Annotated in this window: 50 protein-coding genes and 2 pseudogenes (2 of these 52 running past the window's edge); 30 read left to right on the top strand and 22 right to left on the bottom strand. The window is 60.8% G+C overall.

The window, feature by feature from the left end; genetic code table 11:
- Both thiI and typA read left to right on the top strand, forming a co-directional pair.
- Window positions 1-524, top strand: the end of a protein-coding gene (gene thiI, locus NMB39_RS26985) for a tRNA uracil 4-sulfurtransferase ThiI (protein WP_494339844.1). The gene continues 931 nt to the left of window position 1, outside the view; 524 of the gene's 1,455 nt are visible here — the last part of the coding sequence; its start codon lies beyond the left edge, outside the window; its stop codon occupies window positions 522-524.
- A gap of 139 nt (window positions 525-663) precedes the next feature.
- Window positions 664-2,484: a translational GTPase TypA gene (gene typA / locus NMB39_RS26980; RefSeq protein WP_043047284.1), complete on the top strand. Its 1,821-nt coding sequence runs from the start codon at window positions 664-666 to the stop codon at window positions 2,482-2,484.
- Window positions 2,485-2,678: 194 nt separating this feature from the next.
- Here the strand turns inward: typA and NMB39_RS26975 are convergent, their stop codons facing one another.
- Window positions 2,679-3,113: a YkgJ family cysteine cluster protein gene (locus NMB39_RS26975; protein WP_003187815.1), complete on the bottom strand. Its 435-nt coding sequence runs from the start codon at window positions 3,111-3,113 to the stop codon at window positions 2,679-2,681.
- Between the two features lie 227 nt (window positions 3,114-3,340).
- Between NMB39_RS26975 and NMB39_RS26970 the strand changes: the two genes are divergently transcribed.
- The 5 genes from NMB39_RS26970 to NMB39_RS26950 all read left to right on the top strand — a co-directional run bounded on the left by NMB39_RS26970 (window position 3,341) and on the right by NMB39_RS26950 (window position 11,162).
- Window positions 3,341-5,791, top strand: a complete 2,451-nt coding sequence (locus NMB39_RS26970) for a glycogen/starch/alpha-glucan phosphorylase (protein WP_057025463.1) — start codon at window positions 3,341-3,343, stop codon at window positions 5,789-5,791.
- A gap of 156 nt (window positions 5,792-5,947) precedes the next feature.
- The gene (locus NMB39_RS26965; RefSeq protein WP_494339845.1) at window positions 5,948-9,025 is read left to right on the top strand and encodes a DUF2339 domain-containing protein; all 3,078 of its coding nucleotides are present in this window, start codon (window positions 5,948-5,950) and stop codon (window positions 9,023-9,025) included.
- 95 nt (window positions 9,026-9,120) lie between these two features.
- A complete protein-coding gene (locus NMB39_RS26960) occupies window positions 9,121-10,131 on the top strand; it encodes a class 1 fructose-bisphosphatase (RefSeq protein ID WP_034117301.1) in 1,011 nt (336 codons plus the stop codon).
- Window positions 10,132-10,307: 176 nt separating this feature from the next.
- The gene (locus NMB39_RS26955) at window positions 10,308-10,562 is read left to right on the top strand and encodes a lipoprotein (RefSeq protein ID WP_043047281.1); all 255 of its coding nucleotides are present in this window, start codon (window positions 10,308-10,310) and stop codon (window positions 10,560-10,562) included.
- 30 nt (window positions 10,563-10,592) lie between these two features.
- Window positions 10,593-11,162, top strand: a complete 570-nt coding sequence (locus NMB39_RS26950; RefSeq protein WP_034117302.1) for a lipocalin family protein — start codon at window positions 10,593-10,595, stop codon at window positions 11,160-11,162.
- Window positions 11,163-11,273: 111 nt separating this feature from the next.
- On the opposite strand, the gene NMB39_RS26945 is transcribed toward NMB39_RS26950, so the two are convergent.
- Window positions 11,274-12,638 (bottom strand): formimidoylglutamate deiminase, encoded by a 1,365-nt coding sequence (locus tag NMB39_RS26945; protein ID WP_494339846.1) that lies wholly within the window; start codon window positions 12,636-12,638, stop codon window positions 11,274-11,276.
- 147 nt (window positions 12,639-12,785) lie between these two features.
- Here NMB39_RS26945 and hutC point away from each other — a divergent pair, with 147 nt between their 5' ends.
- The 20 genes and pseudogenes from hutC (at window position 12,786) to NMB39_RS26845 (ending at window position 37,339) form a co-directional block, all read left to right on the top strand.
- Complete coding sequence (gene hutC, locus NMB39_RS26940) at window positions 12,786-13,496, top strand: histidine utilization transcriptional repressor HutC (RefSeq protein WP_231984834.1); 711 nt, start codon at window positions 12,786-12,788, stop codon at window positions 13,494-13,496.
- A complete protein-coding gene (locus NMB39_RS26935) occupies window positions 13,493-14,053 on the top strand; it encodes a HutD/Ves family protein (RefSeq protein WP_057025466.1) in 561 nt (186 codons plus the stop codon). The genes hutC and NMB39_RS26935 overlap by 4 nt, the downstream gene beginning before the upstream one ends.
- A 387-nt stretch (window positions 14,054-14,440) precedes the next feature.
- Window positions 14,441-16,111: a urocanate hydratase gene (hutU, locus tag NMB39_RS26930; protein ID WP_057025467.1), complete on the top strand. Its 1,671-nt coding sequence runs from the start codon at window positions 14,441-14,443 to the stop codon at window positions 16,109-16,111.
- Window positions 16,112-16,252: 141 nt separating this feature from the next.
- Window positions 16,253-17,698, top strand: coding sequence for a purine-cytosine permease family protein (locus NMB39_RS26925; protein ID WP_306956877.1), 1,446 nt, complete (start codon window positions 16,253-16,255; stop codon window positions 17,696-17,698).
- Between the two features lie 69 nt (window positions 17,699-17,767).
- Window positions 17,768-18,733, top strand: coding sequence for an ABC transporter substrate-binding protein (locus tag NMB39_RS26920; RefSeq protein ID WP_057025469.1), 966 nt, complete (start codon window positions 17,768-17,770; stop codon window positions 18,731-18,733).
- 71 nt (window positions 18,734-18,804) lie between these two features.
- The gene (locus NMB39_RS26915; RefSeq protein ID WP_057025470.1) at window positions 18,805-19,656 is read left to right on the top strand and encodes an ABC transporter permease; all 852 of its coding nucleotides are present in this window, start codon (window positions 18,805-18,807) and stop codon (window positions 19,654-19,656) included.
- Entirely contained in the window at window positions 19,653-20,477 is an 825-nt protein-coding gene (locus NMB39_RS26910; protein ID WP_052501115.1) for a quaternary amine ABC transporter ATP-binding protein, read from the top strand. The genes NMB39_RS26915 and NMB39_RS26910 overlap by 4 nt, the downstream gene beginning before the upstream one ends.
- A gap of 152 nt (window positions 20,478-20,629) precedes the next feature.
- Window positions 20,630-22,138 carry a histidine ammonia-lyase gene (gene hutH / locus NMB39_RS26905; RefSeq protein WP_057025474.1) on the top strand — a complete coding sequence of 503 codons (1,509 nt, stop codon included), beginning with the start codon at window positions 20,630-20,632 and terminating at the stop codon, window positions 22,136-22,138.
- 32 nt (window positions 22,139-22,170) lie between these two features.
- Window positions 22,171-23,703: a histidine ammonia-lyase gene (gene hutH, locus NMB39_RS26900; RefSeq protein WP_198719529.1), complete on the top strand. Its 1,533-nt coding sequence runs from the start codon at window positions 22,171-22,173 to the stop codon at window positions 23,701-23,703.
- Window positions 23,704-23,861: 158 nt separating this feature from the next.
- Window positions 23,862-25,271, top strand: a complete 1,410-nt coding sequence (locus tag NMB39_RS26895) for an amino acid permease (RefSeq protein ID WP_057010625.1) — start codon at window positions 23,862-23,864, stop codon at window positions 25,269-25,271.
- Between the two features lie 15 nt (window positions 25,272-25,286).
- Complete coding sequence (gene hutI, locus NMB39_RS26890; RefSeq protein WP_306956879.1) at window positions 25,287-26,492, top strand: imidazolonepropionase; 1,206 nt, start codon at window positions 25,287-25,289, stop codon at window positions 26,490-26,492.
- A gap of 11 nt (window positions 26,493-26,503) precedes the next feature.
- Window positions 26,504-27,304, top strand: a complete 801-nt coding sequence (hutG, locus tag NMB39_RS26885; RefSeq protein WP_057025473.1) for an N-formylglutamate deformylase — start codon at window positions 26,504-26,506, stop codon at window positions 27,302-27,304.
- 242 nt (window positions 27,305-27,546) lie between these two features.
- Window positions 27,547-28,518 (top strand): prolyl aminopeptidase, encoded by a 972-nt coding sequence (gene pip / locus NMB39_RS26880; RefSeq protein WP_043047267.1) that lies wholly within the window; start codon window positions 27,547-27,549, stop codon window positions 28,516-28,518.
- Window positions 28,515-28,952, top strand: coding sequence for a D-aminoacyl-tRNA deacylase (gene dtd, locus NMB39_RS26875; protein ID WP_494339847.1), 438 nt, complete (start codon window positions 28,515-28,517; stop codon window positions 28,950-28,952). Before pip ends, dtd begins: the two co-directional genes overlap by 4 nt.
- A gap of 323 nt (window positions 28,953-29,275) precedes the next feature.
- Window positions 29,276-30,955, top strand: a complete 1,680-nt coding sequence (locus NMB39_RS26870; RefSeq protein WP_231989073.1) for a glucan biosynthesis protein G — start codon at window positions 29,276-29,278, stop codon at window positions 30,953-30,955.
- Window positions 30,948-33,520: pseudogene (mdoH, locus tag NMB39_RS26865) on the top strand (glucans biosynthesis glucosyltransferase MdoH); the annotation flags it as partial. The gene NMB39_RS26870 and the pseudogene mdoH, both read left to right, overlap by 8 nt.
- 185 nt (window positions 33,521-33,705) lie before the next feature.
- Window positions 33,706-34,506, top strand: a complete 801-nt coding sequence (locus tag NMB39_RS26860; RefSeq protein ID WP_306956881.1) for a transporter substrate-binding domain-containing protein — start codon at window positions 33,706-33,708, stop codon at window positions 34,504-34,506.
- A gap of 218 nt (window positions 34,507-34,724) precedes the next feature.
- Entirely contained in the window at window positions 34,725-35,522 is a 798-nt protein-coding gene (locus NMB39_RS26855) for a transporter substrate-binding domain-containing protein (RefSeq protein WP_043047263.1), read from the top strand.
- Between the two features lie 130 nt (window positions 35,523-35,652).
- Complete coding sequence (locus tag NMB39_RS26850) at window positions 35,653-36,612, top strand: amino acid ABC transporter permease (RefSeq protein ID WP_043047262.1); 960 nt, start codon at window positions 35,653-35,655, stop codon at window positions 36,610-36,612.
- Window positions 36,605-37,339, top strand: coding sequence for an amino acid ABC transporter ATP-binding protein (locus NMB39_RS26845; RefSeq protein ID WP_032878328.1), 735 nt, complete (start codon window positions 36,605-36,607; stop codon window positions 37,337-37,339). Before NMB39_RS26850 ends, NMB39_RS26845 begins: the two co-directional genes overlap by 8 nt.
- Window positions 37,340-37,343: 4 nt before the next feature.
- On the opposite strand, the gene NMB39_RS26840 is transcribed toward NMB39_RS26845, so the two are convergent.
- From NMB39_RS26840 to ubiE, 12 genes and pseudogenes are all read right to left on the bottom strand, one after another.
- Window positions 37,344-39,251, bottom strand: coding sequence for a methyl-accepting chemotaxis protein (locus tag NMB39_RS26840; protein ID WP_306956882.1), 1,908 nt, complete (start codon window positions 39,249-39,251; stop codon window positions 37,344-37,346).
- A gap of 175 nt (window positions 39,252-39,426) precedes the next feature.
- Entirely contained in the window at window positions 39,427-40,131 is a 705-nt protein-coding gene (locus NMB39_RS26835; protein ID WP_494343373.1) for a methyl-accepting chemotaxis protein, read from the bottom strand.
- 201 nt (window positions 40,132-40,332) lie between these two features.
- Window positions 40,333-41,343 (bottom strand): annotated as a pseudogene (locus NMB39_RS26830) (methyl-accepting chemotaxis protein); the annotation flags it as partial.
- Window positions 41,344-41,546: 203 nt separating this feature from the next.
- Complete coding sequence (locus tag NMB39_RS26825) at window positions 41,547-42,254, bottom strand: 16S rRNA (uracil(1498)-N(3))-methyltransferase (protein ID WP_057023524.1); 708 nt, start codon at window positions 42,252-42,254, stop codon at window positions 41,547-41,549.
- A complete protein-coding gene (tatC, locus tag NMB39_RS26820) occupies window positions 42,251-43,042 on the bottom strand; it encodes a twin-arginine translocase subunit TatC (protein WP_057023523.1) in 792 nt (263 codons plus the stop codon). Before tatC ends, NMB39_RS26825 begins: the two co-directional genes overlap by 4 nt.
- Window positions 43,039-43,434 carry a Sec-independent protein translocase protein TatB gene (gene tatB / locus NMB39_RS26815; RefSeq protein WP_046070536.1) on the bottom strand — a complete coding sequence of 132 codons (396 nt, stop codon included), beginning with the start codon at window positions 43,432-43,434 and terminating at the stop codon, window positions 43,039-43,041. The genes tatC and tatB overlap by 4 nt, the downstream gene beginning before the upstream one ends.
- Before the next feature lie 10 nt (window positions 43,435-43,444).
- On the bottom strand, window positions 43,445-43,723 hold the full coding sequence (locus NMB39_RS26810) for a twin-arginine translocase TatA/TatE family subunit (protein ID WP_046070537.1): 279 nt from the start codon (window positions 43,721-43,723) through the stop codon (window positions 43,445-43,447).
- 26 nt (window positions 43,724-43,749) lie between these two features.
- Window positions 43,750-44,082, bottom strand: coding sequence for a phosphoribosyl-ATP diphosphatase (locus NMB39_RS26805; protein WP_003209299.1), 333 nt, complete (start codon window positions 44,080-44,082; stop codon window positions 43,750-43,752).
- A 2-nt stretch (window positions 44,083-44,084) separates the two neighbouring features.
- Entirely contained in the window at window positions 44,085-44,477 is a 393-nt protein-coding gene (gene hisI, locus NMB39_RS26800; RefSeq protein WP_057010637.1) for a phosphoribosyl-AMP cyclohydrolase, read from the bottom strand.
- A gap of 41 nt (window positions 44,478-44,518) precedes the next feature.
- Entirely contained in the window at window positions 44,519-46,123 is a 1,605-nt protein-coding gene (gene ubiB / locus NMB39_RS26795; protein ID WP_057023522.1) for a ubiquinone biosynthesis regulatory protein kinase UbiB, read from the bottom strand.
- Window positions 46,120-46,743, bottom strand: a complete 624-nt coding sequence (locus NMB39_RS26790; protein ID WP_057023521.1) for a ubiquinone biosynthesis accessory factor UbiJ — start codon at window positions 46,741-46,743, stop codon at window positions 46,120-46,122. The genes ubiB and NMB39_RS26790 overlap by 4 nt, the downstream gene beginning before the upstream one ends.
- Entirely contained in the window at window positions 46,743-47,513 is a 771-nt protein-coding gene (ubiE, locus tag NMB39_RS26785; protein WP_003171186.1) for a bifunctional demethylmenaquinone methyltransferase/2-methoxy-6-polyprenyl-1,4-benzoquinol methylase UbiE, read from the bottom strand. Before ubiE ends, NMB39_RS26790 begins: the two co-directional genes overlap by 1 nt.
- A gap of 145 nt (window positions 47,514-47,658) precedes the next feature.
- Between ubiE and NMB39_RS26780 the strand changes: the two genes are divergently transcribed.
- The 3 genes from NMB39_RS26780 (at window position 47,659) to NMB39_RS26770 (ending at window position 49,397) form a co-directional block, all read left to right on the top strand.
- Window positions 47,659-47,934 carry a polyhydroxyalkanoic acid system family protein gene (locus NMB39_RS26780; protein WP_057023520.1) on the top strand — a complete coding sequence of 92 codons (276 nt, stop codon included), beginning with the start codon at window positions 47,659-47,661 and terminating at the stop codon, window positions 47,932-47,934.
- A gap of 104 nt (window positions 47,935-48,038) precedes the next feature.
- The gene (locus tag NMB39_RS26775; protein ID WP_494339848.1) at window positions 48,039-48,461 is read left to right on the top strand and encodes a phasin family protein; all 423 of its coding nucleotides are present in this window, start codon (window positions 48,039-48,041) and stop codon (window positions 48,459-48,461) included.
- Window positions 48,462-48,473: 12 nt separating this feature from the next.
- Window positions 48,474-49,397, top strand: coding sequence for a phasin family protein (locus NMB39_RS26770; protein ID WP_494339849.1), 924 nt, complete (start codon window positions 48,474-48,476; stop codon window positions 49,395-49,397).
- Window positions 49,398-49,471: 74 nt separating this feature from the next.
- On the opposite strand, the gene NMB39_RS26765 is transcribed toward NMB39_RS26770, so the two are convergent.
- The 8 genes from NMB39_RS26765 to NMB39_RS26730 form a co-directional block, all read right to left on the bottom strand.
- Window positions 49,472-50,092 carry a TetR/AcrR family transcriptional regulator gene (locus tag NMB39_RS26765; RefSeq protein ID WP_057023517.1) on the bottom strand — a complete coding sequence of 207 codons (621 nt, stop codon included), beginning with the start codon at window positions 50,090-50,092 and terminating at the stop codon, window positions 49,472-49,474.
- A gap of 27 nt (window positions 50,093-50,119) precedes the next feature.
- Complete coding sequence (gene phaC, locus NMB39_RS26760; RefSeq protein ID WP_057023516.1) at window positions 50,120-51,802, bottom strand: class II poly(R)-hydroxyalkanoic acid synthase; 1,683 nt, start codon at window positions 51,800-51,802, stop codon at window positions 50,120-50,122.
- Window positions 51,803-51,892: 90 nt separating this feature from the next.
- Complete coding sequence (gene phaZ / locus NMB39_RS26755; protein ID WP_057023515.1) at window positions 51,893-52,738, bottom strand: poly(3-hydroxyalkanoate) depolymerase; 846 nt, start codon at window positions 52,736-52,738, stop codon at window positions 51,893-51,895.
- 148 nt (window positions 52,739-52,886) lie between these two features.
- A complete protein-coding gene (gene phaC, locus NMB39_RS26750; protein WP_306956885.1) occupies window positions 52,887-54,566 on the bottom strand; it encodes a class II poly(R)-hydroxyalkanoic acid synthase in 1,680 nt (559 codons plus the stop codon).
- 249 nt (window positions 54,567-54,815) lie between these two features.
- On the bottom strand, window positions 54,816-55,193 hold the full coding sequence (locus NMB39_RS26745; protein ID WP_057023513.1) for a gamma-butyrobetaine hydroxylase family protein: 378 nt from the start codon (window positions 55,191-55,193) through the stop codon (window positions 54,816-54,818).
- Window positions 55,194-55,342: 149 nt separating this feature from the next.
- Window positions 55,343-56,680, bottom strand: coding sequence for an ATP-dependent protease ATPase subunit HslU (hslU, locus tag NMB39_RS26740; RefSeq protein WP_003171208.1), 1,338 nt, complete (start codon window positions 56,678-56,680; stop codon window positions 55,343-55,345).
- Between the two features lie 38 nt (window positions 56,681-56,718).
- Window positions 56,719-57,249 carry an ATP-dependent protease subunit HslV gene (gene hslV, locus NMB39_RS26735; protein ID WP_003171209.1) on the bottom strand — a complete coding sequence of 177 codons (531 nt, stop codon included), beginning with the start codon at window positions 57,247-57,249 and terminating at the stop codon, window positions 56,719-56,721.
- Between the two features lie 258 nt (window positions 57,250-57,507).
- Window positions 57,508-57,671, bottom strand: the final stretch of a protein-coding gene (locus tag NMB39_RS26730) for an SPOR domain-containing protein (RefSeq protein WP_046070550.1). It continues 538 nt past the right edge of the window; the window shows 164 of its 702 coding nt (coding positions 539-702); its start codon lies off the right edge, out of view; the stop codon is at window positions 57,508-57,510.

The following is a 57,671-nucleotide window of genomic DNA, read 5'->3' as shown; positions in this document are numbered from 1 at the left end:
AGAAGCTGGTGCTGCGCCCGCTGATCGCCAGCCACAAGCAGGACATCATCGACCTGGCAGAACAGATCGGCACCGCCGATTTTGCCAAGCATATGCCTGAGTACTGCGGGGTCATCTCGGTGAACCCCAAGACCCACGCCAAGCGGCATCGCGTGGAGCATGAAGAGAAAGAATTCGACATGGCGATTCTGGAGCGTGCGCTCGAGAATGCCAAGCTGGTGCCAATCGATCGCGTCATCGACGAGTTGGGCCAGGATGTGCAAATCGAAGAAGTCAGTGAGGCCCTGGCCGGCCAGATCGTCATCGACATCCGTCACCCGGACGCCGCTGAAGACGAGCCGCTGGAAATTACTGGCATCGACGTGCAAACGCTGCCGTTCTACGCACTGAACGCGCGTTTCAAGGAACTGGATAACAGCCGTCAGTACCTGCTGTATTGCGACAAAGGCGTGATGAGTCGCCTGCATGCCCACCATTTGCTCAGTGAGGGGCATGCCAATGTGCGCGTTTATCGACCGAGCTAAGAGCCCGGGGCTGTTTGCCTGTGGCCTGCGTCACCGGCCCCCCGACTCTGCCGTCAAGCTGTAACGGCAAGGCCTGACTCTACTGTTAATCGCTGCCACGACCTGTCAGCACACCGAATCCTCTGATCGAGATACACAAGTGATCGAAAATCTACGTAACATCGCCATCATTGCCCACGTTGACCATGGTAAAACCACCCTGGTAGACAAACTCCTGCGTCAATCCGGCACCCTGGAGCGCAACGAGCTCAACGACGAGCGCGTGATGGACTCCAACGACCAGGAAAAAGAGCGCGGTATTACCATCCTGGCAAAAAACACCGCTATCAACTGGAACGGCTACCACATCAACATCGTGGATACCCCGGGCCACGCCGACTTCGGCGGCGAAGTAGAACGCGTAATGTCGATGGTCGACTCCGTTCTGCTGCTGGTTGACGCTCAAGACGGCCCTATGCCGCAAACCCGTTTCGTGACCAAGAAGGCCTTCGAAGCCGGCCTGCGTCCGATCGTGTGCATCAACAAGGTTGACCGTCCAGGCGCGCGTCCGGACTGGGTTCTGGACCAGATCTTCGACCTGTTCGACAACCTCGGCGCCACCGAAGAACAACTCGATTTCCAGGTTATCTACGCCTCGGCCCTGAACGGCATTGCTGGTCTTGACCACAACGACATGGCTGAAGACATGACCCCGCTGTACCAGTCGATCGTCGACAACGTACCGCCGCCGAAAGTTGACCGTGAAGGCCCGTTCCAGATGCAAATCTCGGCACTGGACTACAACAGCTTCCTGGGTGTTATTGGCGTTGGCCGTATCGCTCGTGGCAGCGTCAAGCCGAACACCCCGGTTGTCGCTATCGGTGCCGACGGCAAGAAGCGTAACGGTCGTATCCTGAAGCTGATGGGTCACCACGGCCTGCACCGCATCGACGTTGAAGAAGCGTTTGCCGGCGACATCGTGTGCGTGAGCGGCATGGACTCGCTGTTCATCTCCGACACCCTGTGCCAGCCAGACAACGTCGAGGCGATGAAGCCTCTGACCGTTGACGAGCCAACCGTTTCCATGACGTTCCAGGTAAACGACTCGCCGTTCTGCGGTAAAGAAGGCAAGTTCGTGACCTCCCGTAACATCAAGGAGCGTCTGGACAAAGAGCTGCTGTACAACGTTGCACTGCGCGTTGAAGAAGGCGACTCGGCTGACAAGTTCAAAGTCTCCGGCCGTGGTGAGCTGCACCTCTCGGTACTGATCGAAACCATGCGTCGCGAAGGCTTCGAAATGGGTGTTGGTCGTCCGGAAGTGATCATCCGTACTGTTGACGGCGTGAAGCAGGAACCGTTCGAAAACGTCACCATCGACACCCCTGAAGAATCCCAGGGCAAGGTCATGGAAGAGATGGGCCTGCGTAAGGGCGACCTGACCAACATGGTGCCGGATGGCAAGGGCCGTGTACGTCTGGAATACAACATCCCTGCTCGCGGTCTGATCGGTTTCCGTAACCAGTTCCTGACCCTGACCAACGGTGCTGGCATCCTGACCTCGATCTTCGATCGTTACGACACCATGAAGTCCGGCGACATGTCCGGCCGTCAGAACGGTGTTCTGGTATCGGTAGAAACCGGCAAGGCGCTGACCTACTCCCTGGAAACCCTCCAGGCGCGTGGCAAGCTGTTCGTTGAACACGGTCAAGAGATCTACAACGGCCAGATCGTTGGTCTGAACAGCCGTGACAACGACATGGGCGTCAACCCAACCAAAGGCAAGAAGCTCGACAACATGCGTGCTTCGGGCAAAGACGAAACCATCGCTCTGGTCCCACCTGTTCGCTTCACCCTGGAACAGGCCCTGGAATTCATCCAGGATGACGAGCTGTGCGAAGTCACGCCTAAGTCGATCCGCCTGCGTAAGAAGATCCTGGACGAAGGCGAGCGTACCCGCGCTGCCAAGAAAGCCAAGAACTGAGTTAACTCAGGCTGAATGAAAAACGCCCCCGGTCGAAAGGCCGGGGGCGTTTTTTTATGCCTGCTGGTTTTGTGCTGACTGTACCGGCCTCATCGGGGGCAAGCCCCCTCCCACATTTTGTTCTGTGAACACATTCGAAGTGTGGGAGGGGGCTTGCCCCCGATAGGGCCCTTGAGAACCCCACAAACCCTGGATCAGAACTTATCGAGAGTCTTGAAGTTGGTCTCGCGCACCACTTCTTTCGGCTTATACGCACAATACCCCGGTCGCGGCCCGATTTTCGGGTGGTTGCGGCAAGTATCCGGGCGCTTGTCATAAATAGTGCAGAAGCGCGTCTTACGATCCAGGTACAGGCAGTCGTTGTTGCTCATGCGCTGCAGGGTAAAAATCTCGGATTTGTTGTTGTAGCGCTCGACGATGCCTTCCTTCTGCAAGCGCTTGGCGATGTTCTTCGGCGGGTCGCCGCGCTCGAACTCATCTACGATGCCAATGCGGATCAGGTCTTTGATCTTCACCTCCACCGGCAGGGTGCAGCAGCTGGACACGCAGCCGCCGCACATGTGGGCGGAATATTTCTGCCACGTTTCGAGACGGTCGAGTTCCGCGGCGGCGATCAGTTGAGGCTTCATCAGGGTTCCAAGGTGGGGCGGTGTCCGGGCGCGCGATCATACCGGGATTGATGATTTTTTGAACAATATTTTCAGGTTTTTCATCTTCGGTGGCGTTCGGGCACGACCCCTGCATCTAATCCCTTTAACAGTGAATGAGTTAAAAAACTGACGAACCAGAGCCTGCGCCGTGTGTCAGAGCGTCTAGGCTCTAGCAACTCCTTCTATCTCGCCCGAGGTCGCAACTGATGTCTCAGGAACCACTTGCACGAGAAGCAGAGGTAGCCGCATTCCGCGATGCTGTCTTGACCAAACTCACCTACGCGGTGGGCAAGGACCCGGATCACGCCTTCGACCATGACTGGTTCGAAGCCATTGCCCTGGCCGCCCGCGACCAAATGGTCGAACGCTGGATGGACCATACGCGACGTATTTACCGAAAAGGCCAAAAGCGCGTTTACTACCTCTCCCTGGAGTTCCTCATCGGCCGTTTGCTCTACGACAGCCTGAGCAACCTTGGCGTGCTGGAAATCGCCCGCGAAGCCTTGTCCGAGCTGGGTGTCGACCTGGAACGGATCCGCCTGCTGGAGCCCGACGCGGCTCTCGGCAACGGTGGCTTGGGGCGCCTGGCCGCCTGCTTCATGGAAAGCATGTCGACCCTGGGCATTGCCGGCCACGGTTATGGCATCCGTTATGAGCACGGTCTGTTCCGCCAGGCCATTGTCGACGGCTGGCAGCAGGAACAAACCGAACGCTGGCTGGATTTCGGCAACCCGTGGGAATTTGAACGCGCCGAGGTGATTTACCCGATCGGCTTTGGCGGCAGTGTCGAAACGATTGCGGACGCCTCCGGCAAGATGATCCAGGTGTGGTCGCCCAACGAGACTGTACGCGCAGTAGCCTATGACACACCGGTAGTCGGCTGGCGCGGCGCCAGCGTCAACACCCTGCGCCTGTGGCGTGCACGGGCCGTAGAAGACTTGCACCTGGAGCGCTTCAATGCCGGTGACCACTTGGGCGCCGTCGCCGAAGTGGCCCGCGCCGAAAGCATCTCCCGCGTGCTGTACCCGGCCGACAGCACCGAAGCCGGGCAGGAATTGCGCCTGCGCCAGGAATATTTCTTCGTCTCCGCTTCACTGCAGGATCTGCTGCGCCGCCACAAGAACATGCACGGCTCGGTGCTGAGCCTGGGGGAACACGCCGCCATCCAGCTCAACGATACCCACCCGTCCATCGCCGTGGCCGAGTTGATGCGCCAGCTGGTCGACCTGCATGACATACCGTGGGAAGCCGCGTGGGACGTCACCGTCGAAACGCTTTCCTACACCAACCACACCTTGCTACCCGAAGCGCTGGAAACCTGGCCTGTAGGTTTGATGGAGCGCATGCTGCCCCGGCACATGCAGATCATCTACCTGATCAACGCCCAGCACATTGACTCGCTGCGCGCCAAGGGCATCCACGACTTCGACGTACTGCGCGCCGTGTCACTGATCGAAGAAGACAACGGCCGCCGCGTGCGCATGGGCAACCTGGCGTTCCTCGGCTCCCATAGCGTCAACGGCGTGTCCGGCTTGCATACCCAGCTGATGCGCAGCACGGTGTTCTCCGAACTGCACAAGCTTTACCCCGAACGGATCAACAACAAGACCAACGGCATCACCTTCCGCCGCTGGCTCTACCAGGCCAACCCCAAGTTGACCGCGATGCTGGTGGAGGCCCTGGGCCCGGACATTCTCGATAGCATGGAAACCCGCTTGACGGAGTTGGAAACCTTCGCCGAGAAACAGACCTTCCGCAAATCCTTCGCCGAACAGCGCTTGCACAGCAAGCGTGCACTGGCCGAGATCATTCATGAGCGCCTGGGCATCGCGGTCAACCCGGCGGCGATGTTCGACGTGCAGGTCAAGCGTATCCACGAATACAAGCGCCAACTGCTCAACCTGCTGCACACCGTGGCCCTGTACCAGGCGATTCGTGCCGAACCCGAGGTCGACTGGGTGCCAAGGGTGAAAATCTTCGCCGGCAAGGCTGCGGCCAGTTACCACCAGGCAAAGCTGATCATCAAGCTGACCAACGACATCGCCCGCACCGTCAACAACGACCCGACCGTACGTGGTCTGCTCAAGGTGGTGTTCCTGCCCAACTACAACGTCAGCCTGGCGGAAAGCATCATCCCGGCGGCGGACTTATCGGAGCAGATCTCCACGGCCGGTTTCGAGGCGTCAGGCACCAGCAACATGAAGTTCGGCCTCAACGGTGCGTTGACCATCGGCACCATGGACGGCGCCAACGTGGAGATGCACGAGCGTGTCGGCGCCGAGCACATGTTTATCTTCGGCCTCAGTGCCCAGCAGGTGGAAGCGCGCAAGCACGCCGGAGAGTTCAACGCCGGGCCGGACATCGCCGTGTCCCACCGTTTGAGCGACGTGCTGCAAGCGATCCGCGGCGGGGTGTTCTCGCCGGATGATCCGGGGCGTTATGTCGGCCTGATCGACGGGCTGATCGACTACGACCGCTTCTTGGTGTGTGCCGATTTCGATTCCTACTGGGATGCCCAGGCACGGGTCGAGGCGCATTGGCATGACTCCAAGGAATGGTGGCGTTCGGCGGTGCTGAATACGGCAAGGATGGGTTGGTTCTCCTCGGACCGTACCATCCGCGAATACGCCACCGAGATCTGGAAAGCCCTCGACTAAACACCGCAACACAAAATGTGGGAGGGGGCTTGCCCCCGATGACGGAGTGTCAGCATTGACTGTATCAGCTGATCCACCGCTATCGGGGGCAAGCCCCCTCCCACATTGCTTCTGCGTCGATATACTGGCCTTCGGTTCGCTCAGGGAATATCGACCATGCAATGGATTTTCATGCTGATTGGCCTGGTACTCGGCTGGGCGCTCGATGAGTCTTTCAGCGATGCGGGTATCGGTGCATTGTTTGGGTTGGGCATCGGCCAGGCGCTCCGCCTGTCGCAGTTGTCGGCCCAGGCGCAGCAGCAGGCCAGTCAGTTGGAAACCACGCAGAAGGCGCTGATAGCCTTGGGCGAGCGCCTGCGGCAGCTGGAAGTGCCCACGCCGACCAGCAACGTTGCAGCCGACCCCCCTGTGCCTGAGCCGGCACCTGTCGCCAAACCGTCCGAACTGGTTTGGGAGCTGCCTGCTGAATTGACGCCTGGGGCCATGATTGCCGAGCCGAGCCGGCCGCTACCGGATGACGCCTGGACGCCCAATGCCACGCCTCGCCCACCTGAACCACTACGCAGCCCCAACCTGATCGAACGCGCCATTACCGCTGCACGCACTTGGCTGTTCGGCGGCAATACCGTGCTGCGTGTCGGTTTGGTGCTGTTGTTCCTTGGCCTGGCGTTCCTGCTGCGCTACGCCACGGAAGGCATGGTAGTGCCGATCCAGCTGCGGTACGCCGGAGTAGCGACGGCTGCCATCGGCCTGCTGGGCCTGGGCTGGTGGTTGCGGCGGCGTAACAGCAATTACGGCCTGATGCTGCAAGGCGCCGGTATCGCAGTGCTGTACCTGACGGTATTCGCCGCGATGCGCTTGCACCCGTTGATCGACTCGGGCACGGCGTTTGGCCTGTTGGTGGTCGTGACCGTTTTTTCCGCGATTCTGGCGCTCACTCAAGATGCGTTGGGCCTGGCCTGCGCGGCCGCGCTGGGCGGTTTTGCTGCGCCGCTCCTGGCGTCTACCGGTGCCGGCAGCCATGTGACGTTGTTCAGCTACTTCGCCCTGCTCAATGCCGGCATCCTTGCCATCGCCTGGTTCAAGGCTTGGCGCCCACTCAATCTGATCGGCTTTGTCGGCACCTTCGGTATCGGCTTCGCCTGGGGCATGCGTTCCTATACGCCGGATATGCTCTGGAGCACTGAGCCGTTCCTGATTGTATTTTTCCTGATGTACCTGGCCGTCGGCTTGTTGTTTGCCCGGCGCAAGTTGCAGGAGTTGGGTGACGCGCCTGAGGGCGACAGCCGTGGCGCGTTGCTGCGTTGGTCGGCGGCCAAAGGCGATTACGTCGACGGCAGCCTGCTGTTCGGTCCGCCGCTGGTGGGCTTTGGGTTGCAGTTCGCATTGGTACAGCATCTGGAATTTGCCGCAGCGTTCAGTGCCTTGGCACTGGGCATTCTCTACATGGCCCTGGCGCGCTGGCTGAGCGGCGGGCGTGCCTTGTTGCTGGCGCAAACCTGCCTGGCCCTTGGGGTGATTTTCGCCAGCCTGGCGATTCCCCTGGGGCTCGATGCGCGTTGGACCACGGCGGCCTGGGCAGTAGAGGGCGCCGGAATCTTCTGGCTCGGCTTGCGCCAACAGCGGCTATTGGCGCGGGCATTTGCCTTGTTGCTGCAGCTAGGCTCGGCACTGGCTTTTTTCAGCGAGTTGCGCCCCGGTACAGACACGCTGCTGGAGGGGCCTGCACTGAGTGCGTTGTTGCTAGGCGCAGCGTTGCTGTTCACGTTTTATCAGGTTCACAAAGCTGCGCCTGAGCTCGCCCACGCTTGGGAACGTAAAGGCGCACCGTGGCTTGCGGCGCTCGGCCTGGGCTGTGGATATCTGCTGGCGCCGTTGCTGTGGTCGACCCAGGGCAGCGTCATCGGCTGGTCGCTCGCCGGACTGGTAACGGCGTGGGCAGGCCAGCGGCTCGGTTCGCAGGCTTGGGTGCGTTGTGCTGTGGCCGTGCAACTGCTCAGCGGCATCAGCTTTGCGCTCGACCCTGTCAGTAATTTCTACACACCGATGATCATCGCCCTGGCCGCAATGACCAGCGCCTGGTGTTTGCGGCAGCAGCAATCGACCCGCAGCTCCAAACTGCTGCTGGGCTGGGGCGTGGTGTGGTGGGGGCTGGCCGTGCTCGGCGAAGTGTGGCGCTCAGCCCCGACGGATTGGCACGCAACCTGGTTATACGCGGCAGCGGCGCTGAGCACAGGGTTGTGGTGCTGGCTGGCGCTGCGCCTGCGTTGGGTGGCGCTCGGGGCGGTGTGCACCTTGCTGATGCCGGTTGCCGGTATGGTGCTGCTTGGCACATGGGACGAGTACTACCATCCGGCCGCCAACCTCGCCGGGTTGGCATGGGTTGCGGTTTTCGCGCTGCACTTCGTTTCACTGCGCCGCCTGGCGTTGCTGGTGCCGCAGCAAGCGCTGAGTGTTGCCCATGTGCTCGGCTGCTGGATGTTGATCGGCGTGCTGACGCTGGAGCTGCGCTACGGCCTGATGCAGCTGTCGAGCGAGTATAACGCCTGGCGCTGGCTGGGTTGGGCGATTCTGCCAAGTCTGTATCTGGTGCTCGCGGCACCACCACGTGCCTGGCCGTGGCCGGTGTCGGCCTATCCGCGTGAGTACCGCGTGCTGGCCACGCTGCCCCTGGCCGTATTGATGCTGGGATGGTTCTGGCTGGCGAATATGTTCAGCGACGGTACCGCCAAACCGATGCCCTACGTGCCGCTGATCAGCCCGCTGGACCTGGGCCTGCTGTTTGCGTTGCTCGGGGTGTACCTGTGGTCGCGCAGCGTGGCGCTGCAACGTGGGGCGCAAGTGACATTGATTGCCCAGGCGGTGGTGGGTGCCTCGTTGTTTGCTTTCTTTACCGCGCTGGTGATGCGCACCGCGCACCATTGGAGCGGTGTGCCGTTCCATTTGGATGCGCTGCTGGAGTCGATGCGGGTCCAGGCAGGGTTGTCGATTGTCTGGACCCTGATCGCCCTCGGCCTGATGATCGGCGGTCACCTGCGCCATCGTCGCGAAGTATGGCTGGTCGGTGCGGTGCTGATTGCGGTGGTGGTGGCCAAGCTGTTCTTTGTCGAGTTGAGTAACCGCGGCGGCCTGGCGCGAATCGTGTCGTTCATCGGCGTGGGTGGGTTGCTGCTGGTGGTGGGGTATTTCGCACCGCTGCCGCCCAAGCGGGCTGAGCCTGCGGGCAGGCCTTGAACTCTATTGGAGTTAAATCCTCTGATTAGAGGAAATACATCTCGACTCGCGCTAAACTGCGCGGGTTTTCAGCCCCCCATTCTCCGGAGCCGTCCATGTCCCGCGTTACCCTGAGTCGCTATTTGATCGAGCAGACCCGCAGCAACAACACGCCTGCTGATCTGCGCTTCCTTATCGAAGTGGTGGCGCGTGCTTGCAAGGAAATCAGCCACGCCGTATCCAAAGGCGCCCTCGGTGGCGTGCTGGGCAGCATGGGCACTGAGAACGTGCAAGGCGAAGTGCAGAAGAAACTCGACGTAATCTCCAACGAGATCCTGCTCGAAGCCAACGAATGGGGTGGTCACCTGGCTGGCATGGCGTCCGAAGAAATGGACAATGCCTACCAGATCCCGGGCAAATACCCGAAAGGCGCGTACCTGCTGGTATTCGATCCACTGGACGGCTCGTCCAACATCGACATCAACGCACCAGTCGGCACCATCTTCTCGGTACTGCGTTGCCCAAGCGAATACCTGAGCCAGAACGAAGCCCTGAACGAAAAGGCCTTCCTGCAGCCAGGCACTGAGCAGGTGGCTGCCGGCTATGCGATCTACGGCCCACAGACCATGTTGGTGCTGACCCTGGGCGACGGCGTCAAGGGCTTCACCCTCGACCGCGAAATGGGCAGCTTTGTGCTGACCCACGAAGACATTTCGATTCCTGCCTCTACCCAGGAATTCGCGATCAACATGTCCAACCAGCGTCACTGGGAAGAGCCGGTGAAACGTTACGTCAACGAGCTGATGGAAGGCGAAGAAGGTCCGTTGAAGAAGAACTTCAACATGCGCTGGGTCGCCGCGATGGTGGCCGACGTGCATCGCATCCTGACCCGTGGCGGCCTGTTCATGTACCCACGCGACAGCCGCGAGCCGTCCAAGCCGGGCAAGTTGCGCCTGATGTACGAAGCCAACCCGATGTCGTTCCTGGTCGAGCAGGCGGGCGGTGCGTCCACCGATGGCCACCAGCGTATCCTCGATATCCAGCCCGAAGGCCTGCACCAGCGCGTGGCGGTGTTCCTGGGTTCGAAGGAAGAAGTTGAGCGTGTGACCGGCTACCACAAGAAGTAATACACGGCGATAAATTATCCGCCGTGTTGTGAGGCCGTTCACCCTTGAAGAAGCCCCGAAACGTTTCAGCGTTTGCGGGGCTTTTTTGTTTTCGCTCGTCGGGAACCAGACACCTCTTTTCCCTTCTAAGCTTCTGGCAGATACCCCAGCTGCTTTGTCTCTCCAGGAGCTTTTCCATGTCTTTACGCCGTCTCGCCCTGCTGGCTTTTTGCGTGCTGTTAGCCGCTTGCAGCAAGGTCACTCAAGAAAACTACCAGAAATTGTCGGCCGGCATGGCCAAGGCCGAGGTAGAGTCGTTGCTGGGCAAGCCAACCGATTGTTCCGGCGCACTGGGCATGTCCAGCTGCACCTGGGGCGATAAAAACAGCTTTATCAGCGTGCAGTACGCCGGTGACAAAGTTCTGATGTTTTCCGGGCAAGGCCTGAAGTAAACCGGGGCGCGAGCCTGCGGGAGAAGAAGAATGATGCGTTTTGTTTTGTTCCTTTGCGCCAGCCTGTTTTTGGCGGGCTGTGCCAGCCATTCTGGCGATGATCTGCAACCCAAGACCGCGAGCAACGTCAACCTCAAGCGTTACCAGGGCACCTGGTATGAGTTGGCGCGTTTGCCCATGTACTTTCAGCGCAACTGCGCGCAATCCGAAGCTCGCTATACCTTGCTGCCGGACGGTGACATGTCGGTGTTCAATCGCTGCCTGACACCTGAATGGAAGTGGCAGGAGGCCAAAGGCACGGCCACGCCGCAAGTGCCCGGCAAGACCGACAAGCTTTGGGTCGAATTCAATAACTGGTTCACGTCACTGCTGCCGGGCGTCGCCAAGGGCGATTACTGGGTGCTGTATGTGAGCGATGACTACAAGACCGCCATCGTCGGCAGCCCGAGCCGGCGCTATATGTGGATCCTGTCGCGCACGCCGACGGTGAGCGCCGATACCCGTGAAGACTTGCTCAGTAGGGCGCGGCAGCAGGGGTATGACACCACGCGGTTGATCTGGCGTACTTCAGATAAACAAATGGCCAAGACTTCGCAGTAATTAAATGTGGGAGGGGGCTTGCTCCCGATGCAGTGTGTCAGCCAGTACATCTGATACTGACACACCGCTATCGGGAGCAAGCCCCCTCCCACATGTGTTAGGTGTTGGCCGTTAGCCCAACAGATCTCTCAAGACTTGCGTGAATACCCGGCTGCTTTCCTCTTCACCAGCATGCCGCCCGTCCCGCACCACCCACTTGCCATTGACCAGCACATCGCGCACCTGGCGATCGCCACCGGCGAACAGCCAGCGATTGAGAATCCCATCCTCACTGGCGGTGGCCAGGTACGGATCGTTACCGTCCAGCACGATCCAATCCGCACGCTTACCCACTTCCAAGCGACCAATCGGCTGGCCCAGTGCCTGTGCGCCACCGTCCAGCGCAGCATCGAACAGCGTGCGCCCAACCATCGGCTGATCACTGCGATACAGGCGATTACGCCGTTGATCGCGCAGACGCTGGCCGTATTCCAACCAACGCAGTTCTTCCACCACGCTCAGTGATACATGGCTGTCGGACCCGATACCCATGCGTCCACCCTGGGCGAGGAAATCCACCGCCGGAAAAATCCCATCGCCCAGGTTCGCCTCGGTGGTCAGGCACAAACCGGCAATCGCTCGACTCTTGGCCATGCGTGTCACTTCATCGGGGTCGGCATGGGTGGCGTGCACCAGGCACCAGCGTTCATCCACTTCAACATTGTCATACAGCCATTGCAGCGGGCGCTTGCCGCTCCAGGCCAGGCAGTCGTCGACTTCTTTTTGCTGCTCCGCGATATGGATATGCACCGGGCAAGCCTTGTCACTGGCGGCCAGGACGTCGTGGATTTGCTGGGGGATGACGGCGCGCAGAGAGTGGAAACACAGGCCCAGTTGCTGCGCGGGTTGTGCCGCCAGGATCGGCTGCAAGCGTGCTTGCAGGTCCAGGTAGTTTTCGGTGCTGTTGATAAAACGGCGCTGGCCTTCATTCGGCGCCTGGCCGCCGAAGCCTGAGTGGGTATAGAGCACCGGCACCAACGTCAGGCCGATCCCGCTGCTGGCGGCCGCCAGGCTGATCTGGCGCGACAGCTCGGTACGGTCGGCATAGGGCTGGCCGCTGACATCGTGGTGCACGTAATGAAACTCGGCCACCGAGGTGTAGCCGGCCTTGAGCATTTCGATATACAACTGGCGGGCGATGACCTGCAATTGCTCGGGGCTGATCTTGCCGACCATGCGGTACATCAGGTCGCGCCAGGTCCAGAAACTGTCATTGGGGTTGCCTGCCACTTCGGCCAAACCCGCCATGGCGCGCTGGAACGCATGGGAATGCAGGTTAGGCATGCCCGCCAATACCGGGCCTCTGAGCCGTTCGGCGCCGTCTGCACTGGCATTGGCCTCCACCTGGGCCAGCAGGCCATCGGCGCTGACCTCAAGACGTACATCGTTGGCCCATCCATTAGGCAGCAGCGCGCGTTCGGCAAAGAAAGCGGACATGATCAAGGCACCCCGGTCGTGTGTTTATTTGTATATACATATACAGACGTTTGCCTGCTCGGTAAACTCCGGCAATCTATGCATCTTTTCTTCCTGCAAGGATTCCCTGTGCCGACTCCGCCCGCCAAGTCTTCGCTGGCTGCCCACATGGACGAAAGTCCGGCGCCCTTGTACGCCCGCGTCAAACAGATGATCAGCCAGCAGATTCTCAACGGCAACTGGCCGCCCCATTACCGCGTGCCGTCGGAGAGCGAGCTGGTCAGCCAGTTGGGCTTCAGCCGCATGACCATCAACCGCGCACTGCGCGAACTGACCGCCGAAGGGATGTTGGTGCGCATGCAAGGGGTCGGCACGTTCGTCGCCGAACCGAAGAGCCAGTCAGCGCTGTTTGAGGTGCACAACATCGCCGATGAGATCGCTTCCCGCGGGCATCGGCACACGTGCCAGGTCATCACCCTGGGCGAAGAAGCCGCCGGTTCCGAGCGTGCCGTGGCCCTGGAAATGCGCGAAGGCGGACGGGTGTTTCATTCGTTGATCGTGCATTACGAGAACGATATTCCGGTGCAAATCGAAGACCGTTTCGTCAATGCCCTGGTCGCGCCGCAATACCTGCAACAGGATTTCACCCAGCAGACTCCCTACGCCTACTTGAATCAGGTCGCGCCATTGACCGAGGGCGAGCATGTGGTTGAGGCGATCCTTGCCGACGCCGCCGAGTGCAAGTTGTTGCAGATCGAGCCGAGCGAACCGTGCCTGTTGATTCGTCGCCGCACCTGGTCAGGTCGCCAGCCGGTCACCGCTGCGCGGTTGATCCACCCCGGTTCCCGTCACAGCCTGGAAGGGAGGTTCAGCAAATGAGTGAAGTCAAGATCTGGCGCGCCGCCGACTATGTGCGCATGCCGTGGAAAAACGGCGGCGGCAGTACCGAAGAGATCACCCGTGATGCGGGCACTGGCCTGGATGGATTTGGCTGGCGCCTGTCGATTGCCGATATTGCCGAATCGGGCGAATTCTCCACGTTCGCCGGTTACCAGCGCGTGATTACGGTGATCAAGGGCGCGGGCATGGTGCTGACCGTTGACGGCGAGGAACAGCGCGGTTTGCTGCCGTTGCAGCCATTCGCGTTCGCGGGAGACAGCCAAGTGACGTGCCGTCTGATTACCGGGCCGATCCGCGATTTCAACCTGATCTATTCGCCTGAGCGTTATCACGCGCGTTTGCAGTGGGTGGATGGCGTGCAGCGGTTTTTCAGCACGGCACAGACAGTGCTGGTGTTCAGCGTGGCCGATGAGGTGAAGGTGTTGGGCGAGACCCTCGGTCACCACGATTGCCTGCAAGTGGACGGTAACGCGGGCTTGCTGGATATCTCGGTCACTGGCCGTTGCTGCCTGATCGAACTGACCGCACGCGGTTGAAAAATGTGGGAGGGAGTTTGCTCCCGATGGCGGTGTATCAGTCACCTATACATTGACTGTACTACTGCTATCGGGGGCAAGCCCCTCCCACATTTGTTTCTGTTTCCAGCCTGCGCACCAATTTGTTACTTAATGCCCCAGCGTGACGCAAAGCTGCGCTGTCGTGACAAATCCCTCTTGCCGTAAAACATCTCCGTAAGAAATTTCATCAAGCTTTGAAGCCTTTATTTTCAAGGCCTTTGCTCACCTTCGAAAAAAATCTGCAGGGCTCACACCAAGAGTTGGCCGCTCGATTGCATATGCTTGTACATACAAGTAAAGATGTGTGCGTAAGACTCTCCTTCGCACCATCCGTGTTCGCGCATCGATCGCCGAGGAGTCCTAGCAGTGACCAAGTCTACAAAATACCGTGACGTCGAAATCCGCGCCGCCCGCGGTAACAAGCTCACCGCCAAAAGCTGGCTGACTGAAGCGCCGCTGCGCATGCTGATGAACAACCTCGACCCACAAGTGGCCGAGAACCCGAAAGAGCTGGTGGTGTACGGCGGTATTGGCCGTGCGGCGCGCAATTGGGAATGCTACGACCAGATCGTCGAGAGCCTCACCAACCTGAACGACGACGAAACCCTATTGGTGCAATCGGGTAAACCGGTCGGCGTGTTCAAGACCCACAGCAATGCCCCGCGTGTGCTGATCGCCAACTCCAACCTGGTGCCGCACTGGGCCAGCTGGGAACACTTTAACGAATTGGATGCCAAGGGCCTGGCCATGTACGGCCAGATGACCGCCGGCAGCTGGATATACATCGGCAGCCAGGGCATCGTCCAGGGCACCTACGAAACCTTCGTCGAAGCTGGCCGCCAGCATTACAACAGCGATTTGACCGGTCGCTGGGTGCTCACCGCCGGTCTCGGCGGCATGGGCGGGGCCCAGCCGCTGGCGGCAACCCTGGCCGGCGCTTGCTCGCTGAACATCGAATGCCAGCAGGTCAGCATCGATTTCCGCCTGAGCAGCCGCTATGTCGACGAGCAAGCTACCGACCTCGACGACGCCCTGGCACGCATTGGCAAGTACACCAAGGAAGGCAAGGCCATCTCCATCGCCTTGCTGGGTAACGCCGCCGAAATCCTGCCGGAACTGGTCAAGCGTGGTGTACGTCCGGACATGGTCACCGACCAGACCAGCGCCCACGACCCGCTCAACGGCTACCTGCCAGCCGGCTGGACCTGGGACGAATACCGCGCCCGCGCCAAGACCGAGCCCGCCGCCGTGATCAAGGCCGCCAAGCAGTCGATGGCCGTGCACGTCAAAGCCATGCTGGAATTCCAGAAGCAGGGCATCCCGACCTTCGACTACGGCAATAACATCCGCCAGATGGCCCAGGAAGAAGGTGTGGAAAACGCCTTCGACTTTCCTGGTTTCGTACCGGCCTATATCCGCCCGCTGTTCTGCCGTGGCATCGGCCCGTTCCGTTGGGCTGCACTGTCCGGCGACCCGCAGGACATCTACAAGACTGACGCCAAGGTCAAAGAGCTGATCCCGGACGATGCCCACCTGCACAACTGGCTTGACATGGCTCGCGAACGCATCAGCTTCCAGGGCTTGCCGGCACGCATCTGCTGGGTTGGCCTGGGCCAGCGCGCCAAGCTCGGCCTGGCCTTCAACGAAATGGTACGCAGCGGCGAACTGTCCGCGCCGGTGGTGATCGGCCGTGACCACCTGGACTCCGGCTCTGTGGCCAGCCCGAACCGCGAAACCGAGGCCATGCAGGACGGTTCCGACGCCGTATCCGACTGGCCCCTGCTCAACGCCTTGCTCAACACCGCGAGCGGCGCGACCTGGGTTTCGCTGCACCACGGTGGTGGCGTAGGCATGGGCTTCTCCCAGCATTCGGGCATGGTGATCGTGTGTGACGGTACCGACGAAGCGGCTGAGCGCATTGCGCGGGTACTGCATAACGACCCGGCGACGGGGGTGATGCGTCATGCCGATGCCGGTTACCAGATCGCTATTGATTGCGCCAAGGAACAGGGCCTCAACCTGCCGATGATCAAGTGACCCATGTGGGAGGGGGCTTGCCCCCGATAGCGGCGGGTCAGTCATCTGATCTGTTGGCTGATACACCGCAATCGGGGGCAAGCCCCCTCCCACATTGGATCGGCGGCAACACTCAAGACAATCCATCAGAGGTTGAACCCCATGGCTGCGAATGACACCACCCCGTTGATCGAAAGGCGCTCGATCGACTACATCCCGGAAGCGGAAAGACACGGTCGTCTATTTAGCCAGTTCACCCTGTGGATGGGTGCCAACCTGCAAATCACCGCGATCGTCACCGGGGCCCTGGCCGTGGTGCTGGGCGGTGATGTGTTCTGGTCGTTGATCGGCCTGCTGGTCGGTCAACTGATTGGCGGCGGCGTCATGGCCTTGCATGCGGCCCAAGGCCCCAAGCTTGGCCTGCCGCAGATGATTTCCAGCCGGGTGCAGTTCGGCGTGTATGGCGCGGCCATCCCGATCGTACTGGTGTGCTTGATGTACCTGGGTTTCACCGCAACCGGCACCGTGCTGTCGGGTCAGGCGCTGGGGCAGTTGTTTGGAGTCAGCGACAGCGTCGGTATCCTGATCTTTGCCAGTGTCATCGTGCTGGTCACCGTGCTGGGTTACCGGGTGATCCATTTCATCGGCCGTGTCGCCAGCGTCATTGGCGTGATTGCTTTTGTCTACCTGTTCAGTCGCCTGATGGGCCAGACCGACGTTGGCGCACTCCTGCAGATCCGCCATTTCAGCTGGAGCAGTTTTCTGTTGGCCGTGTCCCTCGCGGCATCCTGGCAGATCGCCTTCGGCCCGTATGTGGCGGACTATTCGCGCTACCTGCCGAGCCAGACGTCATCGGTGAAAACCTTTCTTGCCGCTGGCGCAGGTTCGGTCGTCGGTGCACAGGTGGCGATGGTCCTTGGCGTGTTTGCCGCTGCGATGTCCGACGGACAGTTCGCCGGTCACGAAGTGGCCTACATCGTGGGCCTGAGCGGTACGGGAGCGACCGCTGCGTTGCTGTATTTCAGCATCGCGTTCGGCAAGGTCACCATCTCGACGCTGAACTCCTACGGCAGCTTCATGTGCATTGCGACCATCGTCAGCGGTTTCCGTGGTCGCCTGGAGGTCACGCGGCTGCAGCGCCTGGCATTCGTGCTGGCCATCGTCGGCGCGGCGACCCTGATCGCGTTGCTCGGCCAGCATTCGTTCCTGGGGGCGTTCAAGTCGTTCATCCTGTTCCTGCTGGCGTTCTTTACGCCCTGGAGTGCGATCAACCTGGTGGATTACTACTGCATCACCCGCGAGCGCTATGACGTGCCGGCACTGGCCGACCCGAACGGTCGCTACGGGCGCTGGAACCTGCTGGGTATCAGCGTCTATATCTTCGGCGTGCTGGTGCAGCTGCCGTTCATCGCCACCAAGTTCTACACCGGCCCTTTGGTGGCCGCGCTGGGTGGCGTGGATATTTCCTGGATCATCGGCTTGGTACTGCCGGCGGCCCTGTATTACGTGTGTGCGAAAAAATGGCACGGCACGGTACCCGATCACCTGATCCTGCCAAAAGAGCAGGGCGCTTTACCCACAACAAACGGGCTGGCTGCACAAGCCTGATGGGACGTGGACAGGGCAGGACGCCTACTGACTGCCGTAATCCATTTCATGATTGGGAGCGTCACAACAATGACTATGAATAAGACCTTGCTGGCTACCTTGTTCTCGGCTGGCTTGCTGGCAAGCGCCGGCGCCCAGGCGGCCGGCTGGTGCGAATCCGGCAAACCGGTGAAATTCGCCGGCCTGAACTGGGAAAGCGGCATGTTGCTCACCGACATCCTGCAAACCGTGCTGGAAAAAGGCTACGACTGCAAAACCGACAGCCTGCCGGGCAACTCCATCACCATGGAAAACGCCCTGGGCAGTAACGATATCCAAGTGTTTGCCGAGGAGTGGGTAGGCCGCAGCGAGGTCTGGAACAAGGCCGAGAAGGCCGGCAAGGTCGTGGGCGTCGGTGCCCCGGTCGTCGGTGCGGTCGAAGGTTGGTACGTACCGCGTTATGTGATCGAAGGCGACGCCAAGCGCAAGCTGGAAGCCAAGGCCCCGGACCTGAAAAGCATCGCCGACCTGGCCAAGTACGCCTCGGTGTTCAAGGACCAGGAAGAGCCCTCCAAGGGCCGTTTCTACAACTGCCCGGCCGGCTGGACCTGTGAGCTGGACAACAGCGAAATGCTCAAGAGCTACGGCCTGGAAAGCACCTATACCAACTTCCGCCCGGGCACCGGCCCGGCGCTGGACGCGGCGGTGCTGTCGAGCTACAAGCGCGGCGAGCCGATCCTGTTCTACTACTGGTCGCCGACGCCACTGATGGGCCAGGTCGACCTGGTCAAATTGGAAGAAAAACCCGGCGTGGATAAGCGCGTGAGTATCAAGGTCGGCCTGTCCAAGACCTTCCACGAGCAAGCCCCGGAACTGGTGGCTGTGCTGGAAAAGGTCAACCTGCCCATCGACCTGCTGAATCAGAACCTCGGCCGCATGGCCAAGGAGCGCATCGAGTCGCCAAAACTGGCGAAAATTTTCCTCAAGGAACATCCTGAAGTCTGGCACGCCTGGGTGAGCGACGACGCAGCCAAGAAAATCGACGCGGCCTTGTAGGTCAAGTGTGCACGGCTACCCTCAGGGGTGGCCGGGCGGCTGGCCACAACCCACTGGATCGAGAGCACTATATGTTTCCTGAGAGTTTTACGTTTTCCATCGCCGACTGGGTCAACGGTTGGGTGGACTCGCTGGTTACCAACTACGGCGATGTGTTCCGGCACATTTCCGACACCCTGCTATGGGCCATCGTCAACCTGGAAGGGTTGCTGCGCATGGCGCCCTGGTGGCTGATGCTGGTCATCGTCGGCGGCGTTGCCTGGCACGCCACGCGCAAGCTGGTAACCACGGCGGTGATCGTCGGTTTGCTGTTCCTGGTGGGCGCGGTTGGCCTGTGGGACAAGCTGATGCAAACCCTGGCACTGATGATGGTCGCCACGGTGATTTCGGTGCTGATCGGCATTCCCCTGGGCATCCTGTCGGCGCGCAGCAATCGCCTGCGTTCGGTGCTGATGCCACTGCTCGACATCATGCAGACCATGCCGAGTTTCGTGTACCTGATCCCGGTGCTGATGCTGTTCGGCCTGGGCAAGGTCCCGGCGATCTTCGCCACGGTGATCTACGCCGCGCCGCCACTGATCCGCCTGACGGACCTGGGCATTCGCCAGGTCGATGGCGAAGTCATGGAAGCCATCAACGCCTTCGGCGCCAACCGCTGGCAGCAACTGTTCGGCGTGCAACTGCCGCTGGCGTTGCCGAGCATCATGGCCGGGATCAACCAGACCACCATGATGGCGCTGTCGATGGTGGTGATTGCATCGATGATCGGCGCCCGTGGCTTGGGCGAAGACGTGCTTGTCGGCATCCAGACCCTCAACGTCGGCCGTGGCCTGGAAGCCGGGCTGGCGATCGTGATTCTCGCAGTGGTCATCGACCGCATTACCCAGGCCTATGGTCGTCCACGGCATGAGGCGAGCAAATGACTACTGTCAGCAAAATCGAAGTAAAGAACGTCTTCAAGATATTCGGCGCCCGTTCCAAGGATGCCCTGGCCATGATCGGCCAGGGCAAGACCAAGGACCAGGTACTGGCCGAGACCGGCTGCGTGGTCGGCGTGAATGACCTGTCCCTGAGCATCGGCACTGGTGAGATCTTCGTGATCATGGGCCTGTCAGGTTCCGGCAAATCCACCCTGGTACGCCATTTCAATCGCCTGATCGACCCCACCAGCGGCGCGATCCTGGTGGACGGCGAAGACATTCTGCAACTGGACATGGAAGCGCTGCGCCAATTCCGCCGGCACAAGATCAGCATGGTGTTCCAGAGCTTTGGCCTGTTGCCCCACAAGAGCGTGCTCGACAACGTTGCCTACGGCCTGAAAGTACGCGGCGAAACCAAGCAGGTGTGTGCCGAGCGCGCCTTGCACTGGATCGAAACCGTAGGCCTCAAGGGCTATGAAAACAAATATCCGCACCAGCTTTCCGGCGGCATGCGCCAGCGTGTGGGCCTGGCCCGCGCCTTGGCGGCCGACACCGACATCATCCTGATGGACGAGGCCTTCAGCGCCCTCGACCCGCTGATCCGCGCCGAGATGCAGGACCAGTTGCTCGAGCTGCAAAAGACCCTGCACAAGACCATCGTGTTTATCACCCACGACCTCGACGAGGCCGTGCGCATCGGCAACCGCATTGCGATTCTCAAGGACGGCAAGCTGATCCAGGTCGGCACGCCGCGCGAGATCCTGCATTCGCCAGCGGATGAGTATGTGGATCGGTTTGTTCAGCGGCGGGCGGCGGTGGTCTGAGCCCAACCCTGTGGTGAGGCGACTGGCGCCATCGGGGGCAAGCCCCCTCCCACATTTGAAATGCATTCCCCCTGTGGGAGGGGCGGTGCGACGATTCGACTTGCCCCCGATTGGGCCGGCAAAGCTGCACAAGAATTGAAGAAGGTATGAAGATGCCCCAGGCAACAACAATCATCATCGCCGACGCGCCGATGCGCTGGCAGGACGTGGCCGCCGTGGCTCGCCATGGCGCTGTGCTCGAGCTCTCGGGCCAGGCCTGGGCGCGCATCGACAACGCCCAGGCCATCGTGCAACGCATCGTCGCCAGCGGCGAGCGCGCCTATGGCGTCAATACCGGCCTGGGCGCCTTGTGCAACGTGTCGCTCAAGGGCGAGCAATTGAGCCAGCTGTCGCGCAATACACTGTTGAGCCACGCCTGTGGCGTCGGCCCGGTGCTCAGCGACGAGCAGACCCGCGCGATCATCTGCGCGGCGATCATCAACTACAGCCACGGCAAGTCCGGCCTGCACCCACAGGTGGTGCACTCGTTGCTGGCGCTGCTCAATCACGGCATCACCCCGCAAGTGCCGTCCCAGGGCTCGGTGGGTTACCTGACCCACATGGCCCATGTCGGCGTGGCCTTGCTCGGCGTCGGCAATGTGAGCTATCGCGGCCAGGTGGTCACGGCGCAACACGCTTTGCAGGCTGAAGGCTTGCAACCCGTGGTGCTCGGCGCCAAAGACGGTCTGTGCCTGGTCAACGGCACGCCGTGCATGACCGGCCTGAGCTGTCTGGCCTTGGCCGATGCCCACCATTTGCTGCAATGGGCCGATGTGATCGGTGCCATGAGCTTCGAAGCCCAACGCGGCCAGATCGACGCCTTTGACGAAGCGATTATCGCCCTCAAGCCGCACCCGGGCATGCAGCAGGTCGGCAGCAATCTGCGCGCCTTGCTCGACGGCAGCGAAGTCATCGCCAGCAGCAAAGGTATTCGCACCCAGGACGCCCTGAGCATTCGCTCGATCCCGCAGATCCACGGCGCCGCTCGCGATCAGCTTGAGCACGCCACCCGCCAGATCGAGACTGAACTCAACAGCGCCACGGACAACCCACTGCTGCTTGGCACGCCGGATAACTATCGCGTGGTATCCCAGGCCAACCCGCACGGCCAGTCCGTAGCGCTGGCGGCGGACATGCTGGCGATTGCCATGGCCGAAATCGGCTCCGTGGCCGAACGTCGCCTGGACCGCCTGATCAACCCGCACGTCAGCGGCTTGCCGGCGTTCCTGGTCAGCAACCCCGGGGTCAACTCCGGGATGATGATCGTGCAGTACGTCGCCGCATCCTTGTGCGGGCAGAACCGCCAACTGGCGCAACCGGCGGTGCTCGACAACTTCGTCACCTCGGGCCTGCAGGAAGACCACTTGAGCATGGGCACCAACGCCGCGCTCAAGCTGCACCAGGTGCTGGCCAACGTCACCCAGATCCTCGCCATCGAGTATCTGCTGGCAGCCCAGGCGTTCGAATTCCTCAAGGACCAGCGCTTCGGCGTGGGCACCGACCACGCCTGGCGCTTGCTGCGCGAAGTGGTCCCCGCTTACGAGCAGGACCGTTGGCTGGCGCCGGATATTGCCGCCGCTGCCCAGTTGCTTAAAGACACTGCGTTACCGAATTTGCACTGAACACCTAAGAATAATTCACAAGGAGAACGAATGTGACTGCGCTAAACCTGATTCCAGGCCAACTGACCCTCGCCCAGCTGCGGGCCATCTACCAGCAGCCGGTAACCCTCAGCCTGGATGACAGCGCCTCGGCCCAGATTGAAGCCAGCGTCGCCTGTGTGGAGCAGATTCTCGCCGAGAACCGCACCGCCTATGGCATCAACACCGGTTTCGGCCTGCTGGCCTCGACCCGCATCGCCAGTGAAGACCTGGAAAACCTCCAGCGTTCCCTGGTGCTGTCCCACGCCGCTGGCGTCGGTGAGCCGATCAGCGATGCGCTGGTGCGGCTGGTCATGGTGCTCAAGGTCAACAGCCTCAGCCGCGGGTTCTCCGGGATCCGTCGCCAGGTGATCGACGCGCTGATCGCGCTGATCAACGCCGAGGTGTACCCGCACATTCCGCTGAAAGGTTCGGTCGGCGCCTCTGGTGACCTGGCGCCATTGGCGCATATGTCCCTGGTGCTGCTTGGCGAAGGCAAAGCGCGTTACAAGGGCGAATGGCTGGAAGCCACCGCAGCGCTGAAAGTTGCTGGCCTCACACCGCTGACCCTGGCCGCCAAAGAAGGCCTGGCCTTGCTCAACGGCACCCAGGTATCCACCGCTTACGCATTGCGCGGCCTGTTCGAAGGTGAAGACCTGTTTGCCGGCGCGCTCACCTGCGGCGGCCTCACCGTGGAGGCCGTACTGGGTTCGCGCTCGCCGTTCGATGCGCGTATTCATGCGGCGCGTGGCCAGCGTGGGCAGATCGATGCGGCTGCGGCCTATCGTGACCTGCTGGGCGAAAGCAGCCAGGTGTCGCAGTCGCACCAGAACTGCGACAAGGTGCAAGATCCGTACTCCCTGCGTTGCCAGCCACAGGTCATGGGCGCCTGCCTGACTCAGTTCCGCCAGGCCGCCGAAGTGCTGGTGGTCGAAGCCAACGCGGTATCGGATAACCCGCTGGTATTTGCCGCCGAAGGCGACGTGATTTCCGGCGGTAACTTCCACGCCGAACCGGTGGCCATGGCCGCTGACAATATGGCTTTGGCCATCGCCGAAATAGGCTCCCTGAGTGAGCGGCGCATCTCGCTGATGATGGACAAGCACATGTCGCAACTGCCGCCGTTCCTGGTAGGCAATGGTGGGGTGAACTCCGGTTTCATGATCGCCCAGGTCACTGCCGCTGCGCTCGCCAGCGAGAACAAGGCACTGGCCCATCCCCATAGCGTCGACAGCCTGCCGACCTCGGCGAACCAGGAAGACCACGTCTCCATGGCCCCGGCCGCGGGCAAGCGCCTGTGGGAAATGGCCGAGAACACCCGTGGCATTCTCGCGGTGGAATGGCTTGCAGCCTGCCAGGGCCTGGACCTGCGCGACGGCTTGAAAACCTCGCCTGCGCTTGAAAAAGCCCGGAGCATCCTGCGCGACAAAGTAGCGTTCTACGACAAGGACCGCTTCTTTGCCCCGGACATCAATGCCGCCAGCGAACTGCTTGCCACCCGTTGCCTGAATGAGCTGGTGCCGGCCAAGTTGCTGCCAAGCCTTTAAGCTCACCGGTACCCAATGTGGGAGCTGGCTTGCCTGCGATAGCGGTGTATCTGCGCCAGATGGGCTGGCTGGAAGTCCGCCATCGCAGGCAAGCCAGCTCTCACATTGATTTTCGCCAGATTCAGATTTTCTCGGGATAAGAATAATAGGGAAGAGAAATGCACCAACAAGAAAAGGGTTTGAAACGCGGGCTCAACGCCCGACATATTCGCTTCATGGCACTCGGTTCCGCGATCGGCACCGGGCTGTTCTATGGCTCCGCCTCGGCCATCCAGATGGCCGGCCCTGCCGTGCTGCTGGCCTACCTGATCGGCGGCGCCGCGGTGTTCATGGTGATGCGCGCCCTCGGTGAAATGGCTGTGCACAATCCGGTATCCGGCTCCTTCGGCCAGTACGCCAGCACCTACCTGGGCCCCATGGCCGGGTTTATCCTCGGTTGGACCTATGCATTTGAAATGATCATCGTCTGCCTGGCCGACGTCACCGCCTTCGGCATCTACATGGGCTTCTGGTTTCCTGAGGTCGCCCGTTGGGTCTGGGTGCTGGGCATCGTGTTTTTGATCGGCGGCCTGAACCTGTGCAACGTCAAGGTTTTTGGCGAGATGGAGTTCTGGCTGTCACTGCTCAAGGTCGGCGCTATCGTGGCGATGATCCTCGGCGGGTTCGGCATCATGCTGTTCGGCATTCACTCGGCGGGTGAAACCCAGGCCAGTGGCTTGAGCAACCTGTGGGCCCACGGCGGCTTCATGCCCAACGGTATCGGCGGGCTGATTGCCTCGTTTGCGGTAGTGATGTTTGCCTTTGGCGGGATCGAAATCATCGGCATCACAGCCGGCGAAGCCAAGGACCCGCAGCGGGTTATCCCCAAGGCGATCAACGCGGTGCCGCTGCGCATCCTGTTGTTCTACGTGCTGACCCTGTTCGTGCTTATGGCGATCTACCCATGGCCGCAGATCGGCAGCCAGGGCAGCCCGTTCGTGCAGATCTTCAGCAACCTGGGAATCGGCTCGGCAGCGACCATCCTCAATATTGTGGTGATCTCGGCGGCCGTGTCGGCGATCAACAGCGACATCTTCGGCGCTGGCCGCATGATGTACGGCCTGGCCCAGCAAGGGCAGGCGCCCAAGGGTTTTGCGCAGTTGTCCAGGCAGGGCGTGCCGTGGATGACTGTAGTGGTGATGGGCGCCGCGTTGCTCGGCGGTGTGGTGCTCAACTACCTGATCCCGGAAAACGTGTTCCTGCTGATCGCGTCGATTGCCACCTTCGCCACCGTGTGGGTGTGGCTGATGATTTTGTTCACCCAGGTCGCCATGCGTCGCTCCATGACCAAGGAACAGGTCGCCGAGCTGAAATTCCCGGTACCGTTCTGGCCCTATGCGCCGGCAGCGGCCATTGTGTTCATGCTGTTTGTGTTTGGCGTGCTCGGTTACTTCCCGGACACCCAGGCGGCCTTGATGGTCGGCGCCGTGTGGATCGTGCTGCTGATACTCGCTTACTTGCTGTGGGTCAAGCCCGCCGCCGGGCAAACGGCCAGGGTCCACTACGACCCGGCCTTGTCTCATCGATAACTTAGGGAGGCGTTAATGAAAACCCTTTGGCACCACTGCCACGTCGCAACCATGGCCCAGGGCAAATACTCGATCATCGAGGACGCCGCCATGGTGACTGTCGGCTCGCTCATCGAGTGGGTCGGCCCCCGCAGCCAGGCACCCACGGTGGATTACGCCCAGGTGCATGACCTGCAAGGCGCGTGGGTCACCCCCGGGCTGATCGACTGCCACACCCACACGGTGTTCGGCGGCAATCGCAGCGGCGAATTCGAGCAGCGCCTTGAGGGCGTCAGCTACGCCGACATCGCGGCCAAGGGCGGCGGTATCGCCAGCACCGTGCGTGCCACTCGCGCTGCCACGGAAGATGAACTGTTTGCCAGCGCTGAAAAGCGCCTGCGCAGTTTGCTGCGTGATGGCGTGACCACGGTGGAGATCAAATCCGGCTACGGCCTGGACCTGGCCAACGAACGCAAGATGCTGCGCGTGGCCCGGCGTCTGGGTGACGCGCTGCCAGTCAGTGTGCGCGCCACGTGCCTGGCCGCCCACGCGTTGCCGCCGGAGTACAAGGATCGCGCCGACGCCTACATCGAGCACATCTGCACCGAGATGCTGCCGGCCCTGGCTGCAGAAGGGTTGGTGGATGCGGTGGATGCCTTCTGCGAATACCTGGCGTTTTCCCCCGAGCAGGTTGAGCGCGTATTTAAAGTAGCCCAGCAACTCGGCCTGCCGGTGAAGCTGCACGCCGAGCAACTCTCGTCCCTGCACGGTTCGAGCCTGGCGGCGCGTTACCACGCGCTGTCGGCGGACCACCTGGAGTTCATGACCGAAGATGACGCCATCGCCATGGCCGCTGCCGGCACCGTCGCCGTCTTGCTACCGGGGGCTTTCTACTTCCTGCGTGAAACCCAGTTGCCGCCGATGGAGGCCCTGCGCAAGCACGGGGTGAAGATCGCCATTGCCAGCGACCTCAACCCTGGCACCTCGCCGGCGTTGTCGGTGCGCCTGATGCTGAACATGGCCTGCACCCTGTTCCGCATGACCCCGGAAGAAGCCCTGGCCGGCGCCACGCAACATGCGGCTACCGCGTTGGGCATGGGCGACACCCATGGTTCCCTGGAAGTGGGCAAAGTTGCAGATTTTGTCGCCTGGCAGATCGATCGTCCCGCCGACCTGGCCTACTGGCTGGGCGGCGAGCTGGATAAACGCGTCGTGCGCCATGGCGCCGATGTCACAGTTTAAGGAGAAGCGTCGTGGATAAGGTCCTGACATTCAAACAAGGCCGCGTACCGCTGCTGATCAGCATGCCCCACGCCGGCCTGCGCCTGACGCCTGCGGTCGAGGCCGGGTTGATCCCCGAGGCGCAAAGCTTGCCGGACACCGACTGGCATATCCCCTTACTGTACGACTTTGCCGAAGAACTAGGCGCCAGCACCCTGGCCGCGGAGTACTCGCGGTTTGTCATCGACTTGAACCGACCCTCGGATAACAAGCCGCTTTATGCAGGCGCCACCACCGGCCTGTACCCGCAGACGCTGTTCGATGGCGTGCCGCTGTTTCGTGAAGGGCAGACGCCCTCCGAGGAAGAGCGTGCGACCTACCTGCAGAAGATCTGGGGCCCTTATCACCGCCAGCTGCAAGAAGAACTGGCGCGCCTGAAGGCCGAGTTTGGCTACGCGCTGCTGTTCGATGCGCACTCGATCCGCTCGGTAATCGCGCACCTGTTCGACGGCAAGTTGCCGGACTTCAACCTCGGTACCTTCAACGGCGCCGCATGCGATCCGGAACTGGCCAGCCAGCTCGAAGCCATCTGCGCCGCGCATCCCCAGTACACCCATGTGCTGAACGGGCGTTTCAAGGGCGGCCACATCACCCGGCACTACGGCGACCCGGCGCAGGATGTCCATGCCGTGCAACTGGAGTTGTGCCAGAGCGCGTATATGGAGGAGTTTGAGCCGTTTCGCTATCGTCCCGACCTGGCTGAACCGACCCAGGTGGTGTTGAAGCAACTGCTGCAAGGGTTTTTGTCTTGGGGGCAAAGCCGGTACCGATGATTCAGGGTGTGGCTCAAATAGCTATCGGGAGCAAGCCCCCTCCCACATTTTGACTGCATTCACACAGTCCAAATGTCGGAGGGGCTGGAGGGGTCGACTGTAGGATTATCTGCGGAGCGAACTGCTGACACAGGTCTAAGTGCTCAAGGACATGCTCATTGCACAATTCGGGTTTATGATGCCTGACGGCAAAATAATAGACGTCCCCCCAGGGATGAACCCGACACCCTACGGAGCGCGCAATGCAGACTTGGTACCCGCAGATCAAACCCTACGCCCGGCATGATCTGGCTGTCGATGACACCCACACCCTGTATGTCGATGAAAGTGGCTCCCCCGAAGGCTTGCCTGTCGTGTTCATCCACGGTGGCCCAGGTGCCGGTTGCGACGCCCAGAGCCGCTGCTATTTCGACCCGAACCTGTACCATATTGTGACCTTCGACCAGCGTGGCTGCGGTCGCTCGACCCCGCGCGCCAACCTCGAAAACAACACCACCTGGGATCTGGTAGCCGACCTTGAGCGCATCCGCGAGCACCTGGGCATCGACAAATGGGTACTGTTCGGCGGTTCCTGGGGCTCGACCCTGGCCCTGGCCTACGCGCAAACCCATCCCGAGCGCGTGCTTGGCCTTATCGTGCGCGGCATCTTCCTCGCGCGCCCGCAGGACATCCACTGGTTCTACCAGGAGGGTGCGAGCCGCCTGTTCCCGGATTACTGGCAGGACTACCTGGCGCCGATCCCGGTGGAAGAGCGCCACGACATGATCGCCGCCTACCACAAGCGCCTGACCGGCAACGACCAGATCGCCCAGATGCACGCAGCCAAGGCCTGGTCTGGTTGGGAAGGGCGCATGCTGGGCCTGTGCCCGAGCCCGCAGCATGTCGAGCGCTTCTCCGAGCCGCAGCGCGCCTTGTCCATTGCCCGCATCGAATGCCATTACTTCACCAACAACTCCTTTCTGGAACCCAACCAGCTGATTCGCGATATGCACAAGATCGCCCATCTGCCCGGCGTCATCATCCACGGTCGCTACGATATGATCTGCCCGCTGGATAACGCCTGGGAGCTGCATCAGGCCTGGCCCAACAGCGAGCTACAGGTGATTCGCGAGGCCGGGCATGCTGCCTCCGAGCCGGGTATCACCGACGCTTTGGTGCGTGCGACTGGCGAAATGGCACGGCGCCTGCTTGATCTGCCCCCTGAAGAAGCATGAAGGGCCTGTTGCAGCGGGTGCGTGGCGCCCGCGTCGAAGTTGCCGGGGAGGTCGTGGGCGCGATTGACCAGGGTTTGCTGGTGCTGGTCGCCGTCGAACCTTCAGATACGCCCGAGAGCGCCGACAAACTGTTGCACAAGCTGCTTAACTATCGGGTGTTCAGCGACGACGAGGGCAAGATGAACCTGTCGCTCAAGGATATCGGCGGCGGTTTGCTGCTGGTGTCGCAGTTCACGCTGGCGGCGGACACAAAAAGCGGGCTGCGGCCCAGCTTCTCCACAGCGGCGCCGCCGGCCCTGGGCGCGGCGCTTTTTGAGCACTTGTGGTTACAAGCGCAACAATTGCATGGCAAGGTGGCTTCAGGGCGTTTTGGCGCCGATATGCAGGTGCATTTGGTCAATGATGGCCCTGTGACCTTCCTCTTACAGGCATGAATGTATTAAAAACGACTTTAATGCTGAAAAACGCAGGTTTTCGCTATAAATACTTCACTGTCCCTGATGCGTTGTCTCGCGGGCTACTAGATAATCGCGCGCTACGGGGATCAGCGTTGTTTGGTCCATTTTTGACTTAGGTAGAGACTTGTCCGATAGCCTTTGGGGAATCATTTGGCCCTAGGGGAGTCGGAACATTGCTCGCCAACCTGGCATATAGATAGCTGGCCGTTGGTTTTTTGATCTGTTTTCGGCGAGGGTTGCTCGTGATTGTTAGTCCCTGTAATGCACCAAAATTGTCTGCCAAACGGTTACGAAACGCACTGGTGACGGGCTCTGCCCTGTTTTGCCTGTTCGGCGCGGGTCAACTGTGGGCATTCAGTCTGGATGATGTGTCGGCCAAGGCAAAAGAGCTGGCCGGGCAGAAATACGAAGCTCCGCGCAGCAATCTGCCGAACGAATTCCGCGAAATGAAATTCGCTGACTACCAGAAGATTCGTTTCCGCAATGAAAAAGCCGAGTGGGCCGATCAGAACACCCCGTTCAAGCTGTCCTTCTATCACCAGGGCATGCATTTCGACACACCGGTGAAAATCAACGAAGTCACTGCCGACAGCGTGCATGAAATCAAGTACGACCCGACGCGTTTCGATTTCGGCGACGTGAAGTTCGATCCCAAGGCCACTGAGCAGCTGGGTTATGCCGGTTTCCGTGTGCTTTTCCCGATCAACAAGGCCGACAAGCAAGACGAAATCATGACCATGCTCGGCGCCAGCTATTTCCGCGTCGTGGGCAAGGACCAGGTATATGGCCTGTCTGCCCGTGGGATGGCCATTGATACCGCACTGCCGTCCGGCGAAGAGTTCCCGCGTTTCACCGAGTTCTGGATCGAACGTCCAAAACCGGGTGACAAGCACCTGGTGATCTTCGCCCTGCTGGATTCGCCGCGCGCCACTGGCGCCTATCGCCTGATCCTGCGCCCTGGCACCGACACCGTAGTCGATGTGAAATCGCAGATGTACCTGCGCGACAAGGTCAGCAAGCTGGGCGTGGCCCCGTTGACCTCGATGTTCCTGTTCGGCGCCAACCAGCCGTCCAAGGTCCTCAACTACCGTCGCGAGCTGCACGACTCCAGCGGCCTGTCGATCCATGCCGGCAACGGTGAGTGGATCTGGCGCCCGTTGAACAACCCTAAACACCTGTCGGTCAGCAACTTCAGCGTCGAAAACCCGCGTGGGTTCGGCCTGCTGCAACGTGGCCGCAACTTCAGCCACTACGAAGACCTGGACGACAACTACGACAAGCGCCCAAGCGCCTGGATCGAGCCTGAGGGCGATTGGGGCAAGGGCACCGTCGATCTGGTAGAGATCCCGACGGCCGATGAAACCAATGACAACATCGTGGCGTTCTGGAGCCCGGCCGAACTGCCGGAAGTCGGCAAGCCGCTGGACGTGTCCTACCGCCTGCACTGGACCCTGGACGACGCTGCCTTCCATTCGCCGGAGAGCGCCTGGGTCAAGCAGACCCTGCGTTCCACTGGGGACGTGAAGCAATCCAACCTGATCCGTCAGCCCGATGGCAGCGTGGCCTACCTGGTGGACTTCGAGGGCCCGTCCCTGAAGAAACTGCTGCCGGACGCCCCGGTGCGCAGCCAGGTGAGCGTCAGTGACAACGCCGAGCTGGTTGAAAACAGCGTGCGCTACAACGAGCACACCAAAGGCTGGCGCCTGACCCTGCGCATGAAGATCAAGGACGCGGGCAAGCCGACCGAAATGCGTGCGGCACTGGTGCAGGATATCGTGCAGCCAGAGCCTGAGCCGGTTTCCAACCATGTGTTGAAGGCCGACAAAGTCCTGGCCAAGCAGCACGAGAAACAGGCCAAGAAAGACGCGAAAGACAAGCAAGCCCAGCAGCCAGAAGCTGCCCCAGCCACACCGGAGCCGATCAAGACCGAGCAAGTCCTGACCGAAACCTGGAGCTATCAGTTGCCTGCCGATGAGTAATTCCCAAGTCACGCCCGAGACTCTGTCCGAGTACCTGGCGCATCTGCCCATGACGGCCGAGCAGCGCGCCGAGCTGGCGGGCTGCCGCTCGTTCAGCGAGTTGCATGAGCGTCTGTCGTCAAAAACCTTCGACGCACCGACCGACGCCGCCCAGGCCTCGGTCGGCCGTCGGTTGACCCTCGGCACTGCCGAAGAGCTGCAAGACGCCGAAATGCTGGCGCTCGACGCCAGCGGTCGCGTATGCCTCAAGGCCACTCCACCGATCCGCCGGACCAAAGTGGTGCCCGAGCCTTGGCGCACCAATATCCTGGTACGTGGCTGGCGGCGGATCACCGGTCGCACCAATCCGCCCAAGCCACCGAAAGACGAGCGGGTGTTGCCGGCTGCGCGCTGGCGTACCGTGGGTTCGATCCGTCGCTATATCCTGCTGGTGCTGATGCTCGGCCAGACCATCGTGGCTGGCTGGTACATGAAAGGCATCATGCCGTACCAGGGCTGGTCGCTGGTCGACTTCGACGAAATCCGCAACCAGACCCTGCTGCAAACGGCAACCCAGGTACTGCCTTACGCCCTGCAAACCAGCATCCTGATCATGTTCGGGATTCTGTTCTGCTGGGTGTCGGCAGGTTTCTGGACCGCGCTGATGGGCTTCCTCGAGCTGCTGACCGGTCACGATAAATACCGCATCTCCGGTAAAAGTGCCGGCGACGAGCCGATTCCGAAGGATGCGCGCACCGCGCTGGTGATGCCGATCTGCAACGAAGACGTACCGCGTGTATTCGCGGGTTTGCGTGCGACGTTCGAATCGGTGGCCGCCACCGGCGACCTGGATCGCTTCGATTTCTTCGTGCTCAGTGACAGTAACGAGGCCGACATCTGCATCGCCGAGCAGCAAGCCTGGCTCGACGTGTGCCGCGAGGCCGGTGGCTTCGGCAAGATCTTCTATCGCCGCCGTCGCCGCCGCGTAAAGCGCAAGAGCGGCAACCTCGACGACTTCTGCCGTCGCTGGGGCGGTGACTACAAGTACATGGTGGTGCTCGACGCCGACAGCGTGATGAGCGGTGAGTGCTTGACCAGCCTGGTGCGCCTGATGGAAGCCACGCCGGATGCGGGGATCATCCAGACCGCGCCACGGGCGTCGGGCATGGACACCCTGTATGCGCGCATGCAGCAGTTCGCCACCCGCGTGTACGGCCCGCTGTTTACCGCCGGCCTGCACTTCTGGCAGCTGGGTGAATCCCACTACTGGGGTCACAACGCGATCATCCGCATGAAGCCGTTTATCGAGCACTGCGCCCTGGCGCCGTTGCCCGGTAAAGGCGCGTTTGCCGGTGCGATCCTCTCCCACGACTTCGTTGAAGCTGCGCTGATGCGCCGTGCCGGCTGGGGCGTGTGGATTGCCTACGACCTGCCGGGCAGCTACGAAGAACTGCCGCCGAACCTGCTGGACGAACTCAAGCGTGACCGTCGCTGGTGCCACGGTAACCTGATGAACTTCCGCCTGTTCCTGGTTAAAGGCATGCACCCGGTGCACCGTGCGGTGTTCCTGACCGGCGTGATGTCCTACCTGTCGGCGCCGTTATGGTTCTTCTTCCTGGTGTTGTCCACCGCGTTGCTGGCGGTGAATACCCTGATGGAACCGCAGTACTTCATGGCTCCTCGCCAGTTGTACCCGCTGTGGCCACAATGGCATCCGGACAAGGCGGTGGCGCTGTTCTCCACCACCATCGTGCTGCTGTTCCTGCCAAAACTGCTGAGCATCATCCTGATCTGGGCCAAGGGCGCGAAAGAGTTCGGCGGCAAGTTCAAGGTGACCTTGTCGATGCTGCTGGAGATGCTGTTCTCCATGCTGCTGGCGCCGGTGCGGATGATTTTCCACACCCGTTTCGTGCTTGCCGCGTTCCTCGGCTGGGCCGCCACCTGGAACTCGCCGCAGCGTGACGACGACTCCACGCCATGGAGCGAAGCGGTCAAGCGCCACGGGCCGCAAACCCTGCTGGGCTTCCTGTGGGCCCTGCTGGTGGTGTGGTTGAACCCAAGCTTCCTGTGGTGGCTGATCCCGATTGTCGGCTCGCTGATGCTGTCGATCCCGGTGTCGGTGATTTCCAGCCGGGTCAAGCTGGGTCTCAAGTCCCGCGACGAGAGCCTGTTCCTGATCCCTGAGGAATACAATCCGCCGCAAGCGTTGCTGTCGACCGAGCAATACACCCATGAAAACCGCTGGCACGCCCTCAATGACGGGTTTGTGCGTTCGGTGGTCGACCCGCAGCAGAACGCCCTGGCCTGCGCCTTGGCGACTTCTCGGCACCGTGAGGCCGAGCCGATCGAATACCTGCGCATGGAGCGTGTTCGCCACGCGTTGAAAGTCGGCCCGGCCGGCCTCAACAACAGCGAACGCCTGGCCTTGCTCAGCGACCCGGTGGCTCTGGCACGCCTGCATGAGCAGGTCTGGAGCGAAGGCCACGCCGAGTGGCTTGATGCCTGGCGTGCATCGATCAAGGCTGATCCGCATGCGCCGTTGCTGCCGCTGCAACCGCAGTCGGCCCAGGCTCAACCGGCCTGATTCAGACGCCCCCGAGGGCTCGCCTCGGGGGTGTTCCAGACGCTGGTCCTACAGCGTTTACGGTCCCTTCCTTGTATCGCTAACTCCTTGTTATTTCGAAACAAAAGACCTTTGTTCGAGGCGTATTGCCGTGCCTGTGGCTGGGTTAGCATCGCCCCCCAAAATTTGACTCGCCACGGGGGCATTCATGATCAAGAAGTACTGTGCGGCATTGCTGATTAGCTGTTTCCTATTGGTACACACGGGGCTGCTGAAGGCGGGTGCGCTGGACGATGCTGTTCGCCGTGGTGTGCTGAAAGTCGGCACGACCCCCAATTACGTGCCATTTGAAATGCTTGATAGGCAGGGGCGCATCATCGGCTTTGAAATCGACTTGCTCCATGCCATGAGCCGCGCGCTGGGCGTTCAGCTTGAGCTGGTAGCGGTGCCCTATAAGGAACTGGTGCCGGGGCTGATGGCGAAAAAGTTTGATCTGATTGGCAGCGGCATGACGGTCACTCAGGAGCGCAATCTCAAACTCAATTTCAGCGACTCGTTTATTGTGGTGGGCCAGACCGTGCTGCTGCACCCTCGCCTGGCGGGTGCGGTTTCCAGCATTGAAGACTTGAACCAAAATGGTTATCGGGTCGTCGCCATTGAGGGCACCACGGGACAGGCCGCCGCACGCCGCTTTCTCGGGGCAGCGCGACTCAGCAGTGTGACGACCCCGGAAGAGGGGGTGCGGCAGGTCGTAGAGGGGCAGGTCGACGCCTTTGTGCATGACGCGCCCTACAACCTGATCGCGATGAGCCGGCCGCAGAACAGCGCATTGCTGGCACTGGAACAACCCTTCACCTTCGAACCTCTGGCCTTCGGCTTGAAAAAAGGTGACTACGACAGCCTCAACTGGATCAATCACTTCCTCAACCAGATCGCCCAGGATGGCACCTACGATCGCCTGCATGACAAGTGGTTCACGGACACTGCCTGGGTGTCTGAGCTCGAGTGATCGTCATAACTACTTACACATCAATCAATTGCCCAGTCGCTGCGCCGATGTGTCTACCTCTGCGTTGAACTGCAACGCTGCCGGGGTTTTCCGACATACGCCGATATGATTTACCCGTGAAACCTTTGTGACGGACAACGAGTGGGTTAGGATCGCACCCCGAAATGGCGCAGCCCTTTGCGCGCCGACCTTATAAGAATTGTTCAGGGGACTTGTTGATGAAAAAGTATCTTTCGATGCTGCTGCTCGGCGTCACTGCGCTGGTCGCTGCCACGGCAGCACAGGCCGGTGCCATCGACGATGCGGTCAAGCGCGGCACGCTGAAAGTCGGCATGGACCCGACCTACATGCCGTTTGAAATGACCGACAAGCGCGGTGAGATCATCGGTTTCGAAGTTGACATCCTCAAGGCCATGGCCAAGTCCATGGGGGTCAAGCTCGAGCTGGTTTCTACAGGCTATGACGGCATCATCCCGGCCTTCCTGACCGGCAAGTTCGACATGATCGGCAGCGGCATGACCCTGACCCAGGAGCGCAACCTGCGCCTGAACTTCAGCGAACCCTTCATCGTGGTCGGCCAGACCCTACTGATCCGCAAGGAGCTGGAAGGCACGATCAAGTCCTACAAAGACCTGAACGACGAGAAATACCGCCTGACCTCCAAGCTCGGTACCACCGGTGAAATGGTGGCCAAGAAGCTGATCTCCAAGGCCAAGTACCACGGCTATGACAACGAGCAAGAGGGTGTGCTGGACGTGGTCAACGGCAAGGCCGATGCCTTTGTATATGACGCGCCGTACAACGTGGTCGCCGAGAAGAAGGTCGGCAACGGCAAGCTGGTGTTCCTGGAGGAGCCCTTCACCTTCGAGCCCCTGGCGTTCGGTTTGAAGAAGGGTGACTACGACAGCATCAACTTCATCAACAACTTCCTGCACCAGATCAAGAACGACGGCACCTACGATCGCATCCATGACAAGTGGTTCAAGAGCTCCGAGTGGCTCAAGGACATGGAATAAGGCCTGACACCGAGTTGCCTGCATCGCAGGCAAGCCAGCTCCCACATTTGACTGTATTTACACATCAAGTGTGGGAGGGGGCTTGACCCCCGATGGCGACCTATCAGGCAACACATATCCGGAAAGTGAAATGAAACAGAAAAAAGCCCAATGGCCCTGGCACCTGCTCACCGTGGTCGTGCTGGTCGGCCTGGCTGGCGCCTTGTACTACGCCACCTCGCTGATGTCCTACGAGTGGCGCTGGAACCGCGTTCCGCAATACTTTGCCTATCAAGCCGAGACCTCCCAGCGCGCTGCGGATATGTCCACCGTGGTCGAGTTGGTGCGCAAAGGCGACATGGCCGAAGTCACCCTGCGCAATGACGCGGGGGGCGAGCAAAAGCTCACGGTTGCCGACAATAGCCTGCAAGTGGCCCGCGGCGACGATGTGGCTGAGGGCGATGTGGTCGGCGTGACTCGCCAGTGGGCGCTCGGGCCGTTGATGTGGGGCTTGTGGACCACGTTGTGGCTGTCGGTGGTGTCCGGCGTCCTAGGCTTGGCCATTGGCTTGGCGACCGGATTGTGCCGGCTCTCCAAAAACCCGACCTTGCGCGACCTGTCGACGATCTACGTCGAACTGGTGCGCGGTACGCCGTTGCTGGTGCAGATCTTCATTTTCTATTTCTTTATCGGCACGGTACTCAACCTGTCCCGGGAGTTTGCCGGGATCGCCGCGCTGTCGTTGTTCACCGGCGCCTACGTGGCGGAAATCGTCCGCGCCGGGGTGCAGTCCATCACCCGTGGCCAGGACGAAGCGGCGCGTTCCCTGGGATTGAGCGCCAGCCAGTCGATGCGCCATGTGGTGTTGCCGCAAGCCTTCAAGCGCGTGCTGCCGCCCCTGGCCGGGCAATTTATCAGCCTGGTAAAAGACACGTCGCTGGTGTCGGTGATCGCGATTACCGAGTTGCTCAAGAGTGGCCGCGAGGTAATCACCACCTCGTTCTCGCCGTTTGAGATCCTGTTCTGTGTGGCAGGCCTTTACCTGCTGATCAACCTGCCGCTGTCGAAAATGGCCAGCCGGCTTGAGCGGAGGCTCGCCCAAAGTGATTGAAGTGCGCGATCTGGTAAAAGTCTTCGATACCCGTGGGCACGTGGTGCGCGCGGTGGATCATGTCACCACCCAGGTCGCCAAGGGCGAAGTGCTGGTGGTGATCGGCCCGTCCGGCTCCGGCAAGTCCACCTTCCTGCGCTGCCTCAATGGTTTGGAAGAATTCGACTCGGGCTCGGTGAGCATCGACGGCCTGCAACTGGCCGACCCTAAGACCGATGTGAATGCCTACCGGCGCGAAGTTGGCATGGTGTTCCAGCATTTCAACCTGTTCCCGCACATGACCGTGCTGGAAAACCTGTGCCTGGCGCAAAAGGTCGTACGCAAGCGCGGCAAGCAAGAGCGCGAGGCCAAGGCCCTGGCCCTGCTGGAAAAGGTCGGTATCGCACAGAAGGCCCATGAGTTTCCGTCACGGCTGTCTGGCGGCCAGCAGCAGCGGGTCGCGATTGCCCGGGCCCTGGCCATGGAGCCCAAGGTGATGCTGTTTGACGAGCCCACCTCGGCCCTCGACCCGGAAATGGTCGGTGAAGTGCTGGACGTGATGAAGACCCTGGCCCTGGAAGGCATGACCATGGTCTGCGTCACCCACGAGATGGGCTTTGCCCGGGAAGTGGCGGATCGGGTGCTGTTTTTCGACCACGGCAAACTGCTGGAAGATGCCGCGCCCGCCGCCTTCTTCGCCGCTCCCCAGGACCCACGGGCACAAGCCTTCCTGCGCCAGGTGCTGTAGCCGCTCAGACCTTGAAGCGGCCTACCGAACGCGCCAGCTCGGAGCCCAGGCGTGCCAGTTCAATACTGGCCGCCGCCGTCTGCTCACTGGCCGTCGAGGTTTGCTCCGACGCTTCCTTGACCTTCAGTACGCTGCGATTGATCTCCTCGGCTACTGCGCTTTGCTCCTCGGCCGCCGCGGCAATCTGCGGGTTCATTTCCTGGATCACCGAGACAGTGCGGGTGATGCTGGCCAGCGCCTGACCTGCGCGACGCGTCAGTTCCACGCTGTTGTCGGTCAGGCTGAGGCTGTTGTCCATGATGTCGGCAGTGTGTTGTGTGCCCCGCTGCAGCCCCTCGATCAATCCTTCGATTTCCTCGGCTGATTGTTGGGTACGCTGGGCCAGGGTGCGTACCTCGTCGGCGACCACGGCGAAACCGCGACCTGCCTCACCCGCGCGTGCCGCTTCGATAGCGGCGTTGAGGGCCAACAGGTTGGTCTGCTCGGACACCGACTTGATCACCTCCAGCACGCTGCCGATCTTCTGGCTTTCCTGTTGCAGGCCTTGCATCGCCTCGCTTGAGCGGTTCATTTGCTCGGCCAGGTGCTCGATATGGGTAATCGCCTCGGCCACCACCTGGTCGCCCACGCCCGCTTGTTGATCAGCCTCGGTGGCGGCAATCGAGGCTTGTTCGGCATGGCGTGCGACCTCTTGGGAGGTGGCGAGCATTTCGTTCATGGCGGTGGCGACCTGTTCGGTCTCCAGTTTCTGGCCATTGACCCCGGCGCGAGTTTGCTCAGTGACTGTCGACAATTGCTCGGCGGCACTGGCGATCTGGCGGGCGCTGTCGTTTATGCCACCGATCAGGGTGCGCAGGTTCAGGGTCATCTGGCCGATGCTGCGCTGCAATTGGCCCAGTTCGTCGCGTCGCGATGTGGTGATGTCATGGCTCAGGTCACCCTCGGCGATGCGGTTGGCAGTTTGCAGTGCCTGGCGCAGCGGCCTGACGATCTGGCCTGCGATCAACCAGGCAGCAAGGGCGCCGAGCAGTAACGCTGCGCCGGTTACGTAGAGCATTAGCAGGCGCGCCAGGTCGGCCTCCTTATCGCGTTGCAGAGTCTGTTCCTCGCTCAGCCGGTCACTTTGTGACAGCAGTTGGTCCAGCCATTGCTCCAGTTGATTCTGCGTGTTTTCAACGGTGAGCTGCGTGTCTTTCAGGTGATCGAGCTGGGCGCGGTAATCGAGCAGGGCGCTGTTCAGCGCGGTGCTGTCGACCGGCAACGCCGTCACGGCAGACTGGGCGCTGTCGAGGGTTTTGAGCGCAGCGTCCACCGCTTGAGTGTAGAGCTGCAGTGTGTCAGCGGCCCAGGCGGGGGACTTGGCGCGGTCTTCGGCTGCCTCCATGGCTTGGCGCAGGTTCTCCACGCTGTCCAGGGCTTTCTCGTCATTCTGGTCGGGCAAGTCGCTGGACAGTTGTCCAAGGGTGTCACTGGCGGTCACGGAGCTGCTGGCGAGCCGTTTCTGCGCTTGCTCGCGTTGTTCCATCAGATTGGGCAGACCTGCCAGTGCCGTCTTGAAGCGTGCGCCGAGACGACTGGAGTCTTGGACTTGTTGCAGGTGCATGGGGATTTTCAGGCGGTCGGCCAACTCGACCAGATAACCGTCGATTTTCTCCATGTGCCGGCCGAGCTTGTCAAAGCTCGCCGGGTCATTCACGACGCGGTACACAATCCGGTCGGCGCGCAATTCTTCGCCGGTCACGGCGAGGCGCGAAAGGGTGGTCAAGGTTTGAGCGCGAAACAGCGAGGCGTTCAGGGCCTGCCATCCCGTCAGGGCGACAGCCATGCACAGCGCCAGTACCAGGCCGAAGCCAAGGATGAGTTTGAGGGTGACGCTGGTGTTGCCTAATACGCGGGTCAGTGGTCGAAACATGATGCACCTCCATCAGAAAAGAGAGCGCTTCGCACCCCGGCTGACGCAGGTCAGGAGGAGTGAGAACGCTAAATCTTTTCGGCATAGGGCGCGTAAGAATTGACCTGAAAGACGTGTAGGAAATTTCATAAGTTGCAGGCGGCCCAGGACGGGCCGCCACCAGGGTGGGATCAGGTCAGACCCGGAAGCGGCCGACCAAGGCTTGCAGATGAGTGCCCAGGCGCGCCAGTTCGGTACTCGAGGCGGCGGTCTCTTCGCTGGCTGCCGCCGTTTGCTCGGAGATATCGCGCACATTCAGCACGCTGCGGTTGATCTCTTCGGCTACCGCACTTTGTTGCTCGGCGGCGGTGGCAATCTGTGAGTTCATCGCCTGGATGGTTGAGACGGTGCGGGTGATATTGCCCAACGCATTCCCGGCCCGGCGCGTCAGCTCAACGCTGCTTTCGGTCAGCCCACGGCTGTTGTCCATGATGGCCGCTACCTGCTGTGTGCCGCTTTGCAGGCCGACGATCAACTCTTCGATCTCCTCAGTGGACTTCTGCGTGCGCTGGGCCAGGCTGCGCACCTCATCGGCCACCACGGCAAAGCCGCGTCCGGCCTCACCGGCACGCGCCGCTTCAATGGCTGCGTTGAGGGCCAGCAGGTTGGTTTGCTGGGCCACGGACTTGATCACGTCGAGCACGCTGCCGATCTTGTCGCTTTCGCGCTTCAGGTCGCCCATGGCGACCGTTGAGTTGCCGACCTCGGTCGCCAGGCGTTCGATCTGGGCGATGGCTTCACCGACCACCTGGTCGCCTTCACGGGCCTGCTGGTCGGCGGCCACGGCGGCTTCGGACGCCTCCTCGGCATTGCGCGCCACTTCCTGCACAGTGGCGGCCATTTCGTTCATGGCGGTAGCCACCTGGTCGGTCTCGACTTTCTGGCTATTGACCCCGGCGCTGGTCTGCTCGGTCACCGCGGACAACTGTTCGGCCGCGCTGGCGATCTGGGTGACACCCTCGCTGATACCGCCGATCAACTCGCGCAGGCCCACGGTCATGCTCTGCATGGCGCGTTGCAACTGGCCCAGTTCGTCCTGACGGGCGGAATCCAGATTGTGGCTCAGATCGCCGGAGGCCACGCGCTCGGCGACTTTGAGGGTCTGGTTCAGGGGAATGACGATCTGGCGAGTAATGGCCCAGGCAGCGAGCACGCCGAAGATCAGCGCCAGCACGGTGGCGAGCAATAGCCAATATTTGGCCTGGGCGGCATCGTGATCTCGCACGGCGGTTTGCGATGTGGTGAGTTTGTCGCTGTGGCCCAGCAGGATATCGCCTTGGGCGGTCATGATTTTCAACGCCGCCGCACTGGCCACCTGGGCGTCACGATACTGGCTGACTGCAGCGCGGTAGGCTTGCAGTGAAACACCTGCTTCTTGCAGGTTGGCCTGGTACTGCGCCGGCACCTGTCCTTCGAGTTCAGTGACTTTCTTCAGGGCATTGTCGATGGCGTCCAGGGCCGGCTGCTCGGCTTCGACCTTGCCGCTGTAGGTGTAGCCGCGTACCTGGAAGCGCGCTTGCTGGATCAGCTTGCTCAGGTCGACGACGCTATTGAATTGGATGACGCTGTCGCCTTGCAGCAGGGCTTTTTCAACTTCGTTGATCTTGGCCACGGCGTTGTCGGCGGTATCGCCGAGCTTGCTGCGCGCGCCCTCACGCTTGAGGCCCGCCTGGACCATGGCGGTGAAAGCTTTTTTATACTGGTTCAAGGCTTCCAGCTGTTGTTCGACCAAGGCTTTATCGTCGGGTTGCTCAATCAGCTCGGCGGCGGTTTTCAAGCCGCTGTCCAATTGGGCGAGCAGGCCGTTGACCGCGTCGGTGCCTTGTTCGCCGCGGCGCATTTCGAAGTCCAGGCGCGCCAGGCGCAGGTCTTTGGTCAGGCCGTTGAGGCTGGAGATGAAGCCCAGCTTGTCGCCGCGACTGATCACGTCACCCAGGCCGGTCCAGCCGGTAAAGGTGATCAACAGCGTCAGGATCAACACCAGGCCAAAGCCGACGCTCAGCTTGCGGTTGACGCTGACATTCCCCAGTTTCTCGGCTAACCAACGATACATGCTGCGAACTCCCCTGGAACAAGGCTTGGACTTATCCAGAGGCTATCGGCATGGGCATAGGATTCTGTAGCGCCAGAGATCCAATGTGGGAGGGAGCTTGCCCCCGATGGCAGAGTGTCAGTCACCACATTCAGTGATTGATACACCGCTATCGGGGGCAAGCCCCCTCCCACATTTAGGCTGTGGTGTTTTTGGATGTGATGTCAGAACAGTCGGGCGAGCAGTGCGGTGACAGCGGTTTCAACCCGCAGGATGCGTGCACCTAGCTGCACCGGTTGCAAACCGGCTTTAGCCAACAGCTCCACCTCATAGGGGATCCAACCACCTTCCGGACCGATCGCCAGGGTGACAGGCTCATCCAGCCCACGGGGACACGCAGGGTAATCACCGGGATGGCCGATCAGGCCCAGGGTGCCTTCAACCATGGCCGGCAGGCGATCTTCGACAAACGGCTTGAAGCGCTTCTCGATAATGATCTCGGGCAGTACCGTGTCCCGCGCCTGTTCCAAGCCGAGGATGAGTTGCTCGCGCACCGCCTCAGGCTCTAGGAAGGGGGTCTGCCAGAAGCTTTTTTCCACCCGATAGCTGTTGACCAGCACTACCTTCGGCACGCCCATGGCCGCCACCGTTTGCAGCACTCGGCGCAGCATTTTCGGGCGGGGCAGGGCCAGCAGCAGGGTCAGGGGCAGTTTGGACGGCGGCGATTGATCGAAGCTGACTTGCAGCTCGGCTTCACCGACGTCCAGGCGCAGCAGTTGGGCATTGCCCATCAGTCCACCAATGTGGCCCACACGCAGGTAGTCACCCACAACGGCGCGGTGGACTTCCTGCATATGCACCAGACGCCGATCACGCAGCACCACCCGGTCCGCCGCGATAAAGTCGGCATCGAGAAGCAGCAGCAGGTTCACGGCTGGGTCGCTGGCGGCTGGTCGTCGTCGGCAGCCTGATTATCCGGGTGTTCGCCACGCTTGCTGATCAAGCCGCTGAACAGGATGCCCACTTCGAACAGCATCCACATCGGTACGGCCAACAAGGTCTGGGAGAAGATATCCGGCGGCGTGAGGATCATGCCGACCACGAAGCAGCCGATGATCACGTACGGGCGGATCTTCTTCAGGTACTTGACGTCGACTACGCCGATCCATACCAGCAACACCACGGCCACGGGGATTTCGAAAGCGACGCCGAAGGCGAAGAACAGTGTCATCACGAAGTCGAGGTAGCTGGTGATGTCGGTCATCATCTCCACACCGGCCGGGGTGGCAGCGGCGAAGAACTTGAAGATCAGCGGAAACACCAGGAAGTACGCGAAGGCCATGCCGGTGTAGAACAGCAGGATGCTCGACACCAGCAATGGCACGGCGATGCGCTTTTCATGCTTGTACAGGCCCGGGGCGATAAATCCCCAGATCTGATGCAGGATCACCGGGATCGCCAGGAACAGCGAGACCATCATGGTCAACTTCAACGGCGTCAGGAACGGCGACGACACATCGGTGGCGATCATTGTCGCGCCGACGGGCAGGTACTGGCGCAACGGCGTGGAAACGAAGGTGTAGATCTGCTGGGTAAAGGCGAACAACCCGGCAAAAATGATGAAGATTGCCGCTACGCAACGCAGCAGGCGGGTACGCAGCTCGGAGAGGTGCGAGACCAGCGGCATGTGCTGGTCGTTTTCCGGTTTATCAGCGCTCATGGGGCTCGCGGCGGCAATGTAGGGTCATGGGGCGCGGGCGACGCAACGGGCGTCGGCGCGGGCTCTGTCGGAGCGGGCTCGGCAGCGGGGGCGGGCGCGATACTGTGATCGGCCACCGGTGGTGTAGCCGGCTTGGCCGGTTCTTGCACCGGGGAGAGAATCTTGCGTGCCTCCTGCTCCAACGACAGGATATGTTCGTTGTGCAATTGCCGGCGGATCTCGTCGGCACCGATTTCCCGTTCAACCTCCTGTTTGATCGCGTTGAAACTGCGTTTCAGACGCCCGATCCACAGGCCGGCGGTGCGTGCGGCGCCGGGCAGGCGTTCCGGCCCCAGTACCAGCAGGGCCACCAGGCCGACGAGCAGCAGTTCAGAGAAGCTGATACCAAACATTAGTCAGTGCTCACGAGTCTTTGCGGGTCGTCTCTTGGACTTTTTCAGCCTGCACGTCGAAGGTGCGACGTTCGGTGATCGGCTGGGTGGCCTGCGGGTGTACAGGCTGGGCCGGGGGCACCGGGTTTACCGTTGGCTCGGCTGGTTTTTCGTCGTCGTTCATGGCTTTACGAAAGCCCTTGATCGACTCACCGACGTCGGTGCCGAGGTTTTTCAGTTTCTTGGTGCCGAACACCAGAACAACCACCACCAGAATGACGATCCAGTGTTTCCAGTCAAAAATGCCCATGCTGCAAATCCTCAAGTCTTAGTTATTCAGGCGGACGGGCGCGAGGCCTTCTCGGCGTGCCCGGACAGGCCGAAGCGACGGTCCAGTTCATCCAGCACGGCCTGTGGATGCTGCCCCAGTTGGGCGAGCATGACCAGGCTATGGAACCACAAGTCGGCGGTCTCATAGATTACATCGCTGCAATCACCGCTGATTTGCGCGTCCTTGGCCGCAATGATGGTCTCGACGGATTCCTCGCCGAGTTTTTCCAGAATCTTGTTCAGACCCTTGTGGTACAGGCTGGCGACATAGGAACTGTCGGCATCCGCGCCTTTGCGGTCTTCCAGCACCTGGGCCACACGGTTCAGGGTATCGCTCATGTTCAATGTCCTGCGGGATAAATGGCGTGCGGGTCTTTGAGCACCGGTTCCACGACTTTCCATTCGCCGTTCTCGAACACGCGATAAAAGCAGCTGTGGCGCCCGGTATGGCAAGCGATACCACCGATCTGGTCGACCATCAGGATCACCACGTCGGCGTCGCAGTCCAGGCGCATCTCATGCAGGACCTGCACGTGCCCGGACTCTTCGCCCTTGCGCCACAGTTTGCCACGCGAACGTGACCAATAGATGGCGCGCTGCTCAGTGGCAGTGAGGCTCAGGGCCTCGCGGTTCATCCAGGCCATCATCAGCACGCGCCCGGTCTTGTAGTCCTGGGCAATGGCCGGCACCAGGCCGTCACTGTCCCACTTGATCTCGTCCAGCCAGTCTTTCATCTTCGGCTCCGGCAATTTGCGACAGTGTATAACCGGATTGGCTATCGACGCACGATCAGATAAACGCCCACGGCTACCATGATACCGGCCGGCCAGTGGCCCAGTTGGTTCAATGGACCGCCAACCGCCAGCATCGCGCCGCCTATCAGGTGCGCGGCGCCCAGCAGGCGCAGGAACCAGTCGTCTTTGCGTTTGCGCCACGGCGGCTCGGGGTCTTTGGCATGGGGCTGGGACATGCGCTCGAGCAGGTCGCGGGTCATGTTGGCCAGGTGCGGTAGCTGTTCGAACTGGCTGTGCAGGTTGCCCAGCATGGTCTTCGGGCTCATCCGCTCGCGCATCCAGCGTTCAAGGAACGGCTGCGCGGTGTTCCACAGGTCGAGGTCCGGGTACAGCTGGCGGCCCAGGCCCTCGATGTTCAGCAAGGTCTTCTGCAACAGCACCAGCTGCGGCTGCACTTCCATATTGAAGCGCCGCGCGGTCTGGAACAGGCGCATCAGCACCTGGCCAAAGGAAATATCCTTTAACGGTTTTTCAAAGATCGGTTCGCACACCGTACGGATCGCTGCCTCGAATTCGTTGAGCTTGGTTTCCGCCGGCACCCAGCCCGAATCAATGTGCAACTGCGCCACGCGGCGATAGTCGCGCTTGAAGAAGGCAAACAGATTGCGTGCCAGGTAGTCCTGGTCTTCCGGGGTCAGGCTTCCGACGATGCCGCAGTCGATGGCGATGTACTGCGGGCTCCACGGGTTGACGGTGCTGACGAAGATGTTGCCCGGGTGCATGTCGGCGTGAAAGAAGCTGTCGCGGAATACCTGGGTGAAGAAGATCTCCACACCGCGCTCGGCAAGCATCTTCATGTCGGTGCGCTGGTCGGCAAGGGTAGCGAGGTCGGTAACCTGCACGCCGTAGATGCGCTCCATCACCAGCACTTTCGGCCGGCACCAGTCCCAATACACTTGCGGCACGTACAGCAGTTGCGAGCCTTCGAAGTTGCGTCGCAATTGGCTGGCGTTGGCCGCTTCGCGCAAAAGGTCGAGTTCGTCGTAGATGGTTTTTTCGTAGTCGACGACCACATCTACCGGGTGCAGCAGGCGTGCGTCGGCGGAGAAGCGTTCGGCGGCGCGGGCGAGGATAAACAGCCACGCCAGGTCCTGGCCGATGATCGGCTTGAGGCCCGGGCGAATCACCTTCACCACCACTTCTTCGCCGGTTTTGAGCTGCGCGGCGTGCACTTGTGCGACCGAAGCCGAGGCCAGGGGCTCGACGTCGAAGCGGCTGAACACTTCGCTGATCTTCTTGCCCAGCTGTGCTTCGATCAGCGCCATGGACTGCTGCGAATCGAACGGCGGCACGCGGTCCTGCAGCAGCATCAGCTCGTCGGCGATGTCTTCGGGCAGCAGGTCGCGGCGGGTCGAGAGGATCTGCCCGAACTTGATAAAGATCGGCCCCAGGTCCTGCAGCGCCAGGCGCAGGCGCGCACCACGGCTCAGCTCCAGCTGCTTGCGCGGCAACCAGCGCCACGGCAGCACGTAACGCACCGCCAGCAAGAACCACGGCAGGGGCAGGGCAAACAGCAGGTCATCGAGGCGGTAGCGGATAACGACGCGCTGGATACGAAACAAACGGCGGACGGCGAGCAGCTTCATGCGTTATCGCTTGGATCAAGGGAACGGCTCAGGCGTTCGAAGCGGGCCTCGAGGCGTTCCAGGTCGATTTTGGCCTTGTCGAGCTCACGAAAGCGCGCTTGCGCTTCCCGTTGCCCGACCAGGGTGCGCGATTCTTCGCTCAGGTATTCGGCGAGGTTCTGGTTGAGGCTGGCGAACCCCTGCTGGTACCAACGCGTGCGGCTGCGCAGGTGTCCGCTGATCAGCTGGGTGGCCACGGGGCCGATCCAGCGCGACAGTTCGTATTGCCAGTCCAGCTCCAGGTCCTGCAGCACAGCGGCCAGGTCCATCAGCACCGCACTGTCGCCTTCCAGCTCCACCTCGGGGCTGTGGAGGATGGCGGTCTTGTTGCGGCTCAAAGCCAGGTGCAACAGGCTGGAGGCCGGTGCACGCAAGGTGCAGTCAGCTTCGGCGGCCCATTGGGTGGCGAGCAGCAGTCCTTCATCGCTGGGCAGGATAAACAGCTGCACGGCGGGGCTGCGGCAGTCGACGGCAATGACTTTGCCGTTCAAATGCGCGAGCCGCGCCAGGGCGGTGCTGTCCAGGCGCAGCACACGGTTAAGGCCGTGTTCAACGCTGGCGAGAAGGCCTTGAAGCAACATCAGGGCTTGATGCCGCGGTGCAGGGCGACGATGCCCGAGGTCATGTTGTGGTAGGTCACGCGGTCGAAACCGGCTTCCACCATCATCGACTTCAGGGTCTCCTGGTCTGGGTGCATGCGGATCGACTCGGCCAGGTAGCGGTAGCTCTCGGCGTCGTTGGTGATCAACTTGCCCATCAGCGGCATGAAGGCGAACGAGTAGGTGTCGTAGACCTTGGACATCAGCGCGTTGGTCGGCTTGGAGAACTCCAGCACCAACAGGCGGCCACCCGGCTTGAGGACGCGCAGCATCGAGCGGATCGCGTCTTCCTTGTGGGTGACGTTGCGCAGGCCGAAGGCGATGGTCACGCAGTCGAAATGGTTGTCGGGGAACGGCAGCTTCTCGGCATCGGCCTGGACGAACTCGATATTGCCGGCCACGCCTTTGTCCAGCAGGCGATCGCGGCCAACCTTGAGCATCGAACCGTTGATATCGGCCAACACCACCTGGCCGGTCGGGCCGACCAGCTTGGAGAACTTGGCCGCCAGGTCACCCGTGCCACCGGCGATGTCCAGCACGCGGTTGCCGGTGCGTACGCCCGACAGCTCGATGGTGAAGCGCTTCCACAGGCGGTGCATGCCGCCGGAGAGCACGTCGTTCATCAGGTCGTACTTGGCCGCCACGGAGTGGAACACCTCAGCGACCTTTTCCGCTTTCTGGCTTTCCGGGACGTTCTTGAAGCCGAAGTGAGTGGTGGGTTCGGCATCGCTGCCTTTGCGCTGATCAGTCATATCGCTGTCACCAAAAGAGAATGCGGGACATGATAATCCCCAAGGCCTGCTTTGTCTTGGCAAGGCTGCAGGTAAGATAGGCGCTCACCGAGACCTTTTGCCGCATGGCGGGTGTTCTGAGTCGTTATAAAGAGGAGTCATTGCAATGGCCCGTATTACCGTTGAACGTGAACATTCCCTGGGAAAAGAACAGGCGCGGGCAAAGGCCGAGCAATTGGCGCGCAAACTCGAGGATAAATATGGCGTGGAGTCCTCGTGGTCTGGCGATACCCTCAAGCTCACGCGCTCCGGGGTCAAAGGCACGGTGGCAGTGGCCGATGATTCACTGCGTATCGATGTGGAACTGGGCCTGTTGATGTCGACCATGAGCGGTACGATCAAGTCCGAAATCGAGAAAGCCCTGGATAAAGCCCTGGCCTGAGCCTGATGTTCTTAGGGTGCCGATTCTAATTTTAAACCCTACTTTGTGCCCAAGCCCTCAACTCCTGCGGGCGGTCCTCCCCCCTATTTTGTGTGAGGTGCACCATGGCTAAAGTTATTTTGCAGAAAAAAATCGACGTTCAGACCACTACCCTGAGTGAGGTTAAAAGCTATGCCCGCAAGATTTGGCTGGCAGGTCTTGGTGCCTATGCCAAGGTTGGCAGCGAGGGCGGCGAGTACTTCAAGGAGCTGGTTAAGAGTGGTCAACGTGTTGAAAGTAAAGGTAAAAAAGTTGTAGTTGAACAACTTGATGCTGCCAACAGTCAGATTGACCAAGTAAGGAGTAACGTCTCCAGCGTCAAAGGCCTGGTTGAAGTTCAACTGGATAAAGTTGAAAAAGCTTTTGATACTCGTGTCGGCAGTGCCTTGAATCGGATCGGCATTGCGTCTAAACATGACGTGGAGACACTCTCTGCTAAGCTCGAAGAGCTGACGGCATTGCTCGAACGTGTCGCGCGTAAACACTAAGGAGACATCGGGATGGCTGTTAAAAAGACTACTCAGAAAGAAGGCAGCTCGTGGGTCGGGAAAGTTGAAGAATATTCCCGCAAAATCTGGCTCGCTGGTTTAGGCGTGTACTCGAAGATCGACAGTGACGGCAGCAAACTCTTCGAGACCTTGGTTAAAGACGGCGAAAAGGCCGAGAAGCTGACCAAGAGCACCGTTGGTAAAAAAGTGGACGCTGCCAAGGCCAATGCGGGTTCCGCCAAGTCGAGCATTTCGGATACGTGGGGCAAGTTGGAAGAGACTTTCGACAAGCGCCTCAACAGTGCTATTTCGCGACTGGGCGTGCCGAGCAAGGCTGAGTTGAAAACGCTGCACAGCAAGGTCGATACCCTGACCAAGCAAATCGAAAAACTGACGGGCGCCAAAGTGGCTCCAGCGAAGACGGCGGCGGCCAAGCCTGCTGCAAAACCTGCGGTTAAAACAGCTGCTGCGAAGCCCGCTGCTAAAACGGCTGCCAAGCCTCTGGCTAAAGCTGCCGCCAAACCTGCTGCCAAGGCTCCAGCCAAAGCCGCCGCCAAGCCAGCCGCTAAAACAGCTGCCGCCAAACCGGCCACCAAGCCTGCCGCTAAGCCGGTGGCCGCTAAAGCCGCCGCGAAACCTGCGGCTAAACCGGCTGCCAAGGCTGCTGCAAAGCCTGTCGCGAAAGCTGCAGTTGCTAAGTCTGCTGCCAAGCCATCTGCTGCGAAGCCAGCCGCCAAACCAGCAGCAGCTAAGCCGGCCGCAAAACCCGTGGCCGCCGCCAACAAGAAGCCAGCGGCAGCAAAAAAACCAGCAGCACCAAAACCTGCCGCTGCGGCATCAACCGCTTCGACAGCCAACTCGGTGTCCGCCCCGACTCCTGCTGTTGCGACCCCGACTGCTGCTTCGGCAACCCCGCCGACATCCAGTCAGTCCTGATCTTTCCAGGACAAAAAAATGCCCGACCTGCAGAGGTCGGGTTTTTTTATGGTGGGCTTATCAATACCCCACGTTCACTCCGTGGTATCCAGATACTTGAGTGCAAACCGCTCGGTCGCTTGCCGCGCCGTCGGCAACAGATGCGGCGCCACCAGCATCATGATCTGATAGACCACCACCTGCACCTCGCCCTCACGGTCGAGAATGCGCTGATAGTCCAGGGAAAACAGCAGCGTGAGGGTGATCTGCTCCACCAGTTGCCCCAACGCCTGAGTGCCGCTGACCAACTGCCCTGAGGCTTTCAATCGCGCAAGCAAAGAGGCCAGTGTGCGTTTAAGCGCCGTGAGCAGGTGGCGAATTCCCTTGGCCAGCTTCGGCAGGCGCCCGGCCAGGTTCGACAGGTCCTGGAACAGAAACCGGTAGTGAGCCATGCGCTCGACAATCAGGTGCAGGAACAGCCAGTAATCCTCAGCCTCCAGTTGCGCGTCGGCAGGAGGGTCGAGCAAGGGCGCCAACTCGCCTTGAAAACGCTCGAACAGCCCGAGCACCAGCGGCTCCTTGCCGTGGAAGTGGTAGTAGAGGTTGCCGGGGCTGATCCCCATTTCATTGGCTACCTCCATGGTCGACACGTTCGGTTCGCCCTTGTGATTGAACAACTGCAGGGCACATTCAAGGATACGGTCGCGAGTCTTCATCCGGTCTTCTTAATCTGATCGTTGAGCTCAGCGCACCCGCACGTAAGTGCCTGGGGCTGCTTCCATCGGTGGGTAATTCTGGTTGCCCAGGGCGGTGAGGGTCTCGCGCTGTACGCCGGAGCGCTCCTGGACCCACGCCAGCCACTGCGGCCACCAACTGCCTTCGACGTGCTGGGCGTCGTAGTACCAGGCGCGAGGGTCGCTGCTCAGCTTGAGGTTTTCGACGTAGTTGGCCTTGGGGTTGCCCGGCGGGTTGAGGATGCTTTGGATATGCCCGCTATTGGACAGCACAAAGCGACGCGCGCCGCCCAGCAACTGGGTTGAGCGATACACCGCGTCCCAGGGCGTGATGTGGTCGTTGATCCCGGCCACGCTGAAACTGTCCACCGTGACTTTGCGTAGGTCGATGGGGGTGCCACACACTTCCAACCCGCCGGGATGGCTCAGCGGGTTGTGCTTGAAGAAGTCCAGCAGGTCGCCGTGCAAGGCGGCAGGCAGGCGTGTGTTGTCGTTGTTCCAGTACAGAATGTCGAAGGCCGGCGGCTCCTTGCCCAACAGGTAATTGTTGATCCAGTAGCTCCAGATCAGGTCGTTGGGGCGCATCCAGGCAAACACCTTGGCCATGTCGCGGCCGTCCAGCACGCCTTGCTGGTAGGAACGGCGCTTGGCGGCTTCCAGGGTCTGTTCGTCGGCAAACAAGGTCGCGGGGCTGTCTATCTGGCTGTCCAGCAGGCTCACCAGGTAGCTGGCGCTGGAGACGCGCCGCAACTGGCGCTTGGCTTGCAGGTGGCCTTGCAGGGCAGCGATGGTCAGGCCACCGGCGCAGGCGCCCATCAGGTTGACCTCGCGTGCGCCGCTGATCGCCCGGCAGACGTTGAGCGCTTCTTCAAGCGCGGCTACATAGGTGGACAGGCCCCATTCGCGATGACGCACATCCGGGTTGCGCCAACTGACCATGAACGTCTGCAGCCCGTTTTTCAGGGCATATTGCACAAAACTGTTGGCCGGGCTCAGGTCGAAGATGTAGTACTTGTTGATTTGCGGCGGCACCACCAGCAGCGGCTTGGCGTACTGCTTTTCGCTCATGGGCTTGTACTGGATCAACTCCAGCAGCTCATTGCGAAACACCACCGAGCCGGGTGTGGTCGCCACTGTCTTGCCCACTTCGAAGGCATGCTTGCTGACTTGGCGCGGCAGGCCATTGTTGTGCAGCAGGTCTTCGAACAGGTTGCTCACGCCGCGCACCACGCTGTTGCCACCGGAGTTGAGCAGCTCCTTGATCGCCAGCGGGTTAAGCAGGGTGTTGGAGGGGGAGACTGCATCGTTGAGCAGGGAAAAGGCGAAATGTGCGCGGGCACGGTCATCGGCGCTCAGGGTGCTGTCATCGATCCAGTGCCGTGTCTGTTTCTGCCAACTCAGATAGGCCTGTAAGCTGCGCCGGTACAGCGGGTTGAGCGTCCAGGTGGGATCGATGAAACGCGCGTCCCTGGGGTTGGGTTCCTGCACGGTTTCGCCCAGCAGCACGCGGCCCAATTGACCGCCTAGCGCCAAGACATGGCGGGCGGTATGTACGGGGTTACGCAAACCATGGGCAGCCACGCTGCGTAGGGTCGACAGCAGATCGCGCCCCCTGAGGCCGGTGATCGCGTTTTGCGCGTTGATGAACGCAGCAGGGATGGGCGCCGGGGTCGTCACGGGTCTTTCTCGCATGATTCAACACTCCTTGGTCAAGTCATCAAGCAGGCACGCCAATCCAGAACCATAGCTGGTTCCTGGCAAGTTGCGCGGTGGTGTGGTCCTTCACACCGCCGGTCGCGGATGTATCACAGCGCGCAGGCGCTCCTCCTCGAGAAATTTCATGATGATCGGCGCCACGGCTTCGGCCCGGGTGATCAGGAACAGATGGCCGTCATCGATAATGTGCAACTGCGCATTCGGGATGCGCCAGGCCAGCATGCGCATGTTGATCAGCGGGATCAGCGGGTCATCGTCCCCGGCCAGCACCAGGGTGGGCTGGCGGATTTTGTGCAGCCAATGAATGCTGGTCCAGCCCACCCCGGCGAACAGCTGCCAGTAGTAACCCAGCTTGCCGGCCGAGCGCACTTTGCTCGCATGTTCGGCGGCCAGGTTCGAATCGCGGCGGAACGAGCCGCCATAAATCATCGGCGCGATGCGCACCACATGGGAGGGTTGGATATAACGCCGGGGGCTGGCCATCAACCACAGCACTTTGGGTTTGCCCGGCACCATAAAGGCGCCAGCTGCCGTGGCCGCCAGGATCAGCTTCTTGCAGCGTTCCGGATAGTCATAGGCAAACTGCTGCGCCAGGGCGCCGCCCCAGGACACGCCCACGGCGTTCACCTGGCCGTAGTCCAGGTAATCGAGCATGCGTGCGGTGAGTTTGGCCAGGCCCGGAAAGCGATAAGGCCGGTTCGGCGTCGATGAGCCACCGACACCGGGCACGTCGAAGGCGATCACTTCCAGGTCCGGGTCCAGGGCCTGGACGAACGGGAACACCAACTCAAGGTTGGCGCCGATGCCATTGAAGATCAGCAGCGGCGTCAAGTGCGGCTTGCCCGGGCGTACCGCCGTGCGAATGGTCTGGCCATCCAGGTCGATGGTACGGAAGATGAACGGTTGCGGCATGCTCAAGCCCTGTGAAGTGTTACAGGAGGAATACAGTCAAAATTTGGGAGGGGGCTTGCTCCCGATAGCGGTGTGTCATTGAGCACACCTGACACTGATCCATCCCTATCGGGAGCAAGCCCCTCCCACATTTGGATCTCATTCCAATCTACCGCTCATGTACATAGGTACCTGGCGCCGCTTCGGCGGCGGCATAGGTTTTACTGCCTAATGTCGTGGGGGCTTTCTTCAATTTGCCCGCCCGATCCGCCTGCCACGCCTGCCAGTGCAGCCACCACGAATCGGTGTGCTTGGTGGCGTTCTCCTGCCACTCCAGCGCGCTGCCCGACAAACCCTCGCTGGTCTGGTAGCGCGCCTTGGGGTTGCCCGGCGGGTTGAGGATGCTCTGGATATGCCCGCTGCTGGACAACACAAACTCGACCTGGCCGCCAAACAACTGCGCCGACTTGTAGCAGGACTGCCACGGCGTGATGTGATCGTTGGTGCCCGCCAGTGCGTAGACATCGGCGGTGACCTGTCTGAGGTCGATGGGCGTGCCGCAGACCTCCAGCGCGTTGGCGCGTACCAGTGGGTTGTTCTTGAACAGTTCGATCAGGTCGCCATGGAACGCCGCCGGCAAGCGTGTGGTGTCGTTGTTCCAGAACAGGATGTCGAACACCGGCGGTTCGTTGCCCAGCAGGTAGTTATTGACCCAGTAGTTCCAGATCAGGTCGTTGGGGCGCATCCAGGCGAACACCTTGGCCATATCGCGGCCTTCCAGCACGCCGGCCTGGTACGAATGGCGCTTGGCCGCCTCCAAGGTCTGCTCGTCGACAAACAGTGCCACCTGGGTGTCCAGGGTGGTGTCCAGCACGCTCACCAGCAGGGTCAGGGCATTGACCTTCTTTTCCCCCAGCGCCGCGTAGTGGCCCAGCAGCGCGGTGCAGGTGATGCCCCCGGAGCAGGCACCGAGCATATTCACGTCCTTGCTGCCAGTAATCGCCGTGACCACATCGACCGCTTCCTTCAGCGCCTCGATATAAGTCGACAGGCCCCACTCGCGCTGGGCCTTGGTGGGGTTGCGCCAGCTGACGATAAACGTCTGCTGCCCATTGCGCAGGCAGAAGCGCGCCAGGCTCTTATCCGGGCACAGGTCGAATATGTAGAATTTGTTGATCTGCGGCGGCACCACCAGCAGTGGGCGCTCGTGTACTTGCTCGGTGGTGGGCTTGTACTGGATAAGCTCCAGCACATCGTTGCGAAACACCACCGCGCCTTCGCTGGTGCCCAACGTCTTGCCGACTTCAAAGGCGCCCATGTTGACCTGGCTCGGCATTCCGCCGTTATGCACCATGTCCTTGGCCAGGTGGGACAAACCGTCGAGCAGGCTTTTACCACCGGTTTCAAAGAAGCGCTTGACCGCCGCCGGGTTGGCCGCGCTGTTGGTGGGGGCCATGGCTTCGGTCATCAGGTTGATCACGAAGTGGCCGCGGCTGATGTCCTGTGCCGACAGGCTGCTGTCGTCGATCCAGTCGTGGAGTTCCTTGCGCCACGCCAGGTAAGTCTGCAAGTAGCGTTTGTAGAGCGGGTTCTGGCTCCAGGCCGGGTCGTTGAAGCGACGGTCGTCGCCCTCGGGCGCCAGTGGGGATTTGCCGAACATTACATTCTTCAATTCGACGCCAAAGTGGGCGACGTGCTTGACGCTGTGCAACGGTTGCTTGATGGCTTGGGTCAGCACCATCCTGGCCGAGGCCAATAAATCCTTTTTGCGTAACGCGATGATCGGGTTCAGCCCCAAGGTGTTTTCCGACGCCTGGCGTTTCAAGTCATCGTTATTCTTGTTACTCATCTACGACGCTCCATTGTCCGAAAGACGAGTACCGGCGATTGCTGCGCACCCAATTTCGATACACGACACCAGCCTGGTACTGCGACCCGGGTGACCGTTGATACCGCATCGTCAAATGCAGGGAACCTGCCAGTTCCATTGGTTACCCGAGTTTATTTTTTTTCGCAAGCGGGCCGATCATTGGCCTCGCGACAGGGCATTCAAGCAGATGAAATTAGAAAATGCCCTCTAAAGAGCAAGACGCCTGGGCTAGAGCATCAGCCGCACGACCGACTGGTTCGGGTCGCGGGTTTTTCCGGCAGCTTTGAGCTCGGCCAGGTAATCGCTCCACAGTGCGTCCTGACGTACGGCCAGTTGGTAGAGGTAGTCCCAGGTGAACAGTCCACTGTCATGGCCGTCGTCGAAGGTCAATTTCAGTGCGTACTGGCCGGCCGGTTCGACCTTGTTCAACCTGACGTTGAGCTTGCCGAATTGCAGGATGGGTTTGCCGTGGCCCTGCACCTCAGCGGAAGGCGAGTGCACCCGCAGGAATTCGGCGGGCAGATGATAAACCTCGTCTGGGCTGTAAGTGAGGCCGAGGGTGTTGGAGGTTTTGTGCAGGTTTACAGCAGTCGGAAACTTGGCCATATGAGGTACTCCTGAATAAACCGGCTTAAAAATGTGGGAGGGGGCTTGCCCCCGATGACGGTGTGTCAGTCAGCTCATCTGATACTGAAACACCGCCATCGGGGGCAAGCCCCCTCCCACATTTGAAGCAAAGCAGTTCTGTGTGAGGCTTACAGGATATAACGAGACAAGTCTTCGTTCTGCGCCAATTCGCCCAGGTGGCTGTTGACGTAGTCAGCATCGATCTTGATCGCTTCGCCATTCTGCGCACCGGCCATGTCACCGGCACTGAACGACACTTCCTCAAGCAGGCGCTCAAGCAGGGTATGCAGGCGACGGGCACCGATGTTCTCGGTCTTCTCGTTGACCTGCCAGGCGATTTCCGCCAAACGCTTGATGCCGTCGGCTTGGAACTCGATACCCAGGCCTTCGGTTTTCAGCAGCTCACGGTATTGCTCGGTGAGCGATGCGTGAGGCTCGCTGAGGATGCGCTCGAAGTCGCCCGGGGTCAGTGCCTTGAGTTCCACGCGAATCGGCAGGCGGCCTTGCAGCTCGGGCACCAGGTCGCTTGGTTTGCTCAGGTGGAAGGCGCCGGAGGCGATAAACAGGATGTGGTCGGTCTTGACCATGCCCAGCTTGGTGTTGACCGTGCAACCCTCGATCAGCGGCAGCAGGTCGCGCTGCACGCCTTCACGGGAGACATCGACGCCGCCGGAGTTACCGCGCTTGGCCACCTTATCGATCTCATCGATAAACACGATGCCATGCTGCTCGACAGCTTCCAGTGCCTTGGCCTTGAGTTCTTCCTCATTGACCAGGCGCCCGGCTTCTTCGTCGCGCACCAGCTTGAGCGCTTCCTTGACCTTGAGCTTGCGGCTTTTCTTCTTGCCCTTGCCCATGTTGGCGAACAGGTTCTGCAACTGGCTGGTCATTTCTTCCATGCCCGGCGGAGCGGAAATATCCACACCGGACACTTCGGCCACTTCGATCTCGATTTCCTTGTCATCCAGCTGGCCTTCACGCAGGCGCTTGCGGAACAGCTGGCGGGTGTTGGAATCCGAGGACGGTGCGGCGTCTTCGTTGAAACCCATGCGTGCCGGTGGCAGCAGGGCATCGAGGATACGTTCTTCAGCGGCGTCTTCTGCGCGGTGGCTGACCTTGGTCACTTCCTGTTCGCGCAGCATTTTCAGGGCAGCGTCGGCCAGGTCACGAATGATCGACTCGACATCGCGGCCCACATAGCCGACTTCGGTGAATTTGGTCGCTTCCACCTTGATGAACGGCGCATTGGCCAACTTGGCCAGGCGTCGGGCAATTTCGGTTTTACCGACACCGGTCGGGCCGATCATCAGGATGTTCTTGGGCGTTACTTCAACGCGCAGTTCTTCCGGCAGTTGCATGCGGCGCCAGCGGTTACGCAGGGCGATGGCAACGGCGCGCTTGGCATCGTCCTGGCCGATGATATGGCGATTGAGTTCATGGACGATTTCGCGGGGAGTCATGGACATAGTTGTTTGGCGGCCTCAAGCGAGAATAAGCCCAAGGCTTACTCGGCGAGGTCCTGCTCCTCAATGGTCTGGTTGTGGTTGGTGAACACGCAGATATCGCCGGCGATGCCCAGGGCGGTCTCGACGATTTCCCGGGCCGACAGGTCGGTTTTCTTCAGCAACGCACTGGCTGCAGCCTGGGCGTAGCCACCGCCGGAACCCATGGCGATCAGGCCGTGCTCAGGTTCTACCACGTCGCCATTGCCGGTGATGATCAGGGAAGCGTCTTTGTTGGCGACGGCGAGCATGGCTTCAAGGCGGCTGAGGGAGCGGTCGGTGCGCCATTCCTTGGCCAGTTCGACAGCGGCGCGCACCAGGTGGCCCTGGTGTTTCTCAAGCTGGCCTTCGAAGCGTTCGAAGAGGGTAAAGGCGTCGGCGGTAGCGCCTGCGAAGCCGGCAAGCACCTGGCCGTGGTACAGGCGACGCACTTTCTTCGCGTTGCCTTTCATTACGGTATTGCCCAGGGAAACCTGGCCGTCGCCGCCCATGACAACTTTGCCGTGGCGACGTACTGAAACGATGGTGGTCAAGGGGAGAGTCTCCACGCAGCGGGGCGAAAATGCCCTGATGGAAACTCATATGGGGGTGGCGGTGTGGATTTCAACCGTAGGACCGGTGCGCGGACGAGTGGTGTTTACTGGTCTGACACCCAGTCAAGCACACCGCAAAACCAAATGTGGGAGGGGGCTTGCTCCCGATGGCGCGCTGTCAGCCAATGAATATGTTGACTGACACTCCGCTATCGGGGGCAAGCCCCCTCCCACATTTTGATTTGTGTTGACCCCGAATCAGCGACTCTGGCGCTGTTGTAACAACAGGTTGCTGAACCCGGCGCCGGCCAATTGTTTCTGTGCCACGGTCAGTTGTTCGCGGTTGCTGAACGGCCCTACCAGTACGCGATACCAGGTTGCTTCCTTCACCGTGCCGGACTCCACCGTCACCGACTGGCCCA

This window comes from Pseudomonas sp. FBCC-B545, from assembly GCF_059134095.1.
This window is presented reverse-complemented; position numbering and strand designations above follow the sequence as displayed.

Coding starts and splice junctions, on each gene's coding strand:
- NMB39_RS26925 (WP_306956877.1), top strand. CDS start 16,253: ATGGCTGCGAATGACACCACCCCGTTGATCGAAAGGCGCTCGATCGAC.
- hutC (WP_231984834.1), top strand. CDS start 12,786: ATGGACGAAAGTCCGGCGCCCTTGTACGCCCGCGTCAAACAGATGATC.
- hslU (WP_003171208.1), bottom strand. CDS start 56,680: ATGTCCATGACTCCCCGCGAAATCGTCCATGAACTCAATCGCCATATC.
- NMB39_RS26965 (WP_494339845.1), top strand. CDS start 5,948: ATGCAATGGATTTTCATGCTGATTGGCCTGGTACTCGGCTGGGCGCTC.
- tatB (WP_046070536.1), bottom strand. CDS start 43,434: ATGTTTGGTATCAGCTTCTCTGAACTGCTGCTCGTCGGCCTGGTGGCC.
- NMB39_RS26840 (WP_306956882.1), bottom strand. CDS start 39,251: ATGTTTCGACCACTGACCCGCGTATTAGGCAACACCAGCGTCACCCTC.
- NMB39_RS26975 (WP_003187815.1), bottom strand. CDS start 3,113: ATGAAGCCTCAACTGATCGCCGCCGCGGAACTCGACCGTCTCGAAACG.
- NMB39_RS26850 (WP_043047262.1), top strand. CDS start 35,653: ATGAAACAGAAAAAAGCCCAATGGCCCTGGCACCTGCTCACCGTGGTC.
- NMB39_RS26950 (WP_034117302.1), top strand. CDS start 10,593: ATGATGCGTTTTGTTTTGTTCCTTTGCGCCAGCCTGTTTTTGGCGGGC.
- pip (WP_043047267.1), top strand. CDS start 27,547: ATGCAGACTTGGTACCCGCAGATCAAACCCTACGCCCGGCATGATCTG.
- NMB39_RS26945 (WP_494339846.1), bottom strand. CDS start 12,638: ATGTCCGCTTTCTTTGCCGAACGCGCGCTGCTGCCTAATGGATGGGCC.
- tatC (WP_057023523.1), bottom strand. CDS start 43,042: ATGAGCGCTGATAAACCGGAAAACGACCAGCACATGCCGCTGGTCTCG.
- NMB39_RS26935 (WP_057025466.1), top strand. CDS start 13,493: ATGAGTGAAGTCAAGATCTGGCGCGCCGCCGACTATGTGCGCATGCCG.
- NMB39_RS26790 (WP_057023521.1), bottom strand. CDS start 46,743: ATGTTGCTTCAAGGCCTTCTCGCCAGCGTTGAACACGGCCTTAACCGT.
- NMB39_RS26810 (WP_046070537.1), bottom strand. CDS start 43,723: ATGGGCATTTTTGACTGGAAACACTGGATCGTCATTCTGGTGGTGGTT.
- hisI (WP_057010637.1), bottom strand. CDS start 44,477: ATGAAAGACTGGCTGGACGAGATCAAGTGGGACAGTGACGGCCTGGTG.
- NMB39_RS26970 (WP_057025463.1), top strand. CDS start 3,341: ATGTCTCAGGAACCACTTGCACGAGAAGCAGAGGTAGCCGCATTCCGC.
- phaC (WP_057023516.1), bottom strand. CDS start 51,802: ATGCGAGAAAGACCCGTGACGACCCCGGCGCCCATCCCTGCTGCGTTC.
- NMB39_RS26860 (WP_306956881.1), top strand. CDS start 33,706: ATGATCAAGAAGTACTGTGCGGCATTGCTGATTAGCTGTTTCCTATTG.
- hutH (WP_057025474.1), top strand. CDS start 20,630: ATGCCCCAGGCAACAACAATCATCATCGCCGACGCGCCGATGCGCTGG.
- NMB39_RS26955 (WP_043047281.1), top strand. CDS start 10,308: ATGTCTTTACGCCGTCTCGCCCTGCTGGCTTTTTGCGTGCTGTTAGCC.
- ubiB (WP_057023522.1), bottom strand. CDS start 46,123: ATGAAGCTGCTCGCCGTCCGCCGTTTGTTTCGTATCCAGCGCGTCGTT.
- NMB39_RS26835 (WP_494343373.1), bottom strand. CDS start 40,131: ATGGCCGCCACTGTGCAGGAAGTGGCGCGCAATGCCGAGGAGGCGTCC.
- dtd (WP_494339847.1), top strand. CDS start 28,515: ATGAAGGGCCTGTTGCAGCGGGTGCGTGGCGCCCGCGTCGAAGTTGCC.
- NMB39_RS26915 (WP_057025470.1), top strand. CDS start 18,805: ATGTTTCCTGAGAGTTTTACGTTTTCCATCGCCGACTGGGTCAACGGT.
- phaZ (WP_057023515.1), bottom strand. CDS start 52,738: ATGCCGCAACCGTTCATCTTCCGTACCATCGACCTGGATGGCCAGACC.
- NMB39_RS26780 (WP_057023520.1), top strand. CDS start 47,659: ATGGCCCGTATTACCGTTGAACGTGAACATTCCCTGGGAAAAGAACAG.
- NMB39_RS26775 (WP_494339848.1), top strand. CDS start 48,039: ATGGCTAAAGTTATTTTGCAGAAAAAAATCGACGTTCAGACCACTACC.
- hutI (WP_306956879.1), top strand. CDS start 25,287: ATGAAAACCCTTTGGCACCACTGCCACGTCGCAACCATGGCCCAGGGC.
- NMB39_RS26805 (WP_003209299.1), bottom strand. CDS start 44,082: ATGAGCGATACCCTGAACCGTGTGGCCCAGGTGCTGGAAGACCGCAAA.
- NMB39_RS26745 (WP_057023513.1), bottom strand. CDS start 55,193: ATGGCCAAGTTTCCGACTGCTGTAAACCTGCACAAAACCTCCAACACC.
- NMB39_RS26910 (WP_052501115.1), top strand. CDS start 19,653: ATGACTACTGTCAGCAAAATCGAAGTAAAGAACGTCTTCAAGATATTC.
- NMB39_RS26895 (WP_057010625.1), top strand. CDS start 23,862: ATGCACCAACAAGAAAAGGGTTTGAAACGCGGGCTCAACGCCCGACAT.
- NMB39_RS26855 (WP_043047263.1), top strand. CDS start 34,725: ATGAAAAAGTATCTTTCGATGCTGCTGCTCGGCGTCACTGCGCTGGTC.
- NMB39_RS26920 (WP_057025469.1), top strand. CDS start 17,768: ATGACTATGAATAAGACCTTGCTGGCTACCTTGTTCTCGGCTGGCTTG.
- NMB39_RS26765 (WP_057023517.1), bottom strand. CDS start 50,092: ATGAAGACTCGCGACCGTATCCTTGAATGTGCCCTGCAGTTGTTCAAT.
- phaC (WP_306956885.1), bottom strand. CDS start 54,566: ATGAGTAACAAGAATAACGATGACTTGAAACGCCAGGCGTCGGAAAAC.
- NMB39_RS26770 (WP_494339849.1), top strand. CDS start 48,474: ATGGCTGTTAAAAAGACTACTCAGAAAGAAGGCAGCTCGTGGGTCGGG.
- ubiE (WP_003171186.1), bottom strand. CDS start 47,513: ATGACTGATCAGCGCAAAGGCAGCGATGCCGAACCCACCACTCACTTC.
- NMB39_RS26960 (WP_034117301.1), top strand. CDS start 9,121: ATGTCCCGCGTTACCCTGAGTCGCTATTTGATCGAGCAGACCCGCAGC.